The organism is Methylobacterium sp. 17Sr1-1, from assembly GCF_003173775.1.
GTDB lineage: Bacteria > Pseudomonadota > Alphaproteobacteria > Rhizobiales > Beijerinckiaceae > Methylobacterium.
This window is the reverse complement of record NZ_CP029552.1, coordinates 1,613,160-1,668,686: the sequence shown is the minus strand read 5'-3', so window position 1 is coordinate 1,668,686 and position 55,527 is coordinate 1,613,160. Positions and strand designations below refer to the sequence as shown.

54 protein-coding genes (2 of these 54 running past the window's edge) are annotated in these 55,527 nt (G+C 72.4%); 25 read left to right on the top strand and 29 right to left on the bottom strand.

What is annotated here, in order from left to right; genetic code table 11:
- Positions 1 to 89, top strand: the 3' end of a protein-coding gene (locus DK412_RS07475) for a hypothetical protein (protein ID WP_109971438.1). Its footprint begins 109 nt before the window's first position; 89 of the gene's 198 nt are visible here — the last part of the coding sequence; the start codon falls outside the window, past its left edge; the stop codon is at positions 87 to 89.
- 193 nt (positions 90 to 282) lie between these two features.
- A complete protein-coding gene (gene repC, locus DK412_RS07470) occupies positions 283 to 1,428 on the top strand; it encodes a plasmid replication protein RepC (protein WP_204165521.1) in 1,146 nt (381 codons plus the stop codon).
- Positions 1,429 to 1,450: 22 nt separating this feature from the next.
- Here repC and DK412_RS07465 read toward each other — a convergent pair whose 3' ends face one another.
- Positions 1,451 to 2,356 (bottom strand): LysR substrate-binding domain-containing protein, encoded by a 906-nt coding sequence (locus tag DK412_RS07465; RefSeq protein WP_109971436.1) that lies wholly within the window; start codon positions 2,354 to 2,356, stop codon positions 1,451 to 1,453.
- Positions 2,357 to 2,517: 161 nt separating this feature from the next.
- Between DK412_RS07465 and DK412_RS07460 the strand changes: the two genes are divergently transcribed.
- From DK412_RS07460 to DK412_RS07420, 9 genes are all read left to right on the top strand, one after another.
- Entirely contained in the window at positions 2,518 to 3,555 is a 1,038-nt protein-coding gene (locus DK412_RS07460) for an ABC transporter substrate-binding protein (protein WP_109975119.1), read from the top strand.
- A 305-nt stretch (positions 3,556 to 3,860) separates the two neighbouring features.
- Complete coding sequence (locus DK412_RS07455; RefSeq protein ID WP_109971435.1) at positions 3,861 to 4,922, top strand: ABC transporter ATP-binding protein; 1,062 nt, start codon at positions 3,861 to 3,863, stop codon at positions 4,920 to 4,922.
- Between the two features lie 80 nt (positions 4,923 to 5,002).
- On the top strand, positions 5,003 to 5,833 hold the full coding sequence (locus DK412_RS07450; protein WP_245447716.1) for an ABC transporter permease: 831 nt from the start codon (positions 5,003 to 5,005) through the stop codon (positions 5,831 to 5,833).
- Complete coding sequence (locus tag DK412_RS07445; RefSeq protein ID WP_109971434.1) at positions 5,830 to 6,630, top strand: ABC transporter permease; 801 nt, start codon at positions 5,830 to 5,832, stop codon at positions 6,628 to 6,630. The genes DK412_RS07450 and DK412_RS07445 overlap by 4 nt, the downstream gene beginning before the upstream one ends.
- A gap of 38 nt (positions 6,631 to 6,668) precedes the next feature.
- Positions 6,669 to 7,808 (top strand): FAD-dependent oxidoreductase, encoded by a 1,140-nt coding sequence (locus DK412_RS07440; protein WP_109971433.1) that lies wholly within the window; start codon positions 6,669 to 6,671, stop codon positions 7,806 to 7,808.
- Positions 7,809 to 8,077: 269 nt separating this feature from the next.
- Positions 8,078 to 8,374 (top strand): (2Fe-2S)-binding protein, encoded by a 297-nt coding sequence (locus DK412_RS07435; RefSeq protein ID WP_093568563.1) that lies wholly within the window; start codon positions 8,078 to 8,080, stop codon positions 8,372 to 8,374.
- A complete protein-coding gene (locus tag DK412_RS07430; RefSeq protein WP_109971432.1) occupies positions 8,371 to 9,804 on the top strand; it encodes a (2Fe-2S)-binding protein in 1,434 nt (477 codons plus the stop codon). The genes DK412_RS07435 and DK412_RS07430 overlap by 4 nt, the downstream gene beginning before the upstream one ends.
- Positions 9,801 to 10,913, top strand: a complete 1,113-nt coding sequence (locus DK412_RS07425; protein WP_109971431.1) for an FAD-dependent oxidoreductase — start codon at positions 9,801 to 9,803, stop codon at positions 10,911 to 10,913. Before DK412_RS07430 ends, DK412_RS07425 begins: the two co-directional genes overlap by 4 nt.
- A gap of 17 nt (positions 10,914 to 10,930) precedes the next feature.
- Positions 10,931 to 11,278 (top strand): RidA family protein, encoded by a 348-nt coding sequence (locus tag DK412_RS07420; protein ID WP_099955531.1) that lies wholly within the window; start codon positions 10,931 to 10,933, stop codon positions 11,276 to 11,278.
- A gap of 52 nt (positions 11,279 to 11,330) precedes the next feature.
- Here the strand turns inward: DK412_RS07420 and DK412_RS07415 are convergent, their stop codons facing one another.
- A complete protein-coding gene (locus DK412_RS07415) occupies positions 11,331 to 13,169 on the bottom strand; it encodes a sigma-54-dependent Fis family transcriptional regulator (RefSeq protein WP_109971430.1) in 1,839 nt (612 codons plus the stop codon).
- Positions 13,170 to 13,439: 270 nt separating this feature from the next.
- On the opposite strand from DK412_RS07415, the gene adh reads away from it, so the two are divergent.
- From adh to glp, 4 genes are all read left to right on the top strand, one after another.
- Positions 13,440 to 14,963: an aldehyde dehydrogenase gene (adh, locus tag DK412_RS07410; RefSeq protein ID WP_109971429.1), complete on the top strand. Its 1,524-nt coding sequence runs from the start codon at positions 13,440 to 13,442 to the stop codon at positions 14,961 to 14,963.
- Positions 14,964 to 15,111: 148 nt separating this feature from the next.
- Entirely contained in the window at positions 15,112 to 15,477 is a 366-nt protein-coding gene (locus DK412_RS07405; RefSeq protein WP_109975117.1) for a DUF779 domain-containing protein, read from the top strand.
- A gap of 61 nt (positions 15,478 to 15,538) precedes the next feature.
- On the top strand, positions 15,539 to 16,036 hold the full coding sequence (gene moaC, locus DK412_RS07400) for a cyclic pyranopterin monophosphate synthase MoaC (RefSeq protein ID WP_109971428.1): 498 nt from the start codon (positions 15,539 to 15,541) through the stop codon (positions 16,034 to 16,036).
- Positions 16,033 to 17,268 carry a gephyrin-like molybdotransferase Glp gene (gene glp, locus DK412_RS07395; RefSeq protein WP_109971427.1) on the top strand — a complete coding sequence of 412 codons (1,236 nt, stop codon included), beginning with the start codon at positions 16,033 to 16,035 and terminating at the stop codon, positions 17,266 to 17,268. Before moaC ends, glp begins: the two co-directional genes overlap by 4 nt.
- A 136-nt stretch (positions 17,269 to 17,404) precedes the next feature.
- Here glp and DK412_RS07390 read toward each other — a convergent pair whose 3' ends face one another.
- A complete protein-coding gene (locus tag DK412_RS07390; RefSeq protein WP_245447714.1) occupies positions 17,405 to 17,647 on the bottom strand; it encodes a hypothetical protein in 243 nt (80 codons plus the stop codon).
- Between the two features lie 512 nt (positions 17,648 to 18,159).
- On the opposite strand from DK412_RS07390, the gene DK412_RS07385 reads away from it, so the two are divergent.
- The 3 genes from DK412_RS07385 to DK412_RS07375 all read left to right on the top strand — a co-directional run bounded on the left by DK412_RS07385 (position 18,160) and on the right by DK412_RS07375 (position 19,409).
- On the top strand, positions 18,160 to 18,441 hold the full coding sequence (locus tag DK412_RS07385; RefSeq protein ID WP_109971425.1) for a NepR family anti-sigma factor: 282 nt from the start codon (positions 18,160 to 18,162) through the stop codon (positions 18,439 to 18,441).
- Entirely contained in the window at positions 18,438 to 19,007 is a 570-nt protein-coding gene (locus tag DK412_RS07380) for a sigma-70 family RNA polymerase sigma factor (protein ID WP_245447465.1), read from the top strand. Before DK412_RS07385 ends, DK412_RS07380 begins: the two co-directional genes overlap by 4 nt.
- Positions 19,008 to 19,172: 165 nt before the next feature.
- Positions 19,173 to 19,409 carry a hypothetical protein gene (locus tag DK412_RS07375; protein ID WP_109971424.1) on the top strand — a complete coding sequence of 79 codons (237 nt, stop codon included), beginning with the start codon at positions 19,173 to 19,175 and terminating at the stop codon, positions 19,407 to 19,409.
- A 92-nt stretch (positions 19,410 to 19,501) separates the two neighbouring features.
- Here the strand turns inward: DK412_RS07375 and DK412_RS07370 are convergent, their stop codons facing one another.
- The 8 genes from DK412_RS07370 to DK412_RS07335 form a co-directional block, all read right to left on the bottom strand.
- Positions 19,502 to 22,588 (bottom strand): glycosyltransferase, encoded by a 3,087-nt coding sequence (locus tag DK412_RS07370; protein WP_109971423.1) that lies wholly within the window; start codon positions 22,586 to 22,588, stop codon positions 19,502 to 19,504.
- 127 nt (positions 22,589 to 22,715) lie between these two features.
- Positions 22,716 to 23,678: an alpha/beta hydrolase gene (locus DK412_RS07365; protein WP_109971422.1), complete on the bottom strand. Its 963-nt coding sequence runs from the start codon at positions 23,676 to 23,678 to the stop codon at positions 22,716 to 22,718.
- A gap of 402 nt (positions 23,679 to 24,080) precedes the next feature.
- Complete coding sequence (locus DK412_RS07360; RefSeq protein ID WP_109971421.1) at positions 24,081 to 24,530, bottom strand: CsbD family protein; 450 nt, start codon at positions 24,528 to 24,530, stop codon at positions 24,081 to 24,083.
- Between the two features lie 64 nt (positions 24,531 to 24,594).
- Positions 24,595 to 24,798 (bottom strand): CsbD family protein, encoded by a 204-nt coding sequence (locus DK412_RS07355; RefSeq protein WP_093570344.1) that lies wholly within the window; start codon positions 24,796 to 24,798, stop codon positions 24,595 to 24,597.
- Positions 24,799 to 24,873: 75 nt separating this feature from the next.
- The gene (locus DK412_RS07350) at positions 24,874 to 25,788 is read right to left on the bottom strand and encodes a PhnA-like protein (protein ID WP_109971420.1); all 915 of its coding nucleotides are present in this window, start codon (positions 25,786 to 25,788) and stop codon (positions 24,874 to 24,876) included.
- Positions 25,789 to 25,868: 80 nt separating this feature from the next.
- Entirely contained in the window at positions 25,869 to 26,303 is a 435-nt protein-coding gene (locus DK412_RS07345) for a CsbD family protein (protein WP_109971419.1), read from the bottom strand.
- A gap of 68 nt (positions 26,304 to 26,371) precedes the next feature.
- Positions 26,372 to 26,551, bottom strand: coding sequence for a CsbD family protein (locus DK412_RS07340; protein ID WP_109971418.1), 180 nt, complete (start codon positions 26,549 to 26,551; stop codon positions 26,372 to 26,374).
- A gap of 95 nt (positions 26,552 to 26,646) precedes the next feature.
- A complete protein-coding gene (locus DK412_RS07335) occupies positions 26,647 to 28,107 on the bottom strand; it encodes a PAS domain S-box protein (protein WP_109971417.1) in 1,461 nt (486 codons plus the stop codon).
- Between the two features lie 272 nt (positions 28,108 to 28,379).
- Here DK412_RS07335 and DK412_RS07330 point away from each other — a divergent pair, with 272 nt between their 5' ends.
- The 4 genes from DK412_RS07330 (at position 28,380) to DK412_RS07315 (ending at position 31,982) form a co-directional block, all read left to right on the top strand.
- On the top strand, positions 28,380 to 29,057 hold the full coding sequence (locus DK412_RS07330; protein ID WP_245447464.1) for a sigma-70 family RNA polymerase sigma factor: 678 nt from the start codon (positions 28,380 to 28,382) through the stop codon (positions 29,055 to 29,057).
- Between the two features lie 250 nt (positions 29,058 to 29,307).
- Positions 29,308 to 29,694 (top strand): hypothetical protein, encoded by a 387-nt coding sequence (locus DK412_RS07325; protein ID WP_109971415.1) that lies wholly within the window; start codon positions 29,308 to 29,310, stop codon positions 29,692 to 29,694.
- 172 nt (positions 29,695 to 29,866) lie between these two features.
- Complete coding sequence (locus DK412_RS07320) at positions 29,867 to 30,088, top strand: hypothetical protein (protein ID WP_109971414.1); 222 nt, start codon at positions 29,867 to 29,869, stop codon at positions 30,086 to 30,088.
- A 223-nt stretch (positions 30,089 to 30,311) separates the two neighbouring features.
- On the top strand, positions 30,312 to 31,982 hold the full coding sequence (locus tag DK412_RS07315) for a HAMP domain-containing methyl-accepting chemotaxis protein (protein ID WP_109971413.1): 1,671 nt from the start codon (positions 30,312 to 30,314) through the stop codon (positions 31,980 to 31,982).
- Positions 31,983 to 32,087: 105 nt separating this feature from the next.
- Here the strand turns inward: DK412_RS07315 and DK412_RS07310 are convergent, their stop codons facing one another.
- The 5 genes from DK412_RS07310 to DK412_RS07290 all read right to left on the bottom strand — a co-directional run bounded on the left by DK412_RS07310 (position 32,088) and on the right by DK412_RS07290 (position 38,384).
- A complete protein-coding gene (locus DK412_RS07310) occupies positions 32,088 to 34,520 on the bottom strand; it encodes a PAS domain S-box protein (protein WP_109971412.1) in 2,433 nt (810 codons plus the stop codon).
- A 130-nt stretch (positions 34,521 to 34,650) separates the two neighbouring features.
- Positions 34,651 to 35,439, bottom strand: coding sequence for an IclR family transcriptional regulator (locus DK412_RS07305; RefSeq protein WP_109971411.1), 789 nt, complete (start codon positions 35,437 to 35,439; stop codon positions 34,651 to 34,653).
- Between the two features lie 126 nt (positions 35,440 to 35,565).
- Positions 35,566 to 36,321 carry an SDR family oxidoreductase gene (locus DK412_RS07300; protein ID WP_109971410.1) on the bottom strand — a complete coding sequence of 252 codons (756 nt, stop codon included), beginning with the start codon at positions 36,319 to 36,321 and terminating at the stop codon, positions 35,566 to 35,568.
- Entirely contained in the window at positions 36,318 to 37,661 is a 1,344-nt protein-coding gene (locus DK412_RS07295; protein WP_109971409.1) for an MFS transporter, read from the bottom strand. The genes DK412_RS07300 and DK412_RS07295 overlap by 4 nt, the downstream gene beginning before the upstream one ends.
- Positions 37,662 to 37,826: 165 nt before the next feature.
- Entirely contained in the window at positions 37,827 to 38,384 is a 558-nt protein-coding gene (locus DK412_RS07290; RefSeq protein ID WP_109971408.1) for a 2,4'-dihydroxyacetophenone dioxygenase family protein, read from the bottom strand.
- Positions 38,385 to 38,630: 246 nt separating this feature from the next.
- Between DK412_RS07290 and sugE the strand changes: the two genes are divergently transcribed.
- Positions 38,631 to 38,945, top strand: coding sequence for a quaternary ammonium compound efflux SMR transporter SugE (gene sugE, locus DK412_RS07285; RefSeq protein WP_109971407.1), 315 nt, complete (start codon positions 38,631 to 38,633; stop codon positions 38,943 to 38,945).
- A 46-nt stretch (positions 38,946 to 38,991) separates the two neighbouring features.
- Here the strand turns inward: sugE and DK412_RS07280 are convergent, their stop codons facing one another.
- The 4 genes from DK412_RS07280 to DK412_RS07265 form a co-directional block, all read right to left on the bottom strand.
- Positions 38,992 to 39,780 (bottom strand): Crp/Fnr family transcriptional regulator, encoded by a 789-nt coding sequence (locus tag DK412_RS07280; protein ID WP_245447463.1) that lies wholly within the window; start codon positions 39,778 to 39,780, stop codon positions 38,992 to 38,994.
- A 977-nt stretch (positions 39,781 to 40,757) separates the two neighbouring features.
- Positions 40,758 to 41,495: a NepR family anti-sigma factor gene (locus DK412_RS07275; protein ID WP_109971405.1), complete on the bottom strand. Its 738-nt coding sequence runs from the start codon at positions 41,493 to 41,495 to the stop codon at positions 40,758 to 40,760.
- Between the two features lie 210 nt (positions 41,496 to 41,705).
- Entirely contained in the window at positions 41,706 to 42,077 is a 372-nt protein-coding gene (locus DK412_RS07270; RefSeq protein WP_109971404.1) for a CsbD family protein, read from the bottom strand.
- A 130-nt stretch (positions 42,078 to 42,207) separates the two neighbouring features.
- Positions 42,208 to 42,411: a CsbD family protein gene (locus tag DK412_RS07265; protein WP_048451122.1), complete on the bottom strand. Its 204-nt coding sequence runs from the start codon at positions 42,409 to 42,411 to the stop codon at positions 42,208 to 42,210.
- 169 nt (positions 42,412 to 42,580) lie between these two features.
- On the opposite strand from DK412_RS07265, the gene DK412_RS07260 reads away from it, so the two are divergent.
- Complete coding sequence (locus tag DK412_RS07260; protein WP_109971403.1) at positions 42,581 to 43,828, top strand: Hsp70 family protein; 1,248 nt, start codon at positions 42,581 to 42,583, stop codon at positions 43,826 to 43,828.
- Between the two features lie 50 nt (positions 43,829 to 43,878).
- Here the strand turns inward: DK412_RS07260 and DK412_RS07255 are convergent, their stop codons facing one another.
- From DK412_RS07255 to DK412_RS07240, 4 genes are all read right to left on the bottom strand, one after another.
- Complete coding sequence (locus DK412_RS07255) at positions 43,879 to 44,826, bottom strand: ABC transporter substrate-binding protein (protein WP_109971402.1); 948 nt, start codon at positions 44,824 to 44,826, stop codon at positions 43,879 to 43,881.
- Positions 44,827 to 44,834: 8 nt separating this feature from the next.
- Positions 44,835 to 45,926, bottom strand: a complete 1,092-nt coding sequence (locus DK412_RS07250) for an LLM class flavin-dependent oxidoreductase (RefSeq protein WP_109971401.1) — start codon at positions 45,924 to 45,926, stop codon at positions 44,835 to 44,837.
- Positions 45,926 to 47,104, bottom strand: a complete 1,179-nt coding sequence (locus DK412_RS07245; RefSeq protein ID WP_109971400.1) for an acyl-CoA dehydrogenase family protein — start codon at positions 47,102 to 47,104, stop codon at positions 45,926 to 45,928. Before DK412_RS07245 ends, DK412_RS07250 begins: the two co-directional genes overlap by 1 nt.
- A gap of 390 nt (positions 47,105 to 47,494) precedes the next feature.
- The gene (locus DK412_RS07240) at positions 47,495 to 47,860 is read right to left on the bottom strand and encodes a helix-turn-helix domain-containing protein (protein WP_109971399.1); all 366 of its coding nucleotides are present in this window, start codon (positions 47,858 to 47,860) and stop codon (positions 47,495 to 47,497) included.
- 106 nt (positions 47,861 to 47,966) lie between these two features.
- On the opposite strand from DK412_RS07240, the gene DK412_RS07235 reads away from it, so the two are divergent.
- Entirely contained in the window at positions 47,967 to 48,713 is a 747-nt protein-coding gene (locus DK412_RS07235; RefSeq protein ID WP_109971398.1) for a glucose 1-dehydrogenase, read from the top strand.
- A 67-nt stretch (positions 48,714 to 48,780) separates the two neighbouring features.
- Here the strand turns inward: DK412_RS07235 and DK412_RS07230 are convergent, their stop codons facing one another.
- The 5 genes in view from DK412_RS07230 to DK412_RS07210 are tightly spaced (at most 30 nt apart) and all read right to left on the bottom strand, a layout consistent with a single transcriptional unit that may run on beyond the window.
- The gene (locus tag DK412_RS07230) at positions 48,781 to 49,947 is read right to left on the bottom strand and encodes a VWA domain-containing protein (protein ID WP_109971397.1); all 1,167 of its coding nucleotides are present in this window, start codon (positions 49,945 to 49,947) and stop codon (positions 48,781 to 48,783) included.
- Entirely contained in the window at positions 49,944 to 52,253 is a 2,310-nt protein-coding gene (locus DK412_RS07225) for a DUF5682 family protein (protein WP_109971396.1), read from the bottom strand. Before DK412_RS07225 ends, DK412_RS07230 begins: the two co-directional genes overlap by 4 nt.
- 9 nt (positions 52,254 to 52,262) lie before the next feature.
- On the bottom strand, positions 52,263 to 53,354 hold the full coding sequence (locus DK412_RS07220; protein ID WP_109971395.1) for an AAA family ATPase: 1,092 nt from the start codon (positions 53,352 to 53,354) through the stop codon (positions 52,263 to 52,265).
- Positions 53,355 to 53,384: 30 nt separating this feature from the next.
- Positions 53,385 to 54,974, bottom strand: a complete 1,590-nt coding sequence (locus tag DK412_RS07215; RefSeq protein ID WP_109971394.1) for a DUF5691 domain-containing protein — start codon at positions 54,972 to 54,974, stop codon at positions 53,385 to 53,387.
- A 16-nt stretch (positions 54,975 to 54,990) separates the two neighbouring features.
- Positions 54,991 to 55,527, bottom strand: partial view of an SWIM zinc finger family protein gene (locus DK412_RS07210; protein WP_109971393.1) — the 3' portion only. 834 nt of this gene lie beyond the right edge of the window; 537 of the gene's 1,371 nt are visible here — the last part of the coding sequence; its start codon lies off the right edge, out of view; it ends in the stop codon at positions 54,991 to 54,993.

Sequence of the window (55,527 nt, the reverse complement as noted above, 5' to 3'; positions counted from 1 at the left end):
ACGCGGCGGTGCGTGAGGGCAAGTTCCCGAACCGGCGCCTCGCGATCATCCACGCGCTCGAGCAGGTTTTCATGGAACAGAGCATGTAGACGCAGCAAAGCAAAAAAGCGCCGAGGTGGGGACCTCGGCGCTTTTTGGGATCTCATAACGGGGGCTGGGGAAGCCGCCGCTTGAAGACCGGATTGGCATCCTCCTTCTAGCGGTTCCCGACCTTCTCGTCAATGACGCCCTCTCGGGCGAACGGTCCCGCTTTGCCTCCGTCCAAGGAGGTGTGGAGTGGAGATGGTTCAGACCGGGGGCCGGCCGCTGACGCGCGCCGCCCTCGCCGGACAGAGACGCGCCCTCGAGGACGGGCGCACGGTCACGCGCAAGGAATTGTCCGCTTCCGCCCGGGAGGCCGCGAAGGCGCTCGGATTGCGTCCGGCCCTCCGGCTGGTCCTGTCCGAGCTCGTCGCCGCCTGGGGCGAGCAGGCATGGTCGCGCCTGATCGTGTGGCCGTCGAACGAGTACCTGGTCTCGCGCACCGGGCTCTCGGAGCGCGCCGTGCGCTATGCGATCCGCGACCTCGTGGGTCTCGAGATCATCACGCCGAAGGATTCGGCCAACGGCAAGCGCTACGCGATCCGCTCCCGCGACGGGACGATCCTCGACGCCTTCGGCTTCGACCTGACCCCGCTCTACGCCCGCCGCGGCGACTGGGCGCTGGCGATCCAGGCGCGGGCCGAGGCGCGGGAACGGCGCCGCCGGGCCTTCGACCTCGTGACGATGCACCGGCGCGCCGTGGCGGAGGCTTTGCAGGCGCTCAACGCGCGCCATCCCGACACGACGGTTGCCGACCTCGTCGACGCCCAGGGCAGCCTGGAAGCGATCACGCCCGAGCGGCGCGGCGCGGGTGATCCCGACCTCGTGCTGGAAGCCTGGAGCGAGCTGCGCCGGATGGTGGAGGATCGCTTCTACGCAGCCGGCTGTGACGGCAACACCTGCCCGCACATAGAACCAGAGAAAGGATCTCCTACCGAGGCTTGGAGCAAGGACTCGCCGGGGATCGCCGAACCGCCTCGCCGGAGCGAACAGCCGGGGCCGGCTCCGACACCGGCGTTGGTCGTCGAGGCCTGCCCGGTGGTGCGCGACCTGGTGAGCGGCGAAATCCGCGAGGAACACGAGATCCTCGACGCGGGCCGCCAGCTGAGAGCGTCGATCGGGGCGCATCCGAGCGCCTGGGCCGAGGCCTGCGCGGTGGTCGGGCCCTACGAGGCGGCTGTGCTGGTGCTGGTCGTGGCGCAGGCCCACGACGACGACGTCCGGTCGGGCCGGAACCGGATCCGCAATCCGGGCGGCTACTTTCGGCGCCTCGTGCGGCTCGCGGGCGAAGGGCGGTACCAGACCGGGACCGAGCTCCTGGCGATGCGCCGGAGGCGGCTGACGTGAGGGGCGGCGTGAAACGCGATCCTCAATCCGAGAAGGGCGGCGCCAGGAGCGAGTCCCGCACGGCCGCGACGAGGTCGAGGGCGACCGGGGAGGGGCTGCGCTGGGGCGGGAACACCGCCGCGAACTCGAACTCGATTCTCGGCACGAAGGGGCGCACCACCACCCCGCGGCCCTCGAATTCCCGCGCCGTGAAGGGATCGGAGATCGATACGCCGATTCCGGACGAGACCAGACCGCAGATGATCTCCGACAGGGCGGTCTCGATGCGCAGGATCCGCCGCACGCCGTCGCGGTGGAAGGCCTGGTCGACGAGATGGCGCCCGGTCGAGCCGGCGGTGAGCGAGACGAAGGTCTCGCCCTCGAAGTCGCGCGGCCCGAGCACGGCCTTCTCGGCGAGGCAATGGCCCTCCGGCAGCACGGCCACCCGGGCCACCGCCGGCAGGCGCCGGCTCGGCACGCCCTCGTGGGCGATCGGCACCTCGGCGAAGCCGACGTCGCACTGGTTGTTGGTCACCCAGTCGACCACGATCGGCGAGATCACCCCGAACAGCGACAGGTTCAGGTTCGGCCGGTCCTTGAGGAAGTGCCCGGTCAGCCGCGGCAGGTAGCCGTTGGCGAGTGCCGGTAGCGCCGCGACCCGCAGGAATCCGGTGCGCCTGTTGCGGATCTCCTCGGCCGCCGCCCCGATCCGTTCCAACCCGACGAAGGAGCGCTCCACTTCCGTGTAGAGCGCAGTCGCGGCCGCATTCGGGACGAGGCCGGTGCCGCGCTTCTCGAACAGCGGCATGTTGAGGAGCGCCTGGAGGTCGCGCAGGAGCCGGCTCACCGCCGGCTGCGTCACCCCCATCAGGGCGGCGGCCTCGGTGACGCTGCCGGTGAGCATCGTGGCGCGGAAGGCCTCGACCTGCCGCAGGTTGATCCGTGCCATCGGGCCTCCTCCCGTTGCGAACCATAACATTTCGACATGAAACGCGCGCCATTTCGCATTGGACGAGTCTCGGCCGGCCCGGCACCTTTTTGCCTATCGGCGCGCCATGGCACATTCTTGTGCAGCGCCGCATCGCGTCCGCGAGAGGAGACAGGTCCTTGGTGAAGCAGCTCGGCCTCCTGACCGCCCTCGGCCTCACGGCCCTGGCGACCTCGCTCACCCCCGCGGCGGCGCAGCAGAAGACGCTCTACGTCGCCGGCTACGGCGGCTCGTTCGAGAAGACGATCCGCACCGAGGTGATCCCGGCCTTCGAGAAGGCCAACGACGTCAAGGTCGAGTACGTCGCCGGCAATTCCACCGACACGCTGGCCAAGCTCCAGGCGCAGAAGGGCAACCAGCAGATCGACGTCGCCATCGTCGATGACGGCCCGATGTACCAGGCGATCCAGCTCGGATTCTGCGACAAGATCGAGGGCGTGCCGACCGGCGACCTCTACGATCTCGCCCGCTTCACCGACGACAAGGCGGTGGCGACCGGCCTCGTCGCCACCGGGCTCATGTACAACACCAAGGTCTTTTCGGAGCGGGGCTGGGCGCCGCCGACCTCCTGGAACGACCTCAAGGACCCCAAGTACCGCCAGAAGCTCGTCATCCCGCCGATCAACAACACCTACGGGCTCAATGTCCTGGTGATGCTGGCGAAGATGAACGGTGGCAGCGAGAAGAACGTCGATTCGGCGTTCAAGATCTTCAAGTCCGAGATCAACCCGAACGTGCTGGCCTACGAGCCGTCGCCCGGCAAGATGACCGAGCTGTTCCAGTCCGGCCAGGCGGTGATCGCGGTGTGGGGCACCGGCCGGGTGCAGGGATTGGCCAATACCGGCTTCCCGGTCGATTTCGTCTACCCGAAGGAGGGCGCGGTCGCGCTCCTCACCGCTGCCTGCCCGATCGCCAAGCCGAAGGGGTCGCCGCTCGCCAACGCCTTCATCAAGGCGCTGCTCGACCCCAAGGTGCAGCTGACGATGCTGAAGGAATACGGCTACGGCCCGGTGGTGAAGACGGTCGAGGTGCCGCCGGAGATCGTCAAGATGGCCCCCGTCGGCCCCCGCGCCGCCGCTCTGTACACGCCGGACTGGACGGTGGTGAACGAGAAGCGTGAGGAGTGGACGAAACGGTGGAATCGGGAGGTCGAGCGGTAGGTCTGCCGAATCCTGAAACCCCTCGCGTCTCGCCCTTCAAAGCGCGGGCTTCCGCCTCTCCCCGCGGGCGGGGAGAGGGCCGAGCCCTCGTTCAGAGGGCGCGGCAAGCGCAGGCGAAGCCGGAGCGAGGGTGAGGGGGTGTCTCCGGATGAGGCTCCTCCGGCACCACCCCCTCACCCTCGCGGCGAACCTGCGGTTCGCTGCGCGGGCTCCCTGAGCCCCTCCGGAGCTCAGGCCTCTCCCCGCCCGCGGGGAGAGGAGTACCCCGCGCCTCTTCTTTTCCCGGACAGCCCCGGATCCCGCGCATGACCTCGAACCCCCGCTCCGCCGCGCCGCTCCTCGAACTCGAGCACGTCGCCAAGGCCTTCGGCAGCCACATCGCGGTCGAGGATTTCAACCTCGCGGTCGCGCCGGGCGAGTTCATCTCGTTCCTCGGCCCCTCGGGCTGCGGCAAGACCACGACGTTGCAGATGATCGCCGGATTCCTGGCGCCCTCCCGCGGGACGATCCGCCTGGAGGGTCGCGACCTGACGCAGGTCCACCCCGCGAAGCGCGGCCTCGGCATCGTCTTCCAGAGCTACGCGCTCTTCCCCCACATGACGGCGGCCGAGAACGTCGCCTTCGGCCTCGAGATGCAGCGGGTCTCGAGGCCTGAGCGCACCGAGCGGGTCCGCGCGGCCCTCGCGATGGTGGGGCTCGCCGGTTACGAGGACCGGCATCCGCGCCGGATGTCGGGCGGCCAGCAGCAGCGGGTGGCCCTCGCCCGCGCCCTCGTGATCCGCCCGAGCGTGCTGCTCCTCGACGAGCCGCTGTCGAATCTCGACGCCAAGCTGCGCGAGGAGATGCAGATCGAGCTGCGCCAGATTCAGCGCAACCTCGGCACCACCACGATTCTCGTCACCCACGACCAGACCGAGGCACTGTCGTTGTCGGACCGGATCGTCGTGATGAGCAAGGGCCGCATCGAGCAGATCGGCACGCCGCAGGACACCTACGAGCGGCCCGCTTCCGCCTTCGTCGCCCAGTTCCTCGGCAAGACCAACGACTTTTCCGCCCGCATCGAGGGCGCGTCTCCCGCCCGGATCGTCGCCGGCGGCTGGAGCGCGCCGGCCCCCGTGGGCTTCCACGGCCCGGTGACGATCAGCGTCCGCCCGGAGCGGATCGGGTTCGCCGAAGCCGGCCTGCCGGCCCGGGTCGCCGCCCGCATCTTCCAGGGCAACCACTGGCTCTTTCAGTGCGAGACCGAATGCGGCCCGGCGATCGTGGTCAGGCCGAACGACGGCCTTACCCAGCCCGGCGAGGGCGAGGCGGTGCGCCTCGCCTGGCGCCCCGAGGATATGAGCCTGCGTGCCGGAGCCGCCGCGTGAACGCCGCCGCGACCACGACCCTCCCGGCCGCCCCAGCGACAACGGTCCCGGAGCCCCGCGCCAGCCGCGCGCCGCTCTGGCTGATCCTGCCGGCCGTGCTGCTCTTCGTCGGCATCGTGCTGGTGCCGCTGGCGATGACGGTCCTGCTCTCGTTCCACGATTGGGGCCAGTACAAGGGCATCGAGCCGGTCCTGATCCTGAAGAACTGGCAGGAGATCGCGACCGACCCGTACTACGCCGAGATGTTCGGGCGCACGCTCCGCATCGCGCTGATCACCACCCTGGTCACGGCTTTGCTCGGCGCGCCGGAGGCCTACATCCTCAACCGGATGAGCGGGCGCTGGCGCGGGATCTTCCTGCTCCTGATCCTCGGGCCGCTCCTCATCTCGGTCGTGGCGCGCACGCTCGGCTGGGCGCTGCTGTTCGGTGGCGCGAACGGGCTCGCCAACAAGCTCCTGATGTCGCTCGGGCTCATCGCCTCGCCGCTGCCGTTCCTGTTCACCGAGACCGGCGTGGTCATCGCGCTCGTCCACGTGATGATGCCGTTCATGGTGCTGTCGGTCTGGGCCGCGCTCCAGCGCCTCGACCCTCAGGTCGAGCATGCGGCGATGTCGCTCGGCGCCGGTCCCGTCACCATCATCCGCCGCATCGTCCTGCCGCAGATCATGCCGGGCGTGCTGTCGGGCGCGATCATCGTGTTCTCGCTCTCGGCGAGCGCCTTCGCCACGCCGGCGATCATCGGCGGGCGCCGGCTCAAGGTCGCGGCGACGCTCGCCTACGACGAGTTCCTCAACACGCTGAACTGGCCGCTCGGCGCCGCGGTGGCGGTGCTGCTGCTGGTCGGCCTCGTGCTGATCGTCGTCGGCGCCAATGCCCTCGTCGAGCGGCGCTACGCGGAGGTGTCCCAATGAGCCGCAACGGTCCTCTCGCGCTCGCCTTCCACGGCCTGTTCGTGACCTTCATGCTGGCGCCGATCGCGGTCGTCTGCCTCGTCGCCTTCACGCCGGAGGGGTTCCTCTCGCTGCCGACGAACGGGTTCTCGCTGCGCTGGTTTCGGGCGATCGCCGACTACCCGGAATTCGTCCACGCCTTCTGGGTCAGCCTCGGGCTCGGCGCGCTCTCATCCTTCATCGCGCTCCTCTTCGCGGTGCCGGCGGCGCTCGCGCTCACCCGCTACAAGGTGCCGGGCCGCAGCGCGCTCCAGGCCCTGTTCCTGTCGCCCCTGATGATCCCGCACGTGGTGCTCGGCGTCGCCTTCCTGCGCTTCTTCACGGCGCTCGGCCTCGGCGGCACCTTCCTGGCGCTGCTCGCCGCCCACATCGTCGTGGTCTTCCCCTTCGCGTTCCGGCTGACGCTGGCGGCGGCCGCCGGGCTCGATCCGTCGGTGGAGCGCGCGGCGGTGTCGCTCGGGGCCGGCGGGTTCACGCTGTTTCGCCGGGTGACCCTGCCGCTGATCCTGCCCGGCGTCGTGAGCGGCTGGGCGCTCGCCTTCATCCAGTCCTTCGACGATCTGACCATGACGGTCTTCCTCGCCGCGCCCGGCACCGAGACGCTGCCGGTGCGCATGTTCCTCTACATCCAGGACAACATCGACCCGCTGGTGACCTCGGTCTCGGCCTGCGTGATCGCCGTCACCATGGTGTGTCTCGCCATCCTCGACCGGCTCTACGGCCTCGACCGCGTGCTCGCGGGCAAAGGGACCCACTGAGAGCAGTCACTGACCGCGAGACGCGTACAGGAGTTCACATGTCCAAGGACTACGACGTCGCCGTCGTCGGCGGCGGCCTGCTCGGCTCGGCCATCGCCTGGGGCCTCGGCCGGCTCGGGCAAAGGGTGGCCGTCCTCGACGAGGGCGACATCACCAAGCGCGCCTCGCGGGCGAATTTCGCCCTCGTCTGGGTGCAGAGCAAGGGCCTCGGGATGCCGGCCTATACCGGCTGGACAGTGCGCGCGGCGAAGAGCTGGGCGCAGCTCGCCGCGGCGCTCCGCGAGCAGTCCGGGCTCGACGTCTCGCTGCAGCAGAACGGCGGCTTCCACCTCACGCTCGGCGAGGACGAGTACGGAAGGCGCGCCGACCTCGTCGCCCGGATGCACAACCAGATCGGCGCCGCCGATTACGAGATGCGGATGGTCTCGCGGGCGGAGGTCGAGCGGGCGCTGCCGGGGATCGGCCCCGAGGTCTCCGGCGGCAGCTACTGCCCGCTCGACGGCCACGTGAACTCGCTGCGCACCTACCGGGCCTTCCATGCCGGGCTCAGGAGCTTCGGTGTCGATTACCTGCCCGAGCGGCCGGTCTCCGCCATCACCCGCGAGGGCGGGGAGTTCCGGCTGACGACCCCGGCCGGCGAGGTGCGGGCGGCCAAGGTGGTGCTCGCCGCCGGCAACGCCAACCAGGCGCTCGCCCCGATGGTCGGCCTCTCGGCGCCGATGGGCCCGACCCGCGGCCAGATCGTCGTCACCGAGCGCACGCAACCCTTCCTGCCCCATCCGCTCTCGACCCTGCGCCAGACCGACGAGGGCACGGTGATGATCGGCGACAGCAAGGAGGACGTGCTCGACGACCGCGCCATGCGCCAGGGCATCAACGCCGTGATGGCCGACCGGGCCCAGCGCACCTTCCCGCACCTCGCCCGGCTCAACGTGGTGCGCAGCTGGTCCGGCATCCGGGTGATGCCGCGGGACGGATTCCCGATCTACGACCAGTCGGAGACCCATCCCGGCGCCTTCGTCGCCTGCTGCCACTCGGGCGTGACCCTCGCCTCCAACCACGCCTTCGAGATCGCCCGGATGGTGGCGGGAGGCCGCCTGGAGGAGGAATTGGTGGGGGCGTTCACGGCCAAGCGATTCGAGACGGCCGAGGCGAAGGCCGGCAGCGGGTATTATTGAGAGCTGTTTTCAGCACGAGCGACAGTCGTCGGCCGCGACGGCTCCCACCTCACAGGGTCATCCCGGGGCTCGCCGCAGGCGAGAGCCCGGGATCCAGAACCTCAGTTCCGGGAGAATCGAGCGGAACGCTGTCCGCCCCTTCCGGAAACATCCGCGGCTCTGGATTCCGGGCTCCGCTTCGCGGCCCCGGAATGACCCGGAGGGTGGCCGTCCCGCCGGCCTCCAACCACCACCCTGACTCTTCGAGGGCCCCGGGCCCGGAGACGCCCATGTTCAAGCGATCCGACCACGACACCAGACCGATCGTCCGCATCCTCGTCGAGGGCGCGACCGTCGAGGCGCGGGCGGGCGACACCGTGTCGGCCGCTCTGCTCGCCTCCGGCCGCGACGTGCGCCGGCTCACGGCGGTCAGCGGGGCGCCGCGGCTGCCCTACTGCATGATGGGCGTGTGCTTCGACTGCCTCGTCACCATCGACGGGGTCGGCAACCGCCAGGGCTGCCTCGTGCCGGTGGAAGACGGCATGCGCATCGAGATCCAGAAGGGCAAGCGGGAGATCGGCCGATGAGCCAACACTCGTCCACCAACGCCCCGAAGCGCGACGCCTACGACGTCGTGGTGATCGGCGCCGGCCCCGCGGGCCTCGCCGCCGCCGCCACGGCCGCCAAGGCCGGCCTCACGGTCCTGCTCCTCGACGAGAATGCCGGCCCCGGCGGCCAGGTCTGGCGCGCCATCACCTCGACGCCGCTCGCGGACAAGACGCAGCTCGGGTCCGATTTCTGGAGCGGCGAGGAGTGGGTCCGGGCCTTGCGCGCCGGCAGCGCCGAGGTGATCCACCGCGCCACGGTCTGGAGCCTCGACAAGGCGCTCGAGATCGGCGTCTCGGTCGGCGGCGGCTCGGCCTTCGTCGCGGCGCGGCGGGTGATCCTGGCGACCGGGGCGCTGGAACGCCCGTTCCCGATTCCGGGCTGGACGCTGCCCGGCGTGATGACCGCCGGCGCGGCGCAGACGATGCTGAAATCGTCGGGCCTGGTGCCGGACGAGCCGACGGTGATCGCCGGGCAGGGGCCGCTGCTCTGGCTCCTCTCGGCGCAGATCCTGCGCCTCGGCGGCCGGATCGACCGGATCCTCGACACCACCGACCGGCGGAACATCGTCGGAGCCCTGCCGCACGCGCTCGCCTTCGCGACGTCGCCGTATTTCCGGAAAGGTCTCGCGCTGATGCGCGAGGTGCGCGCGAAGGTGGGTGTCGTCTCCGGCGTCACGGAGCTTGCCGCGCGAGGGGAGGGGAGGCTCGCGAGCGTCACCTACCGGTCGAGCGCGCGGGAAGAGACCCTGCCGGCCTCGCTGCTCCTCTTGCACCAGGGCGTGGTGCCGAACGTCAACCTCGCCATGGCGGCGGGCGTCGAGCATGCCTGGGACGACGTCCAGCTCGCCTGGCTGCCGGTGCTGGGCAAGGACGGCGCGACCTCGGTCGAGGGCATCGCGGTGGCGGGCGACGGCGCCGGCATCGGCGGCGCGGAGGCTGCGGCGCTCCGCGGCCGCCTCGCGGCTTTGGCAGCCGTGGAAGCCCTGGCCCCGGCAGCCCTGTCCAAGGTCGACTCGGCGGCGAGCGTGCGGGCCGCGCTGGCGCGGGCCGAGCGCGGCCGGCCGTTCCTCGACCTGCTGTTCCGGCCGTCCAAGCCGTTCCGTATCCCTACGGACGACACCATCGTCTGCCGCTGCGAGGAGATCACCGCCCGCGACATCCGCGAGGCGGTCGCCATCGGGGCGACGGGGCCGAACCAGCTCAAGGCCTATCGCCGCACCGGCATGGGCCCGTGCCAGGGCCGGCTCTGCGGCCTCACCGTCACCGAGCTGATGGCCGAGGCGCGGGGCAAGACCCCGCAGGAGATCGGCTACTATCGCCTGCGCGCTCCCGTGAAGCCGATCGCGCTCGCCGAGCTCGCCGCCCTGCCGAAATCGCAGGCCGAGACCGAGGCGGTGGTGCGCGGATGACCCTGCTCACCGACGCCATCGTGGTCGGGGGCGGGATCCACGGCTGCTCGACCGCGCTCCATCTCTGCCGGGCCGGGCTCAGGCCCGTCCTGATCGAGAAGGACTATGCCGGCCGCCACGCCTCGGGCGTCAATGCCGGCGGCGTGCGCCAGCTCGCCCGCCACGTCGCCGAGATTCCGCTCTCGATCCGCTCGATGGACCTCTGGGAGCGCATCGGCGATCTCGTCGACGACGATTGCGGCTTCGAGAGCCACGGCCAGGTGCTGGTGGCCGAGGACGGGGGCGAGCTCGCGGCGTGCGTCGAGCGGGTCGAGGACCTGCAAGGCCGCGGCTTCACCCACGAGGAGCTGATCGACGGATCGGAACTGCGCCGCCTGGTGCCGGCGGTGGCCGAGACCTGCCCGGGCGGCGTCGTCTCGCGCCGCGACGGCGCGGCCCAGCCCGCCCGCACGGTGGCGGCGTTCCGGCGCAAGGCGGAGGCTCTCGGGGCCATCGTGCGCGAGGGCGAGCCGGCGCGGAACGTGCGCCGGGAGGACGGGCTGTGGCGGGTCGATGTCGGCGCCGACACCTACGCGGCGCCGGTCCTCGTCAACGCCGCCGGCGCCTGGGCCGGACGGATCGCCGAATCCCTCGGCGAGCCGGTCCCGGTCGAGACCGTGGCGCCGATGCTGATGATCACCTCGAAGGTGCCGCACTTCATCGATCCGGTGGTGATCCTGCGCGGCCGCAAGCTGTCGTTCAAGCAGTTCTCCAACGGCACGGTGCTGATCGGCGGCGGCCACCTCGCCGTGCCGGACCAGGACAGGGGCACGACGGTGCTGAACTGGCGGCGCCTGTCCGAGAGCGCCCGCACGGTGTTCGAACTCTTTCCCGTCATGCGCGACGCGACGATCCTGCGCGCCTGGGCGGGCATCGAGGCCAAGATGAAGGACGACCTGCCGGTCCTCGGGCCGAGCGCCCGCCATCCCGGCCTCTATCACCAGTTCGGCTTCTCGCTGCACGGCTTCCAGCTCGGGCCAGCGGCGGGGGCCGTCATGGCCGAGCTCATCGTCGAGGGCGGCACCCAGACCCGGATCGGCGCGCTCGGCATCGAGCGGTTCCGAACCTGACTCTCAAGGAGAATCCCATGACCATCACCCGCCAGATCCGCACCCCGATCATGCACCGCGCCGTCGAGGTGAACGGCCTCGTCTTCGTCGGCGGCACCATCGCGGACGACACCTCGGTGTCGATGGGCGCCCAGACCGAGAACATCTTAGGGAAAATCGCCGGCTACCTGAAGGAGGCCGGGACGGACGCCTCGCGCATCGTCTCGGCCACGATCTTCGTGACCGACCTGTCGCACAAGAAGGAGATGGACGCCGCCTGGACCCGCTTCTTCGGCGACGACCTGCCGGCCCGCGCCACCGTCGGTGTCGCGGATCTCGGCGGCGGCGCGCTCATCGAGGTCGTGGTGACGGCGGCCAAGGGCTGAAACGGGCCCACCCGCGGGGACGGCCGGCGCCGCGCCGGTCGTCCCATCCCGATCAGGCCAGGCAGCGCCGATAGAGCGTGCTGCGGCTGATCCCGAGGCTGCGCGCCGCGCGGCTGACATTGCCGCCATGCTCGGCCAGGGCCGCCCGCATCGCATCTTGCGCCAGGGTGTCGAGGCGGCCGGTGGGTGCGGGAGCCGGCCGGGGCGCCGGATCGGGGCGGGGGGCGGCCACCCCGTCGGGCAGGTCCTCCGGACCTAAGCTCTCCCCGGTCTCGGCGAGCGCCGCCAGGGCCTTCAGGCAGGCGGCGAGCTGGCGCAGGTTGCCGGGCCAGTCGGCCTCGGCGAGCGCCGCTTCGCAAGAGGGCGACAGGCTCACCTGCCGGGACGGGCCGACGGTCCGGGCCCACAAAGCCCGCACCAGGGCGAGGCGGTCCGGTCGCTCGCGCAGCGCCGGCAGGCGCACCCGGTAGGGGGCGATGCGGTAGTAGAGATCGGCCCGGAAGGCGCCCTCCTCGACCATGCGGGCGAGGTCGCGGTGGGTGGCGCAGACCAGCGCGAAATCGACCGGGACCGGGCGGGTGCCACCCACCGGGAGCACCTCCCGCTCCTGCAGGACCCGCAGCAGGCGCGATTGCAGGGAGAGCGGCATGTCGCCGATCTCGTCGAGGAACAGCAGGCCGCCCTCGGCCTGGCGCAGCAGGCCCTTGGCGCCGTGGCGCGCCGCCCCCGTGAAGGCGCCGGGCTCGTAGCCGAACAGCTCGGCCTCGATCAGCGTCTCGGGCAGCGCCGCGCAGTTCACGGCGACGAAGGGTTTTTGCGCCCGCGCGCAGGCGGCGTGGGCGGCGCGGGCGAAGACCTCCTTGCCGGTGCCGGTCTCGCCCTCGACCACCACCGGAATCCCGGCATCGATCAGCCGCACGGCGCGGGCGAGGAGTTTTTGGGTGGCAGGATCGAGGATCGGTCCCTCGGGGCTCGGCCGCGCCGCCTCGGCCGCCGGCCGGCGCCTCGCCGGGGCGGGCGGGCCCTCGAGCCGGCCGTAGAGCGGCGTTCCGGCCTCGTCCCGCAGGGCGAGCGGCCCGGGCGCCGCGCCGCCGCCGTGGCCGCCGGCATGCTCGGCGCCGAGATCGCCCCAGCCGAGGCCGAGGAGCGCCAGCCCGTGCCGGTTGGCCCCGACGAGGCGCTTCCCCTCGAAGACCAGCACGCCTTCGCGCGGCGTGCCGAGGAGACCCGGGTCGCGGTGCAGCCGCAGCACCTCGCAGCCCGGCGGCACGGCCGCGAGCAGGCGGTGCTCGATGGCCGCGACCGCGAGCCCGACGAGGCCGAGGGCGTGGCCCTGGTGGATCGCCGCCGGTCCGGTCAGGTCGAGGACGCCCAGCACCGTGCCGTCCGGCCCGAGGATCGGCGTGGCGGCGCAGCTGAGGATGCGGTGCGGTTCGAAGTAGTGCTCCGCCCCCCGCACCTCGACCGGGCGGCGCTCGACCAGGGCGGTGCCGATGGCGTTGGTGCCGGTCAGGCTCTCGCTCCAGGGCACCCCGGGGCGGAGCGCCACCTGCGCGGCGCGGCCGGCGAAGGAATCGCTGCCGAGCGTGTCGAGGATCAGCCCGTCGGCATCGGTGAGGATCACCAGGCTGCCGGTCGCCTGCGCCTCGGCGTGCAGGGCCTCGATCTCGGGTCGGCAGGTCCGGCGCAGGGCCTCGCTGCGATCGAAGGCGGCGCGCAAGGCGGCGGAGGTCAGCGGCTCGACCCGGGGTCTTTGGCCGAAATCGAGCCCGAGGGCGGCGCAGCGCTCCCAGGAGCGCAGGATCGGCGGCGGCGGCTCCGCCACCCCCGGCCCGAAGGCCTGCCGCCGGGCGGCGAGCAGGGTGCGGGGCGTGGTCACGCGGCTCTGCATGCGCGGCTCGCCTCCCGTATCGCCGCCGCGTCGGCGGCCTGTCGCGGATTGCGACAGGTGTCGCAGGTGTCGCGCGCCCGGTCCAGGCATGCGGGGGCCGGATTTTGGTCGAAGGCCGCACCGGGGCATCGGGAAAGTCCTTCCCGATCAGATGCTTGCCGGGGGTGAGCCGCGCCCGGGAGCCGGCTGGCACGCGCGCTGCCGGGTGATCTCCCGCCACGCCCCGCCAGGACAGGGACATCCCCGTCACGGGGCGAGTGGGAGGAACTCATGAACAAGCCGGAACTCTTCGCCGACGCCCGCACCACCTCGCCGTTCTCGGGCCGCTACGACAACTTCATCGGCGGCGCGTGGGTCGCTCCCGTGGCGGGCCGCTACTTCGAGAATACCTCGCCGATCACCGGCGGGGTGATCTGCGAGGTCGCCCGCTCGGACGCGCAGGACATCGAGCGGGCGCTCGACGCCGCCCACGCCGCCAAGGATTCGTGGGGCCGCACCGCGCCGGCCGAGCGCGCCCGCATCCTGCTCAAGATCGCCGACCGGATGGAGGACAACCTCGACCTGATCGCGCTCGCCGAGACCTGGGACAACGGCAAGCCGATCCGCGAGACCACCCACGCCGACATACCGCTCGCCATCGACCATTTCCGCTATTTCGCCGGCTGCGTCCGGGCGCAGGAGGGCTCGCTCTCCGAGATCGACCACGACACCGTGGCGTACCACTTCCACGAGCCGCTCGGCGTCGTCGGCCAGATCATCCCGTGGAACTTCCCGATCCTGATGGCGGTGTGGAAGCTCGCACCCGCGCTCGCCGCCGGCAATTGCGTGGTGCTCAAGCCCGCAGAGCAGACCCCGGCCTCGGTGCTGCTGCTCGCCGAGCTGATCGGCGACCTGCTGCCCCCGGGCGTGCTCAACATCGTCAACGGCTTCGGGCTCGAGGCCGGCAAGCCGCTCGCCTCCTCGCCCCGCATCGCCAAGATCGCCTTCACCGGCGAGACCACGACCGGGCGGCTGATCATGCAATACGCCTCGCAGAACCTGATCCCGGTGACGCTGGAGCTCGGCGGCAAGTCGCCGAACATCTTCTTCTCGGACGTGGCCGCCGATGACGACGACTTCCTCGACAAGGCGCTCGAGGGCTTCACGATGTTCGCCCTCAACCAGGGCGAGGTCTGCACCTGCCCGAGCCGGGCGCTGGTGCACGAATCGATCTACGACCGCTTCATGGAGCGGGCGATCCGGCGCGTCGAGGCGATCACGCAAGGCTCGCCGCTCGATCCCGCGACGATGATCGGCGCCCAGGCCTCCTCCGAGCAGCTCGAGAAGATCCTGAGCTACGTCGAGATCGGCCGTCAGGAGGGCGCCGAATGCCTCACGGGCGGTGCGCGCGCCGTGAAGGAGGGCGCGCTCGCCGGCGGCTACTACATGCAGCCGACGGTGTTCCGCGGCCACAACCGGATGCGCGTCTTCCAGGAGGAGATCTTTGGGCCCGTCCTGTCGGTCACGACCTTCAAGGACGACGAGGAGGCATTGAGCATTGCCAACGACACGCTCTACGGCCTCGGCGCCGGCGTGTGGACCCGCGACGGCACCCGCGCCTACCGCTTCGGCCGGGCGATCCAGGCCGGCCGCGTCTGGACCAACTGCTACCACGCCTACCCGGCCCACGCGGCCTTCGGCGGCTACAAGCGATCGGGCATCGGCCGCGAGACCCACAAGATGATGCTCGACCACTACCAGCAGACCAAGAACCTGCTGGTCAGCTACTCGGCGCAGAAGCTCGGGTTCTTCTGAGGGTTCGGATGTCGGGCGGGGCCAGTGCCCCGCCTCTTCAAGGCTTCCGGTGAAAGAAGAGGCGCAGGACCTCTCCTCTCCCCGCCCGCGGGGAGAGGAGAATGCCCGCACCATGTCCTTCTCGCGCTTCCTCATGCCAAGGCCCCCCATGCCCGCTCCCCCGCCCCGCGTCGTCGCCACCCCGGCGGCCCTCGACCTGATCGCGCGCCTGCGCCGCGAGCACGGCGCGATCCTGTTCCACCAATCCGGCGGCTGCTGCGACGGTTCGGCGCCGATGTGCTTCGCCGTCGGCGACTTCGCGCTCGGCGATGGCGACGTGCATCTCGGCGCGATCGGCGGGGCCGACTTCTTCATCAGCGGCCCGCAATACGCGGCCTGGCGGCACACCCAGCTCATCATCGACGTGGTGCCGGGCCGCGGCGGGATGTTCTCGCTGGAGAACGGGTCCGGGCAGCGCTTCCTCCTGCGCTCCCGGGTGTTCGACGCGGCCGAGGCGGCGGCGCTGGACGCCTGAGGCCGTGGCGGGGCCGGCGGCCGGCGTGCTAAGCGCGGGGACGTTCTTCCGGAGCCAGGCCATGCCGACCCTGACCCATCTCGACGCCGCCGGCGCCGCCAACATGGTCGACGTCACCGACAAGGCCGCGACCGACCGCGCCGCCCGCGCCGAGGGCCTGGTGGTGATGAACCCCGAGACCCTGCGGCTGATCCGCGAGGGCGACGCCAAGAAGGGCGACGTGCTCGGCACCGCGCGGCTCGCCGGCATCATGGCGGCCAAGCGCACCCACGAGCTGATCCCGCTCTGCCACCCGCTGTTGCTGACCAAGGTCCGGGTGGAATGCGAGCCCGACGAGGCCCTGCCGGGCATCCGCGTCACCGCGGAGGTGCGGGTGCAGGGCCCGACCGGCGTCGAGATGGAGGCGCTGACCGCCGTGTCGGTGGCGTGCCTGACGGTCTACGACATGGTCAAGGCCGCCGACCGGGGCATGCGCGTCGAGGGCATCCGGCTCCTGCACAAGAGCGGCGGCCGCTCGGGCGTGTGGGAGGCTTCCTCCGGCCGCGAGGCCGGCGCGTGAGCCCGCTCCTTCCCGTCGCCGAGGCGCTGGCGCGCATCCTCGCCGATGCCCGCCCGGTCGAGGCCGAGACCGTCGCGATCACGGCCGCGGCCGGCCGCACGCTCGCCGAGGACGTGCGGGCCCTGCGCACCCAGCCGCCCTTCGCGACCTCGGCGATGGACGGCTACGCCGTGCGCGCCGCCGACGTCGCCGGGGCCTCGCCCGAGGCGCCGGTGCGTCTCGCCGTCACCGCCACCAGCGCCGCCGGCCACGGCGCCCGCGGCCCGGTGGGCGAGGGCGAGGCGATCCGCATCTTCACCGGCGCGCCGTTGCCCGAGGGCGCCGACACGGTGGTGATCCAGGAGGACACCGACGTGGAAGGCGCCACGGTGCTGGCCCGCGCCGGCAACCCGGCGGGGCGCCACATCCGCGGCGCCGGGCTCGATTTTCGCGAGGGCGACCGGCTGCTCTGCGCCGGCGAGCGCCTCGACGGCTGGCGCGTCGCGCTCGCCGCCGCGGGCGGGCACCCGACCTTGCGCGTCCGACGCCGGCCCCGCGTCGCGGTGCTCGCCACCGGCGACGAGCTGGTGCGGCCGGGCGAGCCGGCGGAATGGGACCAGATCGTCGCCTCGAACGGCCTCGCGCTCGCCGCGATGGCGGAGGCCGCCGGGGCGGAGGCGATCGATCTCGGCATCGCCGGCGACACCTTCCCCGACCTGGAGGCGGCGATCGCCCGCGCCCGCGACGCCGAGGCCGACCTCCTCGTCACGCTGGGCGGCGCCTCGGTCGGCGACCACGACCTCGTCCAGTCGGCGCTCGGTCGCCAGGGGCTCGATCTCGGGTTCTGGCGCGTGGCGCTCCGGCCCGGCAAGCCGCTGATGCATGGCCGCCTCGGCGCGATGGCGGTGCTGGGGCTCCCCGGCAACCCGGTCTCGTCGGTGGTGTGCGGGCTGCTCTTCGTCCACCCGCTGATCCGCGCGCTCCTCGGCGACCCGGAGGCCGGGGCCGACCGCAGCGAGCCGGGCGTGCTCGGGCGCGACCTGCCGGCCAATGACGGGCGCCAGGACTACATGCGCGCCGCCCTCGACACCGCGCCGGACCGGCTGCCGGTGGTCCACCCGGCCGAGCGCCAGGATTCCTCGATGCTCTCGGTGCTCGCCCGCTCCGAGGCGCTGCTGATTCGCGCGCCCCACGCGCCGGCGGCCCGGGCCGGCGATCCCTGCCGCATCCTGCGGCTCGACCGGGGGTTCTAAGCAGATTTCGCAAAAGTGGGCGCCGGTTTTGCGACGAAAATCTGCGACACAACAAGAAGCTCAGCGGACGAAGCGTTGGCCGGCCAACGCAAGTCTGCTGAGCGGCGGGGGGACGCCGTCGCGTCCCCCGTCGCGCCTACTGCTCGTCGGAGCTTCTGGCCCCGCCGGTCTTGCGGTCGTAGGCGGTGATCGCCGCCCGGCACTGGGGCGAGAGCCGGGCGCGGTTGCGCGCGAAGCAGCGCTCCACCTCCGGGCTGTCCGGATCGGCCCCGGCGCAGAGCTTGAAGTAGTCGCCAGCGCAGTTCATCTGCAGGCCCTGGTCGTCCCGCTGGGCGAGGGCCGGCGTCGCCGCCAGGGAGGTCAGGGTCAGGAGCGCCAGGAAGGCCGCGGTGGCGGCGGGCGCACGAAGCGACGTCGGGTTCAAGGTGTCATCCCCGCTGAGAATCTGAAGGCCCTAGGGTAGGTGCCCCGCGCCGCCGGACAAGCGCGGCCAGGTCACACTTGTGCGGGGATGCACGTCGAGGCTTGCGGCACCCTGGGGGCCTGCGGCACTCTGTTCACGGCTGTCTCGCGCGGTACGGGGTCCTCCCCGAGGACGGCCCTTCGCCGGAGCGCAGACCGCCTCGCGGTCCCCCGGCGCACAGGTCCGGGCCGTCTCGCCGCAGTCCTGCCTGGCTTGAACGTCTTGATGTCTTATAGACAAGCTTGATCTACACCGCCAAGCTCGGATTAAAGTTCCCTGAATATCGTTTTCAGATCGCATTAAAATCCACGGCTTTATTGCGGCGCCGAACGAAGCACGAGGCGGCTCTCGATCGGCGCGTCGCGGTCCACGGCAGGCATCCCGCCTCCCGTGACCCGGCCCCGGCAGCCGCGAGGCTGAAGGCGGCGATGCGCGACGACGAGACCGATACCGACGCTCCGGCCGGACCGGAGCCGCGCTCCCGGGGACGGCCGGGACGCGGACACGAGCAGGGCAAGGGCGAGCTCGACGCGATCACGCGGCGCCGGCTCGGCCGGGCCCTGCGCGCCCACTACGCCGACCTCCTGAGCGCTCCGGTGCCGGAGCGCTTCGCGGCGCTCATCGCCGGGCTCGACGGGGGCATCCCGCCTGCGGCCGGACCTCCGGCCGAGGCCTCGGTCGAGGAGACCGGGCAGGAGGACGCGCGATGAACTCCGCCAAATCACCCATGATGTCGCCCGTCGATCCCGAGATGCGGGCGCTGCTGCTCGGGTCGATCCCGGCTCTGCGCGCCTTCGCGTTCTCGCTGACCCGCGACCTCGACCGCAGCGACGACCTCGTGCAGGAGACCCTGGTGCGGGCCTGGACCAAGGCCGACAGCTTCACTCCCGGCACCAACCTTTACGCCTGGTTGTTCACCATCCTGCGCAACCTGTTCTACTCCGAGCAGCGCAAGCGCCGGCGCGAGGTCGAGGATGCCGACGGGGTGATGGCGGGCCGCCTGACGGCCCTGCCGGACCAGGAGGCGCGGGTCGAGCTCTCGGCGTTCCAGGCGGCGCTGAGCACCCTGCCGGCCAACCAGCGCGAGGCGCTGGTGCTGGTGGGAGCCCAGAACTTCACCTACGAGGAGGCGGCCGAGATCTGCGGCGTCGCCGTCGGCACGATCAAGAGCCGGGTCAGCCGGGCGCGCGGCCGGCTGGTCGAGCTGCTCGGCATGACCGGCCCCGACGACATCGGCAGCGACGCCACCACCCTGGCGGCCATGAGCCACCCGTGACCGGGCCGTCCATGACCTTCGCGACCCGCGCCCGACGGCGCGGGTCGCCGCACCCCCGGAACAGTTTTCCGCCTTGCGCGGTTTCGATGACCCAGCGGCAAACGTAGGGCGGTCCTCGCGGCGGCCTCCGGTGCCTGCGGCGCTGGCCGATCCGTGGAGTTGCCGATGCCTCGCCCCTACGAAGCCGTCGCGGACGCGGTCCGCATCGCCCGCACCATCGTGATGCAGGAGGGCTCGGCCCTCGCCGCCGCCGCGCGGGCCGGGAACGACGCCGCCCTCGATGCGGCGAGCTGCGACCTCGTCAGCCGCATCGCCCAGGCGATCCTCGACGCGGAGAACGACGCCATGGCCCGCGCCCTCGTGGCCGCCGACGCCTATCCGGTGAAGCGCCTGAGCGCTTGAGAGACTGTTCGAGTCGGCCGACCGACTCGCAACCCTCCGCGTCATCCCGGGTTCCGCTGCGCGGCCCGGGATGACGCGGAGGGTTTCAGTTCTCAGACACCCGAGCCCTCGGCCCCGACACCTACTGCCCCGACGCCCGTTCCGCCCGCCGCCATCGCCGCCTCGTAGGCAGCCAAGCTCGGCGCCACGGCCGGCAGGGCCGGGATCGCGACCCCCGCCAGCTGGCCGCGGGCGGCCACCAGGGCGTCGAGCACGAGCGCGGTGTCGCGGCTGAACGGCAGCAGGATCCCGCCGCCCTCGGCCCGGATGCGCTCCGCCGGGGCGCCGACGTCGAAGGCGACGACCGGGTAGCCCGCGGCCCAGACCTCCGACAGGACGTAGGAATAGGTCTCGGGCCAGACGCTCGACAGGAACACGTAGTCCGGATCGGCCTCGGCCAGGAGTTGCGGCAGGTCCTTCGGGTCGTAAGGCCCCGTCACCGTGAGGTTGGGAACGCGCGCGACCCGGTCGCGGTCGGAGACGCTGCCGATCACCGTGAAGGCGATCGGCCGCCGCTCCCGCGCCGCGCGCTCGGCGAGCGCCACCACCAGCTCGAACCCCTTGTGGGCACCGATGCCGCCGACGAGGGCGACCCGCACCGCGCCGGTGCGCGCCCGGGCCGGCCGCGCGGGGCGGGGCTCCGCCGCGTCCGGATGCGGCACCACCGCGATCGGCGACAGGCCGAGGCGGCGGGTGTAGCGCTCGGCGGTGTCGCGGGAGGGCGCCACCAGGTGCCGGGCCCCGCGCAGGATGCGCTCGTTCGTCGCCAGCCAACCGTCGAGCCCGCCGCCCATCAGGGCGTTCTGGTCGGCGTAGTCGTACGGGACGCCCCCCACGGTGCAGTGGCGGCAGATGTCGGCCGGCGGCTCCTCGCAGTAGAAGTTGCGCCCGTCGACGAGGTGCACCTTCGGGCAGTACCACTGGTAGTCGTGCAGCGTGACCGCGTAGGGCCAGCGGCCCGAGAGCAGACGGTCGAGGAAGGCGGAATCGTAGCCGAAGCGGGCGTTGAGATGGAGGTCGATCGCGACGCCCGCCCCCTCCAGCACTTCGAACAGGGCGAACAGGTCGTCGGGCGGCAGGGTCACCTCGGCGCCCGCGACCTCGAGGGAGAGGCGCTTGCCGGCGGGAGCGAGATGGCCGATCGCGTGGTCCTTCGCCCGGGCGAGCCCGCGGATCTGGTCGACGTAGCGCGTCGCGCCGCCGCCGAAGCCGTGACCGATATGCAGGGTCAGCCGCCGGACCTGTGCGGCGAGCAGGGTCCCGAACACCGAGAGCCGCAAGGGGCGGAGCGGGTCGGCGGCGAGGAAGGCGTCGACCTCGTCCTGGTATTCCGGATAGAGGGCGACGAGCCGGGCGTGGTTGCGCTCCAGGATCGCCAGCCGCTCCCCCTTGCCGAACGACACCGAGCCCTCGTGCTCGACATAGGTGTCGGTGGCGGCGACGTGGATCCAGCCGAGGTCGCGGGCCGTGAGGCACCAGTCGACCTCCTCGCAATAGCCCCGGCCCCATTCGGGCGAGAAGCCCCCGACCTCGTCGAGCGCCTGCCGGTTCATGTAGAGGCAGAAGCCGATTCCGGTCGGGATCTGGACCGGCACGCTTGCCGCCGCCTCCAGGGCGGCATCGATCGCCGCGGGCGGAAGGCCGAGGAGTGGCCCCTGCGCCTCCGGCATGCCCGGGAAGCCCAGGATGGTGGCGTTGTTCGAGAGCGGGGTAGCGCTGGCGATGCCCGGGCCGCGGTGGCAGGCCTGCGCCAGCTTCTCCAGCGCGCGGGGCGCCAGCACCGTGTCGGCGTTGACGAGGATGCAATCCTCGCCCGGCTCCAGGAGCGCGAGCCCGCCATTCACCGTGCCGATGAAGCCGAGATTCTCGCGGTTGCGCAGGACCGTCAGGCCCGGATGTTGCTCGGCCGCGAGGTCGTCGAGATAGCGCGTCACGGCTGGGTCGGGCGAGGCGTCGTCGATCACGAGCGCCCGCATCCGCCCGGGCGACAGCTGCGGCAGGAGCGAGGCGAGGCAGGCCTTCAGGTCGGACAGACCATTGTAGACCGGCACGATCGCGCAGGCCGGGGGCGGCGTGCGGCCGCTCTCCGGCAGCACCTCGGGCACGGCCGGCGCGGCGAGGACGAGCTGCGCCCCGCCGCCGGGCCGCACCGCCGCCACGAGGCGGTCGCGTAAGCGCCGGCGCTCCGCGAGCGTGGTCGCCGGCGCGTTCGGCAGCAGCAGCGCCCGCGCCTCGGCCCGGGCGAGCTCGAGCGTGCCGCGCAGGTGGCCGATCACCTCGCCCGCGCCGACGGGGCCGACCGCGAGGTCGGTGCCGGCTTTCAGCGCGCCGGGCGGGAAGGCGAAGGCGGCCGAGTGGCGGCCGAACAGTTCCTTGAGGTCGGACCGCCCGTGGGTCTCGACCCGCGCCACGTCCTCGCCGTCGCGCACCGCCCGCACGGTGCTCGGCCGGTCGGGCCCGGCCTCGTCGAACACCCAGCCGGTGACGCGGCTCGGCGCCTCGACATAGAGGCTCGAGCGCAGCCGCGGCGCGTAGGCGCCTAAGCCCGCCACGGTGTCGCCGGCCCGCACGGCGATCGTGTGCGGCTGCCCGTCGAGGGCCCAGGCCGGGAGCGCCAGGCGAAAGCCGTTCCAGCCGCCCTCGCGGCCGCCGAAGCGCAGCTCCGGCCGGTAGATCCCGGGCCGGACCGGCTCGCCCTCCAGCCCGTCGACCACGAGGTGCAATGCGGGAAGCGGCTCGGCGGAGAGCGACGAGACCCAGCCGTCGATCACGCCGCCGACGATGCCGTCGAGGTGGAGCGTGTGGCGCCCCGGCCCGACCGCGATCCGCTGCTGGTCGGCCCGGCCCGGCTCGGTCACCGTCAGCCGCAAGGTGCCCGGTGCGGCCAGCAGCGCCGGATCGAGGGCGGCGTGGAGGTAGGTGGTGCCGTTCTCGGTGAAGCGGCGCTCGACCGGCAGCGCGTGCTCGCGCTCGCCGCTCCGCGCGAGGGCGAGCTCGACGCCGTCGGCCTCCGCCTCCGGGTTGAGGGCGACGAGGACGCCGCAATTGTAGAGCCGGCCCCAGGCGACCGGGCCCGGGGGCGGCACGAACCACTGGCGCCCCGTCTCGGCGAGGCGCCGCGCGCGTTTCAGGATCGTCACGTCGCAAGAGTCCGCACAGCAGGAGGGAGCCGCCGGCGCGAGGCCGACGGAGATCGTTCTCCTCCTAGCCGAGACCGGAGCCGTCCGCGACTTGCCGCCGCGTCACATGTCGGGTCAAGCGCCGTCCTCAGGCGCCGGCGACGGCCGCGAGCACCCGGTCGGGGGCGATCTGGTGCAGCATGTGGCCGGCGCCCTCCACCGCGACGAGGCGGCTGCCGGGAATCCGGTGATGGAGCGCCACCGCCTGACCGGCATGGGAGAGCAGGCGATCGCCGGTGCCGGACAGGATCGTCACCGGCATCCGCAGGTCCCCGTAATGCGGCCGGAGCGCGAAGGCGTCCGGCACCATCAGCGCCGATTCGGCGGCCGCGCTGCGCAGCTGCGAGGGGCGCAAGACCATCTCGACCGGGAAGTCGCGGGAGAAGCGCCCGGGCACCGGGCTCGGCCCGAACAGCCGCGACAGGATGCGCGGCCAGAGCAGGCGGCTCGCCACCGGAGCGACGGTGTGGGTGAGAAGGTCGCCGAGGCCGGGCAGGCCTTGGGCTGCGAAGAGCAGGCCGTCGATCCGCGGCGATGGGAAGTAGTAGCCGGATTCGAGGACAAGGGCCCGCACCCGGGCCGGATCCTGGAGCGCCAGCGCGATGGCCACCTGCGCTCCCCAGGAATGGCCGAGCACCGTCGCCTCCCCGACCCCGAGGCTGTGCAGGGCGCCGCGGATCAGCCCGGCCTGCATCATCGGCGTCCAGATCCGGCTGCGCGGCCGCTCGCTGTAGCCGAAGCCGGGCCGGTCGACCGCGATCACCCGGTGCGACCGCGCCGCCGCGTCGACGAGACCGCTGACGAGCCAGTCCTGGATCAGGCTGCCGTTGCCGTGCAGCAGCACGAGGGCCGGCCCGCGCCCGCGCTCCAGCACGTGCAGCCGCGTGCCGCCGACCTCGACGAAGCGCCCGACCGGCGGCGTCGCCCGCTCGGCCGCGCGGGCCCGGCGCCCGTTCTCGACCGCGCCGGCGCCCAGAAGGGCGGCTCCCGCGAGGGCCAGGCCGGCGGCGGGCGGGAGAGGGCGGGCGGGGGTCAGGGCGGGAGCTGTCATGCCGTCACAACCGCCGGAGGAGCGCTCGGGTTCGCTCCTCGCTCACGCGAGAAGGCCGCCATCCCCGGGGAACGGCGGCCATTTTTTTCGACACCGGTGCGCGGGGCCCGGGCGGCGGCTGTCGCTCGCCGGGTGGCGACCGGATCAGTACGTCCGGCCGTGCCGGGGCGTCGCGCCGCGGCGGTTGAAGCGCGCGATCAGCTTCGGCAGGACGAACAGCATGAAGATCTTGCGCAGCATGGCTGGATTCCCTTCTGATACATAGACTATGACTGAATAAACGTTTGCCAGCGGGAAAAGATCCTGAAATAATTATTCCCGATCCGGACAAGCCGCGACGATTCATCTCATTGTGCGCCGTTCGCCGAAGCGGCCACCGCTTCGGCGAACGAGGGCTTGGGTTTAGCGCTTGCGGCGGATCAGCCAACCCGCCGCGAAGGCGAGGGCGGCGATGCCGAGCACGGTGTTGGTGCGGTGCCCGTCGGCATAGGCCAGGGCCCGCCGGCCGTAAACGTCGCCGCGGCGGCGCGCCTCGCGGGCGACGTGGCGTCCGTCCGCCAGCGCCCGGTCGGCGCGCTTGCGGGCCGTGTGGGCGAAGTCTTCCGCCCGCTCGCGGGCGGCGTCGGCGACATCCTCGGCGTGCTCGCGGGCCGTGTGGGCGAGGTGGCGGCCGTCCTCGGCGAGATCCTCGGCCCGGTCGCGGGCGCGGCCATAGGCGTATTGCGCCCCGCCGGCCACCTGGTTGGCGGCGCCGCGGACCTGCTGGGCCGGATCGCCCCGGAGGCCGCCGAGGGCGGTCTGGACGCGGCCCTTCAGGTGACGGGACGCGCCACGCAACTCATCGCGGTTCATGCTGTCCTCCTGAGTCTCGGACTGGATGAAGCGGCGGGACGATCCCGCCGCCGGGATGGAGGCCTTACTTGCGGCCGGTGAGATGGTCGGCGACGGTCTTGATGCCGTCCTTGGCCTCCCCGACCGTGCGCTGGGCCTCGCCCTTCAGTTCCTGGGCCTTGCCTTCGGCGACGAGGTGGTCGTTGCCGGTGACCTTGCCGACGCCCTGCTTGACGTTGCCGACGGCCTCGTTGGCCAGGCCCTTGAGCTTGTCGGTGGTGCTGCTCATCGGAATCTCTCCTTCGGTTCGAGGTGGGTTTCGGGGGTGGACGGCTCCCGCCGGGGCGGGAGCCGGTCTCTTGCCTCAGACGCGGCGGGTGGTGTCGTAGGCGCCGACCAGCTTCGGGGCGCCGAGGCGGCCGCCGAAGAAGGCGGCGGCGGCGCCGAGCAGCAGCGCGATCGCGGCGTAGAAGGCGCCCTGCGTCGCGGCCGACTTGGCGGCGACCGCCGCGGCCTCGGCCTTCTGCTTGGCGGTGGCGACCGCCTGCTCGTACTGCTTCTGGTAGTCGTCGATCTGGGCCTTGGCCTGGTCGGGCGAGATGTTCTGGGCCTTGGCCAGGGCGTCGGCGGCGCGGGTCTTGGCCTGCTCCTTCTGGGCGGCGTCGCCGGTCAGCACGGCGCGCACGGCGGCCACGGCGGCGTCACGGGCGGCCTGCGGGTCCTGCCCGGCGGCCTGCTGGCGCACCTTGTCCTCGATGCCCTCGAGCGGGTTCTGGACCTTCGACAGCGAGGGGGCCGCGGCCTGGGCTGCGGTCTGCACCGTGCCGCCGACGAGGTTGCCGGCGCCGCCGAGCGCGCCCGAGACCGTGCTCAGGGTGCCGCCGACGAGGCCGCTCGCCGCCGAGGTGATGAGGTAGATGACCACGAGCGTCGTCACCGCCCAGGAGACCAGGCCGTGCAGGGCGGCCGCGCCCGGCAGCGGCTTGCCGGAGAGCCGGCCCGCGATGGCGCCGCCGGCGAGCGAGGCGACGATGCCCGAGACCACGAACCACAGGCCCGCGCCCATCGAGACGGTCGAGGCGGCCGGGTTGTCGGTGGCGTTCACGCCGACCGAGGACAGGCCGATGCCGACGCCGACGAGGTTGAGGATCACCTGCGTCACCAGGGCGGTGACGGCGCCGGCGAAGATGGCGCCCCAGGAGACCTGGTTGAGCAGGACCGCGCGGGTATCGGCCTGCGCCGCGGTCGAGAGGGGGGAAACGGGGGTCTGGATGGTCACGTCGTTGCTCCGGGTCGTTCAGGCATCGGGCGAGGGCGGCTTCAAGGGGCCGCCGCTCGCGATGCGGTCGTTCTGCGGGATCAGTCGCGGTTGGCGCTGACGAGGAGGCCGAGGCCGAAGCCGACCATGCCGGCGATCACCAGCGAGGCGAGCGGGTACTCGGCGACCTGGTGGCTGACCTGCCGGGCGCCGTGGCGCAGGGAGCGGCTGCCGCGCTCGTAGGCGTCCTGCGCATAGTCCTGCGCTTCGTCGGCGAAATCCTGGGCCCGGTCGCCGGCGCGGCCGGCATAGTCCTGCGCCCTGCCGGCGGCCTCGCCGGCAAAATCCTGAGCCTTGCCGGCGGCGTGACGCGCGGTGTCCTTGGCCTGGCCGTAGACGTTCTCCGCCGCGCCCTGCGCCTCGCGGAAGCGGCCTTCCGCCGAGTCGCGGTGCGAGCCGGTCAGATCGCCGACGGCGCTCTGGATCTTGCCGCCGAGGTCCTTGGCGGCGCCGGTGATGCGATTGGTATCGACCATGGGAGTTCTCCTTGATGGGGGTTGGGAAAGGGCGGCGCCCCGCACGGGGCGCCGGATGACGGTCGTCGTCAGTCCTCGCGAGGTCCGGTCCCCGGAGGGCGCTTGCCGGCACCCTGCGGAGAATCGGCATCGCCCTTCTGACGCCGGCCCTCGGTCTCGACCCGGACGTCGCCGGTGAGCTTGCCGATGGCCTCCTTCACCGAGCCCTTGACCTGCTCGGTGGAAGTCGTGGGCGCGCGCCTGGTCATGAGCACCTCGTCGGATGTGAGAAGACTCAGACCGGCTTGCAGATGTGACTGCGTCGCGCCGCTTCAATGGTAAGAAAATACCGGTAGAATGAACTTCAGCTACCGGATGCCTGGAGCGGGAAACCGTGCTCGCGGCCCCACAGGATCACCTCCGTGCGGCGGTGCACGCCGAGCTTGCGGTAGAGTGCGGCACCGTGGTTGCGCACGGTGTTGCGCGACAGGCCGAGCTTGCGGGCGATGCCGTCGTCGTCGAGCCCGCTGCAGATCAGGTTCAGGATCTGCCGCTCCCGGAGCGTCAGGTCGGGCACCGCCTCGCCCGGCACCTCGCGACCCGGCCGGCGCAGGTTGGCGAGCTTCTCGATCAGCCCGCGGCTGAACCAGGAGGTGTCGGCCATCACCGTCTCGATCGCGTCGAACAATTCGCGCTCGGTGTGCTTGCGCTCGGTGATGTCCTGCAGGACCATCAGCACGAACTCGGCGTCGCCGATGGTCACCCGCTCGGCCGAGATCAGGCAGTCGAGGTCGGCGCCGTTCTCGTGGCGCAGGCACACCTCCAGCCCGAGCACGTAGCCGGTGCGCAGGAGCACGCCCTCGAAGCGCGCGCGCTGCTCGTCGGAGACCCACAGCCCGAACTCCGCCGGCGCGCGGCCGACCACCCGGTCCTCGCCGAAGCCGAAGACCCGGCCGAAGGCCTCGTTGATGCTGGTGACCTGGAAATCCGCGGCGCGGGCGAGCAGCGTCGGGACCGGCGTGAGGCGGAACGCCTTGGCGAAGCGCTCCTCGCTCTGGCGGAGCGCCGTCTCGGCCTTCCGGCGCAGCTCCAGGTCGGCGAAGGTGAACAGCATGCAGGGCTCGTCGCCCATCTCCATCGGCTGGCCGGCGACGATGACGAAGCGGCCGCCGCCGTCGGGCAGTTCCAGGCGCGCCTCCATCTGGGGGATCGTGCCGCCCTCGTTGAGCCGCGACACCGCGAGGTCGCGGTTGCGGGCATTGGCGAGCACGTCGACCTCGTAGACGCTGCGGCCGATCACGGCGTCGCGGGTGTAGCCGGTCATCTCCAGGAAGCCGGCATTGACCTTGACGTGGCGCAGGTCGGAGAGCCGCGTGATCACGGCGGGCGCCGGGTTGGCGTTGAAGGTGCGCTCGAAGCGCTCCTCGGCCTCGAACTGGTCCGACACGTCCTTGAGGATCAGCGCCAGGCAGCTCGGCTTGCCCTCGCGGTCGGTGGCGACGAGGCTGCGCAGGGAATGCACGAAGCCGACCTCCGGCTTGTCGGTGCGCGTCACCTCGACCACCACGTCGTGGAAGCGCTCGCCGGCGACGACGCGCTCGATCGGGTAGTTCTCCGGCGCGCGGTTGTTGCGGTAGCGCAGGGCGAAGCGGGCCCGGTAGGCGTCGATCGTCGGGCCGATCTCGTCCAGGCTCTCGGCGCCGTGCATCGCCAGCGCGGCCTCGTTGGCGTAGGCGATGGTCTGGTCGGGCTCGACCAGGATCACGCCCTCGCTGAGGCCGGCGATGATCTGCCGGAGTTCATGCCTGTCGACGCCTGCGGTCACGGCTCGGTCGATCCCTTCTGTCCCTTGCCCCTCGGGCAATGGACCACAAACGGATCGCGCGCTAACGGGTTCCCTCCGGAGAGCAGGATTCACCGGTAGATTCGTATCATTGACGTAATTGGCGGCGATCAGAAATAAGTCGGACCAGGGCCGATCCGGTGCGCTGCCCCACGGGATGCACCCGTACCGGCCGACTGGTCTAGTCCGATATGAGTAGCGTTTACGGGCCCCTTTCCGTGCGAACAGACGACGCGCCGCCAGAACCGGTCGCCGTGACGGAGACCGCCGCCGCCCTGATCCCGTCGCATCTCGGCGGGCTCTTACAGGAGTACTATCCCGAGGCCGTCGCGCTCGAGGCCGGCTCGGCCCTCGGCCAGGTTCTTGCGCGCCTGACGCGGGCCCTCGACGCGGCGGAGGCGCAGGCCGAGGTCCCGGCGGCGTTCAGGGCCGGGCTGCTCGGCGCGGTGCCGCGCCTGCGCCGCTACGCCCTGTCCCTGACCCATCACGGCGCCGATGCCGACGACCTCGTGCAGCACACCCTGCTCAAGGCCTGGGAGCACCGGCGCCAGTTCGCCCCCGGCTCCAGCCTGTCGGCCTGGCTGTTCGCGATCCTGCGCAACGGCTTCTTCAACGGGCGCCGCAAGTACCGCCTCGAAGTGGCGGATCCCGACGGGGTCCACGCCGCCGCCCTGTCGAGCGCCGCCGAGCAGGAGCACCGGGCTTCCTTACGCGACGTGCAGGGCGCCCTCGACCGGCTCGACCCGGCGCAGCGCGAGGCGCTGCTGCTGGTCGCCGTCGAGGGGCTGTCCTACGAGGCCGCCGCCGACGTCATCGGCTGCCCGGCCGGCACCGTGAAGAGCCGCGTCAGCCGGGCCCGCGACCGGCTCGGGCAGGACCTTGACCGGAACGACCTTGACCGGACTCTCGCGGCTCCGTCCGGTGCCGCCTGACCGGCGAGGCCCCGATCCGTCCGGCAGGGCATCGTCCCCGTCCGCCCGAGAGGGCGTCACCCCCATTCGCCCGAGAGGGCGTCACGCATCGTTCCGGCGCTATCCCCCGAGGCGTCCGGGACGGTCGCGAGCCGGGCACGGCACCTTCCCCCGTCCGTGCCCGGCTCCGTCGACGAGCCATTCCGCCGATAGTCCGCGGTCCGGCCGAAGCGCTGCCCGGGCCGGAGGAGATCAGCCCCCAGAGGAGACCATGACACCGTTCCCTCGCCCGGTCCTCGCACGGGCCCCGCTTCTCGCCTTGCTTCTCGGCCTCGCCGCCCCGGCCCTCGCCGCGCCCGCGGCCAACCGCTTCGACGGTGCCTGGTCGGTCGTCGCCACCGCCGAGACCGGCTCCTGCACCGGGCCGTACCGCTACCCGATCGTGATCCGCGACGGCGTCGTGGACGATACCGGGGGCAACGATGTCGATGCCTCCGGCCGGGCCGGCGCCGACGGCCGCATCACCGGCACGATCCGCAGCGGGCTCGCCAGCGTCGCGGTCACCGGCACCTTGCGCGGCTCCGCCGGCAGCGGGCGCTGGAGCCTCGCCGGGATCAGCCCCTGCACGGGGCGCTGGACCGCCCGGCGCACCGGCTGACCGCGATCGCACGACCTGTGCGCTCCGGGGTGCCGGTCCTCGACCGGGGAGCGCCGATGCGCCGCATCCGTCCCGGTCCTTGATGAAACCCGTTCCCGCCCGAGAACCTGTGCGGCCCGGCCCTCAGGCTTGCGGGCAACTGGATGGGACGCGACCGAGGAGCGAGGGGCGGATGCCGGCATACCGACTGCGCGGGGCGGTGCGCGCCCCGAACGGGGAGATCGAGCCCCCACTGATCGACGAGGTCGTCACGGCCGCGGACCGGCAGGAGGCGGTGCGCCTCGCCAATGCCCGGGAGACGACGCCGGCCGACGAGCAGGTGAACGCCCTGTGGCTGGTCGACGAGGCCGGGACCCTGATCTGGTCGCTGCGCCTGGCCGACCGCGAGGCCTGACACCGCCGCGACGGTGAGGACAGACCGCGCCGTCCTGCGCCGCCGGCCGAGACCGATCCCGAGCCGGCGGCGTCTCGGCATCCGGCCGGCATCGCATCCGCATTGTTGCGGGCGAGGGCGGGCGACATGAAAAGACATTAATCCTACGTCAATCGGGCGCGGCTAAGCTTCGACGGAATTGGCCTCACGGAGCGGCTTCGTGCCTCGTTCGCCCCTCGACAACATGCGGATCCTCGCCAAGGCGGCGATCCCGGTCGGCCTGCTGCTGATCATCCTGGCGGCCCTGTGCGGCTTCGCCCTGTCGCGGATGAGCCTCATCGCGCAGACCTACCAGGACGTGCTCGGCCGCGAGGTCGCGGCCGCCCGGGCGGCGTCCGAGGTCGAGATCGCGCTGACGCGCTACGGGGCGGTGGTGAACCGCATCGTCTCCGAGAGCTCGATGACCGAGATCGATGCCCTCGAGAAGGAGACCAAGGCGATCGCCGCGGACCTGCCGGGCCGGCTCGACCGGCTGAAGGCCCTGATGCCCGCGGCGGGGGCGGGCGCCGACCAGGTCCTGGCCCGGTTCAACCAGGCCTTCGGGGCGACCGACGACCTGATCACCAAGACCTTCGGCAGCCAGCAGGACCAGGCCCTGCGGGTCGGCCGCGAGCAGATCGATCCCGCGCTCGCCGCCGCCCGCCAGGGCCTCGGCGAGATCGCGACCGGCGCCGAGGCGATGATGCGCCGGGGCGGCGAGACCGCCGCGGCGGCGGGCGAGGCGGCCCGGGTCACCACCGTCGCCGTCGCCTTAGGCGCGGGCGCGGTGGCGCTCGTCCTCGCCTGGCTGATCCTGCAGCGCGGCGTCGCCGGCCCGGTCGTCGCGATGGCGCGCACCATGGAGCGGTTGGCGGCCGGCGACACCACCGTGGCGGTGGAGGGCACGGAGCGGCGCGACGAGATCGGCCGGATGGCCGGTGCGGTCCAGGTGTTCAAGGACGGCCTCATCCGCGCCCACGCCCTGGAGGAGGAGGCCGCCCTGGCGCGGGCCTCGACCGAGGAGCAGCGCCGCGCCGGCATGCGCCAGATGGCCGATGCCTTCGAGCGGGCGGTCGGCGGCATCGTCGGCGAGGTCGCGGCCTCCGCCGCCGAGCTCCAGGCGACCGCCCGGACCATGACCGCCACGGCCGGGGAGACCGCCGAAAGGTCGGCGGGCGCGGCGAGCGCCGCCGAGGCGGCGGCGGGCAATGTCGGCACGGTCGCGGCCGCGGCGGAGGAACTCGGCGCCTCGGTGGGCGAGATCGGCCGCCAGGTCGACGGCTCGGCCGCGCTGGCCCGCGCCGCGGTGACCGAGGCCGACCGGACCGGCACCCTGGTCCAGGAACTGAGCCGCGCGGTCGCCCGGATCGGCGACGTCGTCGGCCTGATCTCGTCGATCGCCGGGCAGACCAACCTGCTCGCGCTCAACGCCACGATCGAGGCGGCGAGGGCGGGTGCGGCAGGGCGGGGCTTCGCGGTGGTGGCCGCCGAGGTCAAGGAGCTCGCCGGCCAGACCGCCAGGGCCACCGAGGAGATCACGAGTCAGATCGGCCGCATCCAGGGCTCGACCGAGCAGGCGGTGGGGGCGATCGACGCCATCGCCGGGCGCATCCGCGAGATCTCGGGCGTCGCCACCTCGATCGCCGCGGCGGTGGAGGAGCAGGGCGCCGCGACGCAGGAGATCGTCCGCAACGTCACCCGGGCGGCCTCCGGCACCGGCGCGGTGACGGACAACATCGCCGGCGTGGCCGGCGCCGCGGAGGAGACCGGGGCCGCGGCGGCGATCGTGCTCGACTCGGCCTCCGCCCTGTCGCGCCAGTCCGAGAGCCTCACCGCCGAGGTGCGGCGCTTCCTCGCGACGGTGCGGGCGGCGTGAGGCCTAAGCAGACTTCACAAAAGTGGTGACCGGTTTTGCGACGAAAATCTGCGACACATCAAGAACCTGAGCGGACGAAGCGTTGGCTCGCCGACGCAAGTCTGCTTAGGACCGCCGCTCCTGCTCCCGCCCGGCCTCGATGATCGACCGGATCCTCGCGGCCATCGTCTCGATCGAGAAGGGCTTGGTCAGCACCGCCATCCCGGGCCCGAGGGTGCCGTTGCCGAGGATCGCGGTCTCGGCGTAGCCGGTGATCAGCAGCACCTTGAGGTCGGGCCGGGTCTCGCGGGCGGCTTCCGCCATCTGGCGGCCGTTCATGCCGCCGGGCAGGCCGATATCGGTGACGAGCAGGTCGATCCGCACGTCGGAGCGCAGCACCTTGAGCCCCGCCGCGCTGTCGCCGGCCTCGATCGCGGTGTAGCCGAGGTCCTCCAGGATGTCGGTGACGAGCATCCGCACGGTCGGCTCGTCGTCGACCACCAGCACGGTCTCGCCTCGCGTCGAGCGCGCCAGCGGCAGCGCCGTCCCGGTCTCGTCCTCGCCGGGCACCGCGCCGGCGTGGCGCGGCAGATAGAGGCTGACGGTCGTGCCCTCGCCGGGCTTCGAGGCGATGCGCACCTGCCCGCCCGATTGCTGCGCGAAGCCGTAGATCATCGAGAGGCCGAGGCCCGTGCCCTCGCCGATCGGCTTCGTGGTGAAGAACGGCTCGAACACCCGGGCGATCACCTCCGGGCTCATGCCGGTCCCGGTATCGGTCACGCGCAGGCGCACGTACTCGCCCGCCGGCATGTCGTGCCGACGGGCGGTCCGGGCATCCATCGTCCGGTTGGCGGTCTCGACCGTGATGCGCCCGCCGTCGGGCATCGCGTCGCGGGCGTTGAGGCAGAGGTTGAGGAGCGCGTTCTCGAGCTGGGACGGGTCGACCAGGGCCGGCCAGGCCTCGGGCGATGCGACGACTTCGAGGGTGATGCCGGGCCCGACCGTGCGCTGGATCAGCTCGTGCATGCCCCGCGCCAGCCGGTCGACGTTCGTCGGCCGCGGATCGAGGGTCTGGCGGCGGGAGAAGGCCAGCAGCCGGTGGGTCAGCGCGGCGGCGCGCTTCGCCGCCCCTTGCGCCGCCGCCATGTAGCGCTCGACGTCCTGGAAGCGGCCCTGCGCGAGCCGCGTCTGCATCAGCTCCAGCGAGCCCGAGATGCCGGCGAGCAGGTTGTTGAAGTCGTGGGCGAGACCCCCGGTGAGCTGGCCCACCGCCTCCATCTTCTGCGACTGGCGCAGGGCTTCCTGCGTCGCGGTGAGCTCGGCCTCGGCCCGCAGCCGGTCGGAGATGTCCTTGGCGTGGTGGAAGGCGCCGATCACCCGGCCCTCGCCGTCGCGCAGGGGCGAGTAGGTGACCTCCCAGGCGGGCTTGGCGAGGTCGGGATCGCCGAATTCCTCGGTCACCGTGTAGCACTCGCCGGCCAGCGCCCGTTCCATGAACCCGCGCATCACCGCGCCCTGGTCCGGCGGAAAGAGGTCGGGGAACACCTCGCCGACCTGCACGCGATGGCCGAAGATCCGGTAGAACTCGTCGCTGTGGGCCTGGTTGAAGGCGATCAGCCGGTACCCGGTGTCGAAGGCGCAGATCGGGGCGGCGCTCGACTGGATAATGTCGCCGTAGAGGCGCATCTCGGCCGTGCGGTCGGCCACCTGCCGGCCGAGCGACAGGGTGAGGTCGCGCGAGGCGGCCTCGGCCTCCTTGCGCTCGCTGATGTCGGTGGCGGCGCCGTACCACTCGGTGATCCGGCCCTCCTCGTCGAGCACCGGCACCGCCCGCGACGAGGCCCAGCCGACCGAGCCGTCGGCGAGGTAGACCCGGTGCTCCAGGCTGTAGGAGGTCTTGGTGCGGATCGCCCGCTCGATCTCGGCCCGCAAGGCGCCGCGGTCCTCCGGCGGGATGTAGCTCTCGATCCAGTCGGAACTGGCTGAAGTCGTGTCGGCCAGGAAGTTGCCGCCGGACAAGTGATACAGCCGGCTCCAGTCGGCGCTGATCCGGTAGCGCACCTCGGACGACGAGCGCACCAGGGCGTCGAGCATCTGCTCGCGCCGGCGCAGGGCCTCGCCGAGGTCGCGCAGGCGCTCGCGCTCCAGCGTGACGTCGAACTGGGAGGCGAAGAAGTAGGTCAGCTCGCCATTCTCGTCGAAGACCGGCGAGATCAGCAGCCGGTTCCAGAACCGTTCGCCGTTCTTCTTGTGGTTGAGAAGGTCGATCTCGATCGCGACGCGGCGCTCGACCGCGTCGCGGATCTTGGCGACGTCGGCGCGGTCGGTCTCCGGACCTTGCAGGAAGCGGCAGTTCTGCCCCAGGATCTCGTCGCGGGTGTAGCCGGTGAGCTTGGTGAAGGCGGCGTTGGCGAAGATGATCGGGTTGTCGGGCCGATGCGGATCGGTGATCAGCATCGGCATCCGCGTCGCGCGCACGGCGGCGGCGAACGGATCGTGGCTCGGGGCGGAGCGGCCGATCTCGGCGTCGATGCGGTCGGATTCGCGGCGGTCAGTCACTGTGCGTCCGTCGCCCTCTCGTCCCGCGACTCCCGGCGGTCTCGCGACCGCGCGGGCGTGGCTGTAGCACAGCGCGACAGGCTCGTGCACAACCCTTGCCGCGCGGCGGAACCGCGCGATCCGCGGGTGATCAACGCGCGCCCGCGACCCGCGCCACGCCGTCGGCGCAGGCCCGCATCGCCGTGAGCACCGTCTCGGCGCCCACCGCCTCGAAGCGGTAGCGCGGCAGGCTGACGCTGATGCAGCCGAGCACCCGGTCGTGAGCGCCGCGCAGGGCCATGCCGTAGCAGCAGATGTCGAGCTCGTTCTCCTGCAGGTCGAGGGAGTGGCCGCGCTCCCGGGTCTCGACGATCGCGCGGTGCAGGGCGTCACGGTCGGTGAGGCTGTGGGGCGTGCGCGCCGGCAGGGCCAGCCGGGCGAGGAGGGCGGTCAGCTCGGGCTCGGGCAGGGTCGCGAGCCAGGCCTTGCCGACGGCGCTGGTGTGCAGCGCCACCCGCGTGCCGATGCGCGAGGCCATGCGCACGGTGCGGTGGCTCTCGAGCTTGTCGATGTAGACCATCTCGCCGTGATCCGGCACCGCGAGGTGCACGGTCTCGTCGAGGTCGTCGCGCAGGTGCCGCAGCGGCTCCCGCGCCGCCTGACGCAGGAGCGAGCCGTCGAAGGAGCGGAAGGCCAGGCTGACGAGGCGGGGCCCGAGATGCAGGACCCCGTCCTCGTCGGTCACGAGGCCCTCCGCCGCCAGGGCGGCGACGATGCGGTGCACCGTCGGCCGGGGCAGCCGCAGTCCCTGCGCGAGCCGGGCGACCGTGGCGTCGTCGGGCGCGTCCGCCACCGCCTGCAGCACCCGCATGAACTTGCCGAAGGCGGCGGTGCCCGGGACGTCGGGGCGCAGGGTCGCGCGGGCGTCGTCGGACTCCATGCGGGGCCGGTCCTCTCCGGTTGACCTCAGAGCATTTTCCGACGAAGTGGACACCGGTTCGTCGAAGGTATGCGGCAAAACAAAGACTTAGAGCGCTTCGCGATTGCAGCGCGATCGTGACGCGCTCTAAGTGATGAGGTAGCCGCCATCGACCGGCAGCACCACCCCCGTCATGAAGGCGGCGGCGGGGCTCACCAGGAAGGTCACCGCTTCGGCCACGTCGGACGGCGTACCCCAGCGGCCGAGCGGCGTGCGCGCGAGGATCGGCCCCGCCCGGGCCGGGTCGTCCTGGAGCGCCCGCGTCAGCGGCGTGGCGATCCAGCCCGGCGCCACCGCGTTCACGCGAATCCCATCGGTCGCGTACGCGATGGCGAGCGACTTCGTCAGCTGCGCCACGCCGCCCTTGCTGGCGCTGTAGGCCGGTACCAGGCCGCCGCCGAAGAACGACAGCATCGAGGCGGTGTTGACGATGCTGCCGCCGGTCTCCGCCAGCTTGCCGCGCGCGGCGGCGCAGACCCGCATCGTGCCGGTGAGGTTCACCGCCAGCACCTCCTCGAACACCTCCGGCCGGTGCTCGTCGCCGCGCCGGATGATGCCGGCGCAATTGACCACGATGTCGAGCCGGTCGCACGATGCGACGAGGGCGGCGACGGCCGCCCCGTCGGTGACGTCGAGCTCGTGGGCAGTGAACTCGTTGGCAGTGAACCCGTGGGCGGTGAGCGCGAGGCCGTCGGGGATCGCGCAGGCGGCGGCACCGATCCCGGCCGCGTGCACCCGGGCGCCGAGCCGGGCCAGCGCCTCGGCGATGCCGGCGCCGATGCCGGAGGTGGCGCCGGTGACGAGGGCGGTGCGCCCGGCGAGGAGATCGGGAATGAAGGTCATGCCGTGCGCTCCGTGAGGATCAGGTTCTCGCTGCCTTCGAGCGGCTTGCGCACCAGGACGATGTAGGCGACCGCCGCCAGCACCGCGACCGCGGCGGCGGCGAGCAGCGCGTTGACGTAGGAGCCGGTGCCCTGGACGATGTAGCCGGTGATCACCGGTGCGAACGAACCGGCGAAGTAGCCGCCGAAGTTCTGGATGCTCCCGAGCGAGGCGACCTGGCGCTTCGGCACCGCGACGCTCACCATCATCCAGGCGGCACCGCTCGCCATGTTGATGAAGAACATCGCCAGGCAGATGTAGACCACCGCCAGCGTCACGCTCGGGGTGTAGGCCGCCGGCACCGTGAAGGCGCCGCCGCCGAGGAGTCCGACGCAGACCGGCCACTTGCGGCTGGCGACGATGCCGGCGCCCCGGGCGAGCAGCCGGTCGGCGGCCTGGCCGGCGCAGAGCATGCCGAGCGTACCGAACACGTAGGGGATCGCCACCACCCAGCCGGTGCGGGCGACGCTCAGCCCCCGCTCGTGCTCCAGGTAGGAGGGCAGCCAGGTCAGGTAGAGCCAGACCATGTAGATGACGCCCATGAAGCCGAGGATCATGCCCCAGGTGGTGGCGTGGGCGAACAGCCCGCGCCACTCCGAGAAGGTCATGCGCCGGGCCGGCGGCTCAGGGTTCGCGCCCTCGTCGAGATGGGCGACCTCGTCCCGCGACAGCGCCACCTCGGCGCGGTTGCGGTAGACGAGATACCAGCCGACCGCGACGACGATGCCGACGAGGCCGGTGACGACGAACATCCAGCGCCAGCCGAGCCCCAGCATCATCGCGGTGAGGAGCGGTGGGGCGATGCAGGGCCCGATGCAGGACGAGGCGACGAAGATGCCGGTCGGCGTGCCGCGCTCGCGCAACGAGAACCACTCGCTCACCGTCTTGGCGCCGGCGGGAAATTGCGGCGCCTCGCCGAGGCCCAGCACCGCGCGGGCGACCACGAATTGCTGGAAATTGGCGACGAAGCCGGAGACGAGCTGGGCCAGCGACCAGAAGAACATGCCGGCGCCGAGCATGATCCGCGAGCCGATCCGGTCGAGCAGCGCGCCGACCGGCAATTGCGAGAACGCGTAGGCCAGCGAGAAGGCCGAGAGCAGCCAGCCCATCTGGGCGGGGGAGAGCGCCATCTCGTCGCGGATCGCCGTGTTGGCGATCGAGAGCGCCGAGCGGTCGACGTAGTTGATGATCCCCGCCGCGGTCAGGAAGGCGACAGCGATCCACTGGATGCGGCGCAGGCGCGGGGATTTGGCGAGGGATTGGGTGAGTGACCTGGTGGTCGTTGCTGTGCCGGACGACATCGCGTGCCGGTCCTCCCGTTCTTGCTTGGCAGGGCGTTTGTTAGATCTTGACGACGAAGCCGACACCCACCGCGTCGCTCCGGGTTCCGCTTCGCGGACCCGGAATGACGAAGAGCGCATTAATCCCGTCGCGCCGATCGGTAGAAGCTGGAGACGAAATCCGCCTCAGCGGATGAACTGGTCGACGTAATCCGCCCCCAGGCCGACCGCCTCGTAATGCGCCCGGCACATGTCGATCTTGGTGAACACGTCCTCGTAGCCGGTATGCCGGCCCCAGGGATCGACGTAGTACATGCAGCCGTTGACCTGGAAGTAGGTGATCATCTCCTCGACACCCTCGTCGACGACCAGGGTGTGGGTCTCGCCCGGCGGCTCGAAGGCGTAGGCGCCCTCGCTCGCGACCCAGTCGTGCTCGAGGTAGCGCCAGCTGCCCTTGAGCACGAAGGCGTGGACCGGGCCGGGATGGCGGTGGCGGCTGAGGATGCCGGCCTTGCGCACCTTGAGCAGGTTCATCCAGTAGCCGGCCGAGGCGTTCAGGCAGAGCGGCCGGAACCACACGCTGTCGGCCTGCTGCACCCAGATCCGGTCGTCCTCGGGGATGGCCGGCGCCACCACGAGGTCGGGCCGGATCTCGGCCGGCTGCGGCTTCTGGTAGGGCATGCGCCGCAAGGTGGCGGCGTCGAGCCCGGCGGCGGGGTCCTGCGCCGAGGGGTCGGCACTCATGGCATCCTCCCGATGTCCATATGGTGGACGTTCTGTCCGTGATATGGATGGTCGCGGAGGCTTGGCATCCTGTCAAACCGCGAGCGCCGCATGGCAGCGTTGCAGCCGGCCGCGTGCGCCATCCCCGGCCGGTTGCCGCGAGCCGAACGGAATCCATTTCCTGGGGGGCCGGGACGACCCGGCCGCCCCTCCGCGAGGGAGATCATCATCCGCAGGGACGGCCCTGCCCGTGACCGGGGGCTCTCCTTGGCCTGGATTCTTCTGCTCGTCGCCGGCCTGTTCGAGATCGGCTGGGCGATCGGCCTCAAATACACCGACGGCTTCACCCGCCCGCTGCCCTCGCTCCTCACCGGGCTGAGCATGGTGGCGAGTGTCGTCCTGCTCGGGACGGCCCTGCGCACGCTGCCGGTCGGCACCGCCTACGCGGTCTGGACCGGCATCGGCACCGTCGGTACGGCGCTCCTCGGCATCGCGCTGTTCGGCGAGCCCGCCACGGCGGCGCGGCTCGCCTGCATCGGTCTGATCGTGGCCGGAATCCTGGGGCTCAAGCTCTTGGCTTGAACTCTTGGCTTGAACTCTTAGCCTGAGCCCGGTCACCTGAACCCGGTCACTCGTGCCGCTGCGTCGGATCGACCGCCATGAAGCCGCCGCCCTCGGCATAGACCGCTCCGAGCACGGAGCGGTAATGGCTCCGGACCTTGCCGTAGCACTCGCAGGACGCGTGCTCGGCCTGGGCCCGGTCCAGGATGGTGATCTGGCCGCGGCGCACCGCGATCAGGCCGCGGCGCTGCAGCGCCCCGAGCACGCCCGTGAGGTAGGTGCGGCGCACGCCGAGCATCTCGGCGAGGATCTCCTGGGTCACCGGCAGGACCGGGGTGCCGAGCCGGTCCTGGAAGGTCAGGAGCCAGCGCAGGCAGCGCTCCTCGATCGGGTGGACGGCGTTGCAGGCCACCGATTGCAGCACCTGGGCGAGCAGGCAGTCGGCGTAGCGGACGAACAGGTCGCGCAGGGTCGGGGAGGCCGCCCGGGCTCGGGTCAGCTGCTCGGCGTCGAGGCGCAGCACCTCGCCCGTGACTTGCACGACCGCCTCGCTGAAGGCCGGCAGGTAGCCGTGGCTGACCACGCCACCGACCGCGCCCTCGTGCCCCACCGTCGCGGTCTCGACCATCCGCCCGTCGCGCATCCGCGAGACCAGGGTCACGGTGGTCTGGTTCAGCGGAAAGGTGACGTGCGACACGTCCTCGCCGGCGCGGAACAGCACCGTGCCGCGGGTCCGCTGCCCGCGTTCGAGATACGGTGCCAGCAGGGTACGGTCGCCCGTATCCAGGGCTTCGAGCAGGAGGTTGCCTTCGAAAGGACCGGTCTCGGGGGACTGCGACTCGTCCGGCGCATTCAACGTCGTCGTCTCCGGAAAATCGGGGGCCCGCCGTGGAACCTGGACGGAGGGCGGTGGTGCCCGGAAGTGGCGAGAAATCCGCGGTACTGATGCAACGCGCATCCTCGCATCCGGAGCGAGGCCGCCCTTGGTCTAACGGTGCGTCAGGGCCGTGTCTGTCCTGTTTCTGACATTATGAGAACGAATCCGGCCTATCCCTATCAGCCGAATCCGTGATGTCGCACCGATCTGGATACTCTACCGCACTATATTTGTTGCCAGATCTGCGAAGCTTGGCGGGTCTCTGGGTGGGCGAATTCTAGGTTGTCGGCAAGATATTACGCTATTTTCTTCCGTCAAGAAAATTTTATCGGTCCAACGACCTAGGGTTAGATCAAAATTTCTCCCAGACAACCTGTAGTCGATCAACTTTCACCATCTCGACTGAAGGGATGAAATGTACCGAAGCGATTTCCCCAGCGGGAGAATATTGATCATTCCCAGTTCGCCGGGCACGATCTGATCGTCCCCCATCATTCGTGATGCGCGGCCGGCCTTCGCTGCGGCACAGTGCCGTGCCGTGACGGAACGTCTCCTCGACTTACTCTAAGTGATGAGGACGGCACGCCTGGACCGGTGAGGATCCGATACGCTCTCTGGTCGATCCGGGAACTGCACGGGCGTTGCGCCCCGATCGTCCGGCCTCGCCGGGTCGCTGCGGACTTTTCCCCGATCTCCACCCGTCGCGGGACGACCCGGTCGCGACCGCGGCGGCCATTATCCGACAGCGTCCCGCGGCAGGACGGCCCGGCATGCCGGAGGGCCGGTCCACAGGACGCAACGCCGCGATGTCCGAGGTGGCCCGGCCCGTCATCCGGTGTCCGGCCGGTCGCTTCGAGCGGAGGCCGCGCGAAAATCCGCCGCGCTCGACCCTGCGCGAGCGTGCGGAGAAAGAGCGCCAGGAGATCGTGGCGGTCGGCGCGGACCGCGCGGGCGGATCAGCTGTCGAGCGCTATCGCGCCGGCATGCCCCATCACCGAGCGCGTGAGCCGGTCGGCCCCGAGCTCGCCGCCGGAATAGCCCAGGAGTTCCGCCAGCTTGTCGCGGGCGCGGCAGACCCGGCTCTTCACCGTGCCGACCTTGCACTGCATCAGCACCGCGGCATCCTCGTAGGACAGGTCGCCGACCGCGACCAGCATCAGGGCCTCGCGCTGCTCGGCCACCAGCTTGTTGAGCGCGGCCTGGAGGTCCTGCACGTCGAGGCGATCGCCCTGGTTCGGGGCGGAGGTCAGGCGGGCCGAGTACGTGCCCTCGCCATCCTCGACCTCGCGCGAGCGCTTGCGATGCTCCGAGTAGAAGGCGTTGCGCATGATCGTGAACAGCCAGGCGCTGAGATTGGTGCCGGCCTCGAACCGGTCGCGGTTCTGCCAGGCCTTCAGCATCGTGTCCTGCACCAGGTCGTCGGCCCGGGCCGGGTTGGCGGTGAGCGTCAGGGCGAAGCGGCGCAGGGCGGGCGCCGCCGCGAGCAGGTCCTCGCGGAAGCGGTCCTGCTTCGGCGCGCCGTGGGCGGCCAGCGCCAGATCCAGCCGGCTGAGCAGATCCGCGAAGGCGGCGGGCGCCGCCTCCACCTCGACCGCCGCGTAATGCGCGCGCAGCCGCTCGCCCAGATGCTCCTGCACCGATTGGGGCAGGGCCGGGGCGGTCTTCGGAAGGCCGGGGGGCTGGCTCTGGGTCATCGGGTCGTTCGGCTGGCGCGGGGTTGAGGCCAAGCTAGACCATAAGCGACCCGGAGGCGAGACCGAAGCCCGCCTCCCTTCGATGCAGTGCAACAACCCGGCCGCCGCGTGACCGCAGCGGCACGCCGGCAACAACCCGGCCGCCGCGTGGCCGCTGCGGCACGCCGGCAACAACCCGGCCGCCGCGTGACCGCGGCGGCACGCCCCGCCTCAGCGGCGGCCCTTCAGCAGCCAGCCCGCCGCGAAGGCGAGGCCGGCGACGGCCAGCAGCGTCTCGGTCGGGTGCGATTCGGCGCGGTGCAGGGCCTTGCCGCCACGGTGGCGCGCCTCGCCGTAGACCTCGCGGCCGCGCGCGTAGGCGTGCCGGCCGCGCTTCTCGATCTCGCCGGCGAGCGCCCGGCCGTCCTGCGACAGGTCCTCGGCGACTTCGCGGCCGCGGCCATAGGCGTACTGGGCGCCGCCGACGACCTGGTTGAGCGCGCCCTCCACCTGCGGCCGGGCGCGGCCGGTGACGGCGCCGAGCGCGGTCTGGCCGCGGCCCTTGAGGTGGCGCATCCCGCCCTCGAACTGGTCCCTGTTCATCGTGGCCTCCTTCTCCGGGTGATCGAAACAAGCGTCGCTCAAACGAAAGGCCGGCTCCCCGCGAGCATCGCGGGAAACCGGCCCGATCGTCCAAGGGGTCGAGCCGGCGCGAGGCCGGCCCGCGCCGCGATCAGAGCTTGCTCTTCACCGTGTCGGCGGCATTCTTGATGCCATCCTTGACGTCGCCGGTGGTCTTCTGGGCCTCGCCCTTCAGCTCCTGGGCCTTGCCCTCGGCCTGCAGCTTCTCGTTGCCGGTGGCGCTGCCGATGCCCTGCTTGATGTTGCCGACCGCCTCGTTGGCGAGACCCTTGATCTTGTCGGTGGTGCTGCTCATGGGAAGCTCCTCGTCTCTTGCAGTTCAACGACTGCTCAGGTCAGACGAACCGCCGAGACGGCGCATTGTTCCGCAACGACAGACGCGGACATCCGTGTCCGGGCTGGACCGCGGCGGCGGAACCCGCTAGGTCGCGCGCCCTCCCTCTCGGCACCGGCAGAGATTCGGCATGGCGGCCTGCGGCCTCGATTTCGGCACCTCGAACACCACCCTCGGCCTGACCGGGGCCGGCGGGCTCGCGCTGGCGCGGCTGGAAGGAGAGGCGGTCACGATCCCGAGCGCGATCTTCTTCCCGCCGGTCGGCGACGAGGCGGTCGGCCGGGCTGCCATGAACGCCTATGTCGAGGGCCAGCCCGGGCGGCTGATGCGCAGCCTGAAATCGGTGCTCGGCTCGTCCCTCCTCGACGAGACCACCCCGGTCGGGCGCCGGCGGCTGTCGTTCCGGACGGTGATCGCCCGCTATCTGAGCGCCGTGAAGGCGCGGGCGGAGGATCAGGCCGGCGGGCCCCTGACGCAGGTGGTCCACGGCCGCCCGGTCCACTTCGTCGACGGCGATCCGGAGGGCGACCGCCGGGCCGAGGACGCGCTCGCCGGCATCGCCCGGGAGGTCGGCTTCACCGAGGTGTCGTTCCAGTACGAGCCGATCGCCGCGGCGCTCGACTACGAGCGCGGGCTCGACCGCGAGGAGGTGGCGCTGATCGCCGATATCGGCGGCGGCACCTCGGACTTCTCCGTGGTGCGCCTGAGCCCGGAGCGCCACCGGGCGGTGGAGCGCGCCGGCGACATCCTGGCCAATGACGGCGTGCGCATCGGCGGCACCGATTTCGACCGCACGCTCAGCGTCGGCGAGGTGATGCCGCTCTTCGGCCTCGGCAGCCCGATGCGCCGCCCCGGCCTCGACGTGCCCTCGGCCTATTACCACGATCTCGCCACCTGGTCGCAGATCAACCGGCTCTACGACGGCAAGACCCTGCGCGAGTTGCGCTCCCTGCGCCGCGACGTGGCTAGGCCCGAGCTGATCGACCGCCTCGCCGCGGTGATCGAGGCCGAGCGCGGCCACACGCTGGCGATGGAGGTCGAGGACGCCAAGATCGCCCTGTCGGAGGTCGAGCGGGTCGGCCTGCCCCTCGGCTGGGTCGAGCCGGGCCTCGCCGCCGAGATCGACCGCCCGGACCTCGCCCGGCACTCGGCCGACCTCGCCCGGCGCATCGGTGCCTGCATCGGCCGCTGCCTGCGCGACGCAGGCGTGGCGCCGTCCGCCATCGACGCGCTCTTCCTCACCGGCGGCTCGACCCGCCTCGCGCCGGTGCGCGCCGCCATCCTGGCGGCGGCACCGGAGGCCCGGGTGGTCGAGGGCGACACCTTCGGTTCGGTCGGCCTCGGGCTGACGGTGGAGGCGGCGCGGCGCTACGGCTGACCGGCCTTGAGCCGCCTGGCCTACTGCGCCTTGGCCTAATGCGCCTTGGCCTACTGCGTCGCCGCCGCGGCCCCGGCCCTGGCGGCGTCGTTGAACGAGGCGTCGAACACGCCCCCCGCCGCGAGCCGCCGCGGGATCAGCCCGGCCCGGTGATAGAGGTCGGCGACGCGCTGCTCGTCGGCGATCACCGTGTCGTCGATCGGAACCGGGCGGATGTCGGCCCGGCGGAACCAGGCCAGCGGCACCGCTTCCGGCAGGCCGATCAGGGCCGACCAGCGCTTGGCGAAGGCCTCGGGCTTCGCCGTGCCCCAGACCCGCGCCCGGGCGAGCCGCCGCACGAAATCCTCCAGGGCCGCGCGCTTCTCCGCGATGGCGTCGTCGCGGGCGACCTGGAAGCTCAGGCCCGGGGTCAGCCCGCGCCCGTCGGCGACGATGCGGGCCCTCCCTGAGATCTCGAGTTGCGAGGTGTAGGGCTCCCAGGTCGACCACGCGTCGACGGAGCCGGAGGTCAGCGCCATCTGGGCGTCGGCGGGCAGGAGGAAGGTCGGCGCGACGTCGCTGGGCGTCCAGCCGGCCGCTTCGGCTTGGGCGAGGACGAGCTGGTGGCCGATCGAGCCGCGCCCGGTGGCGATGCGCTTGCCCTTGAGATCCGCAAACGTCTTCACCGGCGAATCCGGCGGCACCAGCACCGCGAGGCCGGCCTGGTTCTGGCGGATGGCGAAGATCGCCTTGATCGGCGCGCCGGCCGCGGCCGCGAAGGTGAACGGCGCGTCGCCGGCGATGCCGGTGTCGATCGCCCCGGCATTGAGCGCTTCGAGCAGCGGCGCGGCGGCCGGGAATTCGCGCCATTCGAGCCGGTAGGGCAGGCCGTCGAGGACGCCCGCCGCCTCCATCAGGGCGCGCGAGCCGCCCTTCTGGTCGCCGACGCGCAGGACGGTCTCGGCCCGGGCGGGGAGGGCGGCGAGGAGAAGGGCGAGGAGAGCGAGAAGGGGGCGCATGGCGGCTCTCACGCGGCGGCCGGACGGCGGGACGCGCCAGCCAGGCGCCGGAAGGCCGGGATCAACTCGCGCCCGTACTGCACCGCGTCCTCCAACGGATCGAAGCCGCGGATCAGGAAGGTCGTGACGCCGAGCGCGTGGTACTCGTGCAGCGCCTCGGCGACCTGCTCGGGCGTGCCGACGAGGGCCGTGGAATTGCCCTGCGCCCCGGTCTCGGCGGCAATCGCCGTGTAGAGCCGGCCGTCGAGCCGGTCGCCCTTCGCGGCCGCGGCGAGCAGGCGGCGCGAGCCCTCGTTCGGCGGCACCGCCGCGGGGCCAAGGCCGCGGGCGGCGCGCAGGGCCTTGGTGCGTCGAAGAATCTCCTCCGCCCGGGCCCAGGCGGCGTCCTCGGTCGCGGCCAGGATCGGCCGGAACGACAGGCTGAAGCGGATCTTGTCTTCGCGCCCGTGGGCGCGGGCGGCGGCGCGCACCCGGGCGATCGTCTCGCGCACCTGCGCCTGGGTCTCGCCCCACAGGGCGTAGGTGTCGGCGTGCTTTCCCGCCACCGCGATCGCGGCCTCCGAGGAGCCGCCGAAATAGACCGGCAGGTGCGGCTGCTGCACCGGCTTGACCGCCGCGAACCCCTTGGCGACGCGGTAGTGGCGCCCCTCGTAGTCGAACGGGCTCGGGCTGGTCCAGGACGCCTTGACGATGTCGAGATACTCGCTGGTGCGGGCGTAGCGCTCGTCCTTGGTCAGGGCGTCGCCGTCCTGCGCCAGCTCGGCGTCGTTGCCGCCGGTGATGATGTGGACGGCGGCGCGCCCGTCGGTGAGCTGGTCGAGGGTGGCGAGCTGGCGCGCCGCCACGGTCGGCGCCTGGAAGCCCGGCCGGTGCGCGATCATCAGGCCGATCCGCTCGGTGACCGAGGCGACGTATTGCGCGAGCGCGACGCTGTCGGGCGCGGTCGAGTGGAAGGCGATCAGCACCCGGTCGAAGCCGCCATGCTCGTGCGCCTGCGCCGAGGCCCGCAGATAGGCGCGGTCGACGACCGGCCCGGTGGGCGCGTGGATCTCCGACCCGTACTGGGCCGCGACGAAGCCGATGAAGTGCACGTCCTGCATCAAGAATTCTCCTGTCGGGCGGCGAGCGCCGCGCGCCCGGCGGCCAGCCGGACCGCGTCGCCCTGGGGCGTGTGGATGCGCGCGCAGAGCACGTCGCGCAGGTGCCGTTCGAGCGGGTTCTGTCGCGAGAGGCCGGGATTGCCCACGAGCGCGACCGCGCCCTGCACCACCTGGATCGCGTTCTCGGTGACGGTGAGCTTGACGAGCCCGCTCTCGGTGGCCGAGGGCGGCGAGCCCGCATCCGTCTCGGCGGCGGCGCCGGCGAGGAGCCGCCTGTTGACGGCGAGCAGGCGCTCGCCCTCGCCGACCGCTTCCTGAAACCGCGGCAGGCTCGCCAGCGGCGCCCCGAGATTGGCGGGCGCGCGCTCGGTCAGGTGGGCGCGGAGCCAAGCTTGCGCCGCGCGGGCGACGCCGTCGTAGAGGCTGGCGAGCAACGTGGTGTTCCAGGCGAGCGTCGTCGCGTCGGGCGCGGCCCAGGCGGCGGGCGGGCGCCAGTCGACGGCATGGTCCTCCGGCACCAGGACCCCATCGAGGACGACGTCGTGGCTGCCGCTCGCCCGCAGGCCGAGATGGTCCCAGGTCTCCTCGATCCGCACCCCCGGTGCCGCCATCGGCACGACCACGATCCCGGTCCGGGGCTCGGCCTCGTCGGTGCGGGCCCAGACCAGCCCGAAGGCGAGGATCGGCGCGCCGGTCGAGTAGATCTTGCGGCCGGTGACCCGCCAGCCCTCCGGCACCCGCCGCGCCACCGTCTCCGGCAAGCCGCCGCGGGCGGGGGAGCCGAGGGCGGGCTCGACCCGCAGCGCGTTGACGAAGGCGCCCTCGCGGGTCGCCGCCTGCTGCAGCCGCGCCGCGACGCTGTCGGGCCACCCGGCCCGGGCGAGGCTCGCGTGGTGGACGGCCTGCATGGCCAGGACGAGGCTCGCCGCCGGATCGGCCTCGGCCAGCGTCCCGATGACGGCGCTGGCGAGTGCGAGCCCGGCGCCGAGGCCGCCTTGGCTCTCCGGCACCGTCAGGGCGGCGAGCCCCGCCTCCCGGATCGCCGCGAGGCTCGCATGGGCGAACCGCCCCTCACGGTCGTCGGCGGCGGCGAGGGGGGCGAGGGCGGGGGCGAGGGCTCTTGCGAGTGCGAGCGGGTCCCGGTCCGCGGGCCTGAGCCGGCGTGGCTGGACCGTCATGTCCGGGCGGTGCCGGTACGGATCCGCCGGGGCGGGTGGCACGGGATCATGATCGTCAGCCTTCCTGGGCGAACCGCGCCTGCGGCTCCGAGCTTTCATCTCGAAGAAGTCGCGATGTCTTTGGATGACGAAATCTGATCTTGTCGCCGCCGGGCGTCAACTGAAATGATGTTCTTGGTGTGCCGCGAGATTTGGAAGTATTTTTTCTGGAAACGGCGAAGGGTACGATAGAATTCTTATCCGGCACTCCCACGCGGCGTGTCCATTCTCGATGGAAAGCCGGCAGGAGCTTGCACCTCATCGGCCCGATCGGGGGGACGGATGCCCGCGGGTGGCCGGTCGCCGTTGCGGGACCGGCGCGTGCCGGGAGAAGGGAGGTCGGTGCGACCCCTATCGCGGACCGGCCGCCTCCGCGGCGCGCGAATCCGGGCCGGCCTGCGACGCGTAGGCGTTGATGATCCCGACGAGCAGGCCGGGAAAGCGCGCTTCCACCTCGGCCCAGCGGGAGTGGTTGCGCACCTCGACGCCGTGGCGCTCGCTGCGGATCAACCCGGCTTCGCGCAGCACCTTGAAGTGGTTGGACAGCGAGGATTTCGGGATCACCCGGTCCCCGACGGCCGACAGGGCCGAGCAGGCCTCGACGCAGCCCGCCCGCATGATCCTGGCGAAGATGGCGGCGCGGTTCGGGTCGGCGAGGGCGTGCAGGATCGCCTCCGGCCGCACGTCCTCGATGGCGGGATGGAACAGGGGTCTCATGATCCGTCCATATGGGGTCTTGAACTCCGGTCCCATAGTTCCGAAGTTCCGAACTATGGGACCGGCCCTCCATCCCGGAGCCGGCCCGTCACCGAGAGTAGCACACATGCCGAAGCTTGAGGGTAAGGTCGCCGTCGTCACCGGCGCGTCGAAGGGCATCGGTGCCGGCATCGCCAAGGCCCTGGCACGGGAGGGCGCCGCCGTGGTGGTGAACTACGCATCGAGCCGGGCCGGCGCCGACGCCGTCGTCGCGGCCATCACGTCGGCCGGCGGCCGGGCCGTGGCCGTCCAGGGCGACGTGACCAAGGCGTCCGGGGCGCAGGGCCTGATCGAGGCGGCCGTGGCGCAGTTCGGCCGCCTCGACGTGCTGGTCAACAATTCCGGCGTGTACGAATTCGCGGCGATCGAGGAGGTGACCGAGGAGCATTACCGCCGCCAGTTCGACACCAACGTGCTCGGCGTCCTGCTGACGACGCAGGCGGCGGTCAAGCACCTCGGCGAGGGCGGCAGCATCGTGAACATCTCCTCGGCGATCACGCACGTGCATACGCCGGCGGCCGCGGTCTATGCGGGCACCAAGGGGGCGGTGAACGCCGTCTCGGGCGTGCTCGCCAACGAGCTGGCCCCCCGCAAGATCCGCGTGAACGTGGTCAGCCCGGGCTTCGTGGTGACCGAGGGCACGCATGCGGCCGGGGTCGTCGGGTCCGACATGGAAGCCGGCCTCGTCGCGCAGACGCCCCTCGGCCGCGCCGGCCAGCCCGACGACATCGCCGGCGTGGTCGCGTTCCTCGCCTCCGACGACGCGCGCTGGCTGACCGGCGAGGTGATCACCGCCAGCGGCGGCATCCGCTGACCCGCGGCGACCGTGCCTGCGCGCGGCCGGGACGGGTGCGCGCAGGGACACCATCCGGGACGGGGGGCTACGCCACCCCGTCACCCCCGACCGCCGGCACCGCCGCGATCCCGGCCCCCGCCGCCCACGCCCCGAGATCCTGCTTGCGGATCGCCGCCGCCATCATGTCGGGGAACAGGTCGGGCGTGCAGGCGAAGGCGGGGACGCCGAGGCCGGCGAGGCGGGCGGCCAGCGCCCGGTCGTAGGCCGGCGCGCCCTCGTCAGAGAGCGCGAGCAGCGCCACCACCTGCACCCCGGCCGCGACGAGGCGCTGCGCCTGCGCCAGCAATCCGGCCTCGACCCCGCCCTCGTAGAGGTCGGAGATCAGCACCAGCACCGTGTCCTCGGGCCGGGTGATGCGGGAGGCGCAGTAGCCGATCGCCCGGTTGATGTCGGTGCCGCCGCCGAGCTGGACCGAGAACAGGACCTCGACCGGATCGTCCATCTCGTCGGTGAGGTCGACGACCTGGGTGTCGAACACCACGAGCCGCGTCGAGACCGCGGGCAGGGAGGCCATCACCGCCCCGAAGATGCTGGAATAGACCACGGAATTCGCCATCGAGCCGGACTGGTCGATGCACAGGATCACGTCCTTCAGCGAGCCGCGGCTCTTGCGGCCGTGGCCCAGCCGGGTCTCCGGGATGATGGTGCGGTACTCGGCCTGGTAGTGGCGCAGGTTCGCCCGGATGGTGCGGTGCCAGTCGATCTCGGCGTGGCGCGGGCGGCGGTTGATGCTGGCGCGGTCGATCGCGCCGGCGACCGCCTGGCGCAGCGGCTCCTCCAGCCGCTTCATGAGCGCGTCCACCACCTTGCGCACGACGAGGCGCGCGGTCTCCTTCGTGCGCCCGCCGAGCAGGCCGCGCATCGAGATCAGGGTCGAGACGAGGGTCACGTCGGGCTGGAGCGCCTCCAGCATCTCCGGCTCGGTCAGCATCCGCTTGAGGTCGAGGCGCTCGAAGGCGTCGCGCTGCATCACCTGCACGACCGAGGCCGGGAAATAGTCGCGGATGTCGCCGAGCCAGCGCGGCACGGAGGGGGCGGAGGCCCCCAAGCCCCCCTTGCGGTCGGAATCGTAGAGGGCGCCCAGCGCCCGGTCGAGGCGCTGGTCGCGCTCGCCCAAGGCGCAGCCGGTCCCCTCCGCCGCGCCCCCGCCGAGGACGAGGCGCCAGCGGCGCAGGCGGTCCGTCTCGCTCATGCGGCGTCTCCAGTCGTTGCGGGCCCGAGCAGCAGGCGCAGGATCGGCAGCACGCAGGCGGCGCGGCGGGCATCGAAGCCCTCCGGCCCCTCCGCCCCGGGGGCCGTGCCGCCCGGGCGGGCCAGGGCCTCGCCGACCGCCCGGCGCTCGGCCGGGGCGAGGGTCGCGAAGGTGCGGCGCACCAGCGGCAGCAACTCGGTGAACAGATCTTCGTCGAGGCCGGCGAGCCACGCGTCGACGATGCCGAGCAGGCCCTGGCCGTGGATCAGGACGGTGCCGCTCTCTTCCAGAAAACCCTCGATCCAGGCGGCGGCCGGTACCGCGCCCGCCGCCCGCGACAGGGCGAGGCGCAGGCGCGTGCCGGCCTCCTCCGCGTCGATGGCGCGCTCGTCGAACAACAGGCGCACGGCGCGGCCGACGACGCGGCCGTGGACGTGGTCCTGGTCGGCAAGCGCCCGCAGGGCCTCCTGCCAGGTCGCCTTCAGCTCCGGATCCTCGAGCAGCGCGACCGCGCCCGAGACGGCGACGATGCGCTGCTTCGCCGCTTTGGCGGCATCCTCGTCGAGGCTCTGGCAGGCGGCGACGAGGCCGGCGGCGGCGCGCGGCACCAGGCCCCGCACCAGGGCGAGCACCGGCGCGGTGTCGGAGGAGCGCACCGAGCCGTAGCGGGCGAGATCGGCGAGGGCCGGCAGGGCGTCCATGAGGTCGAACACGTCGGCCGAGACCGCGGCGCGGTCGTCGAGGGCGCGGACCACCTGGGCGGTCGCCTCGGGCAGGTCGGCGTCGAGGAGGGTGCCGATCAGGCCCGACAATTCGGCGACGCGCTGCGCCCCCCGGGCCCGGGTCCTCACCCGGGAGGCGGCGGCTTCCGCGACGGTGCCGCCCTCGGCCGAGGCCGCCACCAGCTCCACCACCCAGTCCGGTTGCCAGGCGAGGAACCACGCCTCCTTGAAGGTGCCGCGCCCGCGCGCCTCGCGCCGCGTGCCCCAGGGCACGCCGATCAGCGCCAGCCGGTTGAGGAAGTGGCTGCGGGCGAGATCCGTCTCCTTGCGCAGGTCGAGGACGAGGTCGCCGGCGGCCGCCCCGGGCTTCAGGCGCAGGCGCCTGCATTGCGCCTCGAAATCCGCCTCCACCGGCGTGCCGGGACTGTCGGGCGGGGTGGCGCCGAGGCGCTCGCCGATGACGAGCTTGGCGCGAATCAGCCCCATCGGCGCCGGATCGGCGAAGCAGAGCGTCGCCTGCACCGCCTCGTCGAGGTCGTCGAGGGAGGGGCGGGCGCGGCCGCGGAACGCCGCCAGCGCCTCGGCGAGGCGCGCCGCCTCGATCACCGAAGCGGGAGAGGCGTCGAGGTCTTCCTCGCGCAGGAGCGCGGCGGCGCGGGCGAGCCAGCGGGCGGCGACCCGCTCCTCGTGGTGCCACAGCGTGTCGTACCATTCGGGCGAGAGCACCCCGGCGCGGTAGCCGGAGGCGGTCGCCAGCCGCTCGTAGGACCACGGCGCCCAGGCGGCCGCGACCTTGGTCTTCGGCAGCCCCTTGAGCGTCGCGGTGTCGGCGGAGGCCTGGCCCTTGGCGTCGTGGCGCGCCAGCGCCGGCACGTGCCAGGCGCCGCAGATCACGGCGATCCGCGAAAAGTCCTCCTTGGCGGCCTTGCGGATCGCCGCCCGCATATGGGCCTCGCGGACCTCCTCGCGGAGTGCGTCCTCCGGGTCGGGATCGGGCACGTCGCGCAGGGCGCCCATCGCCTCCGAGATCGCCGCGAACACGTCGCCGTCGGCGCCCGCGCGGCTCTCCACCAGGGCGTCCCACCAGCGCTCGCCGTCCGGGTAGCCGGCGGCGGCGGCGAGCTCGCCCAGGGGGTCGCGGCGGATCGCGGCCGGGGCCGGAGCGTCCATCGACGAGTCTTCGCCCGGCTCCGCCGCGGCCTCGGCGACCAGATCGCCGTCGATCGGTGCGCCCTCCGGCGGCTCGGATCCCGCGCCGAAGCCGTCGGCGAGCTGGATCGCGTGCGGCAGGTCGATGAAGCGGATCGCCGCCCCTGCCGAGAGGCCGTGGCGCATCGCCACCCATTCGGGCGAGAAGGCCGCGAAGGGGAAGAACGCGCAGTCGCGCGGCCGGTCGGGCCGGTAGACGAGGAGCGCCACCGGCGGCGTCATCGCCGCGTGGGCGACGAGGGGGATCAGCGCGTCGGCATCCGGCGGTCCCTCGATCAGGAGGCAGTCGGGCGCGAAATCGGCCAAAGCCGCCCGGAGCGAGCGGGCCGAGCCGGGGCCGTGATGGCGGATGCCGAAGAGGCGGATGTCGGGCATCGCTTCAGGTCACGCGCTCGCGCGGGCGGCCTTGTAAAAGTCCTTCCAGCCGTCGCGCTCCTTGACCACGGTCTCGAGGTATTCGCGCCAGACGATCGCGTCCTGCACCGGGTCCTTCACCACCGCGCCGGAGATGCCCGAGACGAGGTCGCCCGCCGAGAGGCGGCCGTCGCCGAAATGCGCGGCGAGCGCCAGCCCGCTGCCGACGACGCTGATGGCCTCCGCCGTCGAGAGCGTGCCCGAGGGCTGCTTGACCTTGCTCTTGCCGTCCACCGTCACGCCCTCGCGCAATTCACGAAAGATCGTGACGACGCGGCGGATCTGGTCGGCGCCCGGCGGCTCGGCCGGGATCTCGAAGGCGCGGCCGAGCGAGGCAACCCGGGTCTCGACGATGGCGATCTCCGCCTCGATCGTCGCGGGCGGGGGCAGCACCACGGTGTTGAAGCGGCGCTTGAGGGCGCTCGACAATTCGTTGACGCCGCGATCCCGGTTGTTCGCCGTCGCGATGAGGTTGAAGCCTCGTCGAGCCGCCACCTCCTCGTTCAGCTCGGGGATCGGCAGGGTTTTTTCCGACAGGACGGTGATGAAGCTGTCCTGCGTCTCCGAGGGGATGCGGGTCAGCTCCTCGACCCGGGCGATGCGGCCCTCGTCCATCGCCCGCATCACCGGCGAGGCGACCACCGCCTCGCGGCTCGGCCCCTTGGCGAGCAGCAGCGCGTAGTTCCAGCCGTAGCGGATCGCCTCCTCGCTGGTGCCGGCGGTGCCCTGGACGATCAGCCGCGAGGTGCCGCAGATCGCCGCCGCCAGGTGCTCGCTGACCCAGCTCTTGGCGGTGCCGGGCACGCCGAGGAGCAGGAGCGCCCGGTCGGTGGCGAGCGTCGCCACCGCGACCTCCATCAGGCGCCGGTCGCCGATGTATTTCGGGGTGATCGTCTGCCCGGAGGCCAGCGTGCCGCCCATCAGGTAGGTGACGACGGCCTGCGGCGACATCTGCCAGTTCGGCGGGCGCGGCCGGTCGTCGGCCTGGCGCAGGGCGGCGATCTCCTCGGCGAAGGCGTCCTCGGCGGCCTGACGGAGTTGTGCGGCTCTGGTCGACGTCATCCTCGGGCTGTCTCCTCGACGGGTCTCGAATCAACGGGTCTCGAATTCGCGCCGGATCGCCAGACGCAGCTCCAGCGTCTCGGCGAGGCCGGCGACCTGCTGGCGCAGGCGGTCGTTCCCCTCGTCCTCCGGCAGCCGTGCGGCGAGAGCCGCGGCGGCGGCGGCGATGTCCTCGCCCGGCCACAGCCGCTCGCCGAGGCGCGCGATCACCCACGGCTTCGCCAGGTCGTGCCGCAGGCTCTCGGAGCCGCGGGTGACGAAGGCGAGCCAGTCCATCAGCGCGGCGCTGAACCGCTCGGAGAAGGCATCCGGGCCTTTCGCCAGCACCGCCAGCACCACCTCGATCTTGCGGGCGCGGATCAGCTCGGTCACCCGTGCCTCCCATTCGGGCCCGGGCAGGAGGTCGAGGGCCTGGACCCAGCGGCCGAGGAGCTCGTTGCTGCGGCGCAGGCCCGATACCTTGCCCTCGTAGGCCTCGGCCAGGAGATCGACGATGTCCCTCGCCCAAGCCGTATCGCCCTCGCGCGCGATGCCCGAGAACAGCCCCTGGACGATCGGCTCGGCCCATTCGCTGCGCAGGGCCAGTTCGAGCCAGAGCCGCGGCGGATGCGCCGCGAAGGCGTGGAGCGGCGCGCGCGCCAGGATGTCCCGCAGGAGCCCGGCCCGGACGCCGCCGCCGCGCCGCTCCCAGGCATGGGGCTCGACGCCGTCGCGGGCGAGGGTGGGGGATTCCTCCGGCAGGGTCACGATCAGTTCGTGCGTCGCGCTCCGCAACAGGCGGCTCTTGCTCGCGATGACGAGCGCGGTGGTCGCCCGCACCGCCATGCGCGAGGCGTAGAGCGAGCCCGGGAGACGCGGCAGCAGGCGCTGCGCGGCCTGGCGCACGCCCCCGGCCCGGTCGTCGAGGCAGGCTTCGAGGAAGGGCTCGTCGGCGGAAGAGAGCCCGGTCCACAGGGCGCCGACCAGGGACTCGCGGAGATCGGCCTTCTCCTTGCGGAAGATCGCCTCCAGCGCGACCCGCGCGCCCTCCGGGTCGCGGGCCCGGAACGCCGCGAAGGCGGCGCGGCGCGCGGCCAGGGGGCCCTCGGTCCAGTCGTCGGCGTCCGGTTCCGCGGCCTTGGCCTCGCCGCAGGCGCTGGCGAGCCAGTCGAGTTCGGCGCCGGCGACGGCGTGGGCCGTCTCCGGCAGGTGCTCGGCGTGGCGCATCAGGGCCTGATGCAGCCAGGCGGGCGGGCGCATCCCCGCCTCGGCCGCGAGATCGAACCACTCGCGCAGGCGCTCGCGGGCGGGGTAGCCGCCGGTGAGGAGGGCGTAGAGCCGGGTCGCGGCGGCGGGCGGGCATTCGGGGCCGGCCGGCTCCCGCGGCGCGATCGGCTCCATCGCGTCGGGCGCGAGGTCGAGCCCGGCGAGGTGGTGGGTGCCGTGTAGGGTGAGGCGCGCCAAGAGGGCGCTGCCAGGATCGAGGGCGCTGCCAGGGTCGAGGGCGCTGCCGGGATCGGCCTGCGTCACGAGGTCCGCGAGGGGGCCGGGCAGGGCGGGCGGCGCGCGCTCGGCGCCGAGGAGCGCGGCGGCGAGGATCGGCTCCCAGCCGTCGGCGGCGAGGTCGGTCGTGTCCGTCATGGTCGGGTCGCTCGCCTCACGCCACCTGTAGGAGGACCGCCTGCGACGCCTCGGCGGGCATCGCGTAGAGGCGCCCCCCGGTCGCGAGCGCCAGGGGCGAGAGGCCGTAGCCGTCATGCAGGCCGAACAGGTCGATCGGGCGCCCGCCCGCGACCGCGAGCAGGCTCGGCAGGCGCGGGTCGCCGCGCAACGGCAGGCAGCCGGTCGCGTCGCCGGCCGCGAAGGCGACCGCGCCGCCCGCAGCCGGCAACCGGCCGAGCCGCACCCCCGCGAGGCGCACCGGCCAGCGCTCGGTCCAGGGCGCGCGGGCGAGGACCAAGGCGAAGGCGTCCCGCGCCGCCGCGACGCTGCCGGCCCCGGGCAGGCCGGGCTCCATCGCCGGGCCGGCGCGGCCGTCACGGAATACCGCCCGCAGGGGCGGGTCGCCGGGCTGGAAGGCGAGCGCCCCGCAAAAGTCCTGGCCGGCGGCGGGGGCCGGCGGCAGGGGCGAGCCGGCGGTCCCGTAATCGATGACCTGCGCCAGGGCGCCGGAGCGGCGGCCGACGAGCCAGAC

Coding starts and splice junctions, on each gene's coding strand:
- DK412_RS07420 (WP_099955531.1), top strand. CDS start 10,931: ATGACCATCACCCGCCAGATCCGCACCCCGATCATGCACCGCGCCGTC.
- DK412_RS07230 (WP_109971397.1), bottom strand. CDS start 49,947: ATGAGCGAGACGGACCGCCTGCGCCGCTGGCGCCTCGTCCTCGGCGGG.
- DK412_RS07295 (WP_109971409.1), bottom strand. CDS start 37,661: ATGTCGTCCGGCACAGCAACGACCACCAGGTCACTCACCCAATCCCTC.
- DK412_RS07245 (WP_109971400.1), bottom strand. CDS start 47,104: ATGACGGTCCAGCCACGCCGGCTCAGGCCCGCGGACCGGGACCCGCTC.
- DK412_RS07240 (WP_109971399.1), bottom strand. CDS start 47,860: ATGAGACCCCTGTTCCATCCCGCCATCGAGGACGTGCGGCCGGAGGCG.
- DK412_RS07260 (WP_109971403.1), top strand. CDS start 42,581: ATGGCGGCCTGCGGCCTCGATTTCGGCACCTCGAACACCACCCTCGGC.
- DK412_RS07415 (WP_109971430.1), bottom strand. CDS start 13,169: ATGCAGAGCCGCGTGACCACGCCCCGCACCCTGCTCGCCGCCCGGCGG.
- DK412_RS07380 (WP_245447465.1), top strand. CDS start 18,438: ATGAACTCCGCCAAATCACCCATGATGTCGCCCGTCGATCCCGAGATG.
- DK412_RS07250 (WP_109971401.1), bottom strand. CDS start 45,926: ATGCAGGACGTGCACTTCATCGGCTTCGTCGCGGCCCAGTACGGGTCG.
- DK412_RS07375 (WP_109971424.1), top strand. CDS start 19,173: ATGCCTCGCCCCTACGAAGCCGTCGCGGACGCGGTCCGCATCGCCCGC.
- DK412_RS07220 (WP_109971395.1), bottom strand. CDS start 53,354: ATGACGTCGACCAGAGCCGCACAACTCCGTCAGGCCGCCGAGGACGCC.
- DK412_RS07325 (WP_109971415.1), top strand. CDS start 29,308: ATGACACCGTTCCCTCGCCCGGTCCTCGCACGGGCCCCGCTTCTCGCC.
- DK412_RS07345 (WP_109971419.1), bottom strand. CDS start 26,303: ATGGTCGATACCAATCGCATCACCGGCGCCGCCAAGGACCTCGGCGGC.
- DK412_RS07340 (WP_109971418.1), bottom strand. CDS start 26,551: ATGACCAGGCGCGCGCCCACGACTTCCACCGAGCAGGTCAAGGGCTCG.
- DK412_RS07270 (WP_109971404.1), bottom strand. CDS start 42,077: ATGAACAGGGACCAGTTCGAGGGCGGGATGCGCCACCTCAAGGGCCGC.
- DK412_RS07355 (WP_093570344.1), bottom strand. CDS start 24,798: ATGAGCAGCACCACCGACAAGCTCAAGGGCCTGGCCAACGAGGCCGTC.
- adh (WP_109971429.1), top strand. CDS start 13,440: ATGAACAAGCCGGAACTCTTCGCCGACGCCCGCACCACCTCGCCGTTC.
- DK412_RS07315 (WP_109971413.1), top strand. CDS start 30,312: ATGCGGATCCTCGCCAAGGCGGCGATCCCGGTCGGCCTGCTGCTGATC.
- DK412_RS07430 (WP_109971432.1), top strand. CDS start 8,371: ATGAGCCAACACTCGTCCACCAACGCCCCGAAGCGCGACGCCTACGAC.
- DK412_RS07215 (WP_109971394.1), bottom strand. CDS start 54,974: ATGACGGACACGACCGACCTCGCCGCCGACGGCTGGGAGCCGATCCTC.
- DK412_RS07385 (WP_109971425.1), top strand. CDS start 18,160: ATGCGCGACGACGAGACCGATACCGACGCTCCGGCCGGACCGGAGCCG.
- DK412_RS07435 (WP_093568563.1), top strand. CDS start 8,078: ATGTTCAAGCGATCCGACCACGACACCAGACCGATCGTCCGCATCCTC.
- DK412_RS07360 (WP_109971421.1), bottom strand. CDS start 24,530: ATGAACCGCGATGAGTTGCGTGGCGCGTCCCGTCACCTGAAGGGCCGC.
- DK412_RS07405 (WP_109975117.1), top strand. CDS start 15,112: ATGCCCGCTCCCCCGCCCCGCGTCGTCGCCACCCCGGCGGCCCTCGAC.
- DK412_RS07465 (WP_109971436.1), bottom strand. CDS start 2,356: ATGGCACGGATCAACCTGCGGCAGGTCGAGGCCTTCCGCGCCACGATG.
- DK412_RS07320 (WP_109971414.1), top strand. CDS start 29,867: ATGCCGGCATACCGACTGCGCGGGGCGGTGCGCGCCCCGAACGGGGAG.
- moaC (WP_109971428.1), top strand. CDS start 15,539: ATGCCGACCCTGACCCATCTCGACGCCGCCGGCGCCGCCAACATGGTC.
- DK412_RS07300 (WP_109971410.1), bottom strand. CDS start 36,321: ATGACCTTCATTCCCGATCTCCTCGCCGGGCGCACCGCCCTCGTCACC.
- DK412_RS07305 (WP_109971411.1), bottom strand. CDS start 35,439: ATGGAGTCCGACGACGCCCGCGCGACCCTGCGCCCCGACGTCCCGGGC.
- DK412_RS07225 (WP_109971396.1), bottom strand. CDS start 52,253: ATGCCCGACATCCGCCTCTTCGGCATCCGCCATCACGGCCCCGGCTCG.
- DK412_RS07265 (WP_048451122.1), bottom strand. CDS start 42,411: ATGAGCAGCACCACCGACAAGATCAAGGGTCTCGCCAACGAGGCGGTC.
- DK412_RS07290 (WP_109971408.1), bottom strand. CDS start 38,384: ATGAGTGCCGACCCCTCGGCGCAGGACCCCGCCGCCGGGCTCGACGCC.
- DK412_RS07255 (WP_109971402.1), bottom strand. CDS start 44,826: ATGCGCCCCCTTCTCGCTCTCCTCGCCCTTCTCCTCGCCGCCCTCCCC.
- DK412_RS07365 (WP_109971422.1), bottom strand. CDS start 23,678: ATGACAGCTCCCGCCCTGACCCCCGCCCGCCCTCTCCCGCCCGCCGCC.
- DK412_RS07455 (WP_109971435.1), top strand. CDS start 3,861: ATGACCTCGAACCCCCGCTCCGCCGCGCCGCTCCTCGAACTCGAGCAC.
- DK412_RS07425 (WP_109971431.1), top strand. CDS start 9,801: ATGACCCTGCTCACCGACGCCATCGTGGTCGGGGGCGGGATCCACGGC.
- DK412_RS07275 (WP_109971405.1), bottom strand. CDS start 41,495: ATGACCCAGAGCCAGCCCCCCGGCCTTCCGAAGACCGCCCCGGCCCTG.
- DK412_RS07445 (WP_109971434.1), top strand. CDS start 5,830: ATGAGCCGCAACGGTCCTCTCGCGCTCGCCTTCCACGGCCTGTTCGTG.
- DK412_RS07440 (WP_109971433.1), top strand. CDS start 6,669: ATGTCCAAGGACTACGACGTCGCCGTCGTCGGCGGCGGCCTGCTCGGC.
- repC (WP_204165521.1), top strand. CDS start 283: ATGGTTCAGACCGGGGGCCGGCCGCTGACGCGCGCCGCCCTCGCCGGA.
- DK412_RS07235 (WP_109971398.1), top strand. CDS start 47,967: ATGCCGAAGCTTGAGGGTAAGGTCGCCGTCGTCACCGGCGCGTCGAAG.